This is a genomic window from Gluconobacter roseus (assembly GCF_046058915.1).
Classification (GTDB): domain Bacteria; phylum Pseudomonadota; class Alphaproteobacteria; order Acetobacterales; family Acetobacteraceae; genus Gluconobacter; species Gluconobacter roseus_A.
In genome coordinates this window covers 2,655,288-2,710,675 of the sequence record NZ_CP175538.1, presented here as the reverse complement: position 1 = coordinate 2,710,675, position 55,388 = coordinate 2,655,288, and the positions used below count along the sequence as shown (strand labels likewise).

The 55,388-nt window shown below is 61.4% G+C and carries 56 protein-coding genes (2 of these 56 cut by a window edge); 33 read left to right on the top strand and 23 right to left on the bottom strand.

Translation table 11 applies throughout. From position 1 onward, the window contains the following. From ACJ2A4_RS12795 to ACJ2A4_RS12775, 5 genes are all read left to right on the top strand, one after another. Positions 1 to 473 carry the 3' portion of a hypothetical protein gene (locus ACJ2A4_RS12795; RefSeq protein ID WP_408873101.1) on the top strand. 274 nt of this gene lie to the left of the window's left edge, so only the last 473 of its 747 coding nucleotides appear in the window; the start codon falls outside the window, past its left edge; the stop codon is at positions 471 to 473. Positions 474 to 491: 18 nt separating this feature from the next. Then, a complete protein-coding gene (locus ACJ2A4_RS12790; RefSeq protein ID WP_408873100.1) occupies positions 492 to 1,628 on the top strand; it encodes a flagellar motor protein MotA in 1,137 nt (378 codons plus the stop codon). A gap of 3 nt (positions 1,629 to 1,631) precedes the next feature. Then, positions 1,632 to 2,633, top strand: coding sequence for a peptidoglycan -binding protein (locus ACJ2A4_RS12785; protein WP_408873099.1), 1,002 nt, complete (start codon positions 1,632 to 1,634; stop codon positions 2,631 to 2,633). A gap of 84 nt (positions 2,634 to 2,717) precedes the next feature. Next, positions 2,718 to 4,520 (top strand): translation elongation factor 4, encoded by a 1,803-nt coding sequence (gene lepA, locus ACJ2A4_RS12780; RefSeq protein WP_062509448.1) that lies wholly within the window; start codon positions 2,718 to 2,720, stop codon positions 4,518 to 4,520. A gap of 10 nt (positions 4,521 to 4,530) precedes the next feature. Next, complete coding sequence (locus ACJ2A4_RS12775) at positions 4,531 to 5,937, top strand: glycosyltransferase family 2 protein (RefSeq protein ID WP_408873098.1); 1,407 nt, start codon at positions 4,531 to 4,533, stop codon at positions 5,935 to 5,937. Here ACJ2A4_RS12775 and ACJ2A4_RS12770 read toward each other — a convergent pair. Next, on the bottom strand, positions 5,922 to 6,485 hold the full coding sequence (locus ACJ2A4_RS12770; protein WP_408873097.1) for a biliverdin-producing heme oxygenase: 564 nt from the start codon (positions 6,483 to 6,485) through the stop codon (positions 5,922 to 5,924). The genes ACJ2A4_RS12775 and ACJ2A4_RS12770 overlap by 16 nt on opposite strands. A 114-nt stretch (positions 6,486 to 6,599) precedes the next feature. Here ACJ2A4_RS12770 and ACJ2A4_RS12765 point away from each other — a divergent pair, with 114 nt between their 5' ends. The 3 genes from ACJ2A4_RS12765 to ACJ2A4_RS12755 all read left to right on the top strand — a co-directional run bounded on the left by ACJ2A4_RS12765 (position 6,600) and on the right by ACJ2A4_RS12755 (position 11,022). Continuing rightward, on the top strand, positions 6,600 to 8,756 hold the full coding sequence (locus ACJ2A4_RS12765) for an AsmA family protein (RefSeq protein ID WP_408873096.1): 2,157 nt from the start codon (positions 6,600 to 6,602) through the stop codon (positions 8,754 to 8,756). A gap of 85 nt (positions 8,757 to 8,841) precedes the next feature. Beyond that, positions 8,842 to 10,173 carry an NCS2 family permease gene (locus ACJ2A4_RS12760; RefSeq protein ID WP_408874170.1) on the top strand — a complete coding sequence of 444 codons (1,332 nt, stop codon included), beginning with the start codon at positions 8,842 to 8,844 and terminating at the stop codon, positions 10,171 to 10,173. Positions 10,174 to 10,233: 60 nt separating this feature from the next. Beyond that, positions 10,234 to 11,022, top strand: coding sequence for a hypothetical protein (locus ACJ2A4_RS12755; protein ID WP_408873095.1), 789 nt, complete (start codon positions 10,234 to 10,236; stop codon positions 11,020 to 11,022). 112 nt (positions 11,023 to 11,134) lie between these two features. Here the strand turns inward: ACJ2A4_RS12755 and ACJ2A4_RS12750 are convergent, their stop codons facing one another. Both ACJ2A4_RS12750 and ACJ2A4_RS12745 read right to left on the bottom strand, forming a co-directional pair. After that, positions 11,135 to 11,614, bottom strand: coding sequence for a hypothetical protein (locus ACJ2A4_RS12750; protein WP_408873094.1), 480 nt, complete (start codon positions 11,612 to 11,614; stop codon positions 11,135 to 11,137). A gap of 9 nt (positions 11,615 to 11,623) precedes the next feature. After that, on the bottom strand, positions 11,624 to 11,968 hold the full coding sequence (locus ACJ2A4_RS12745) for a hypothetical protein (protein WP_194259094.1): 345 nt from the start codon (positions 11,966 to 11,968) through the stop codon (positions 11,624 to 11,626). Positions 11,969 to 12,139: 171 nt separating this feature from the next. Between ACJ2A4_RS12745 and ACJ2A4_RS12740 the strand changes: the two genes are divergently transcribed. From ACJ2A4_RS12740 to ACJ2A4_RS12705, 8 genes are all read left to right on the top strand, one after another. Continuing rightward, positions 12,140 to 12,394: a sulfurtransferase TusA family protein gene (locus ACJ2A4_RS12740; protein ID WP_062509462.1), complete on the top strand. Its 255-nt coding sequence runs from the start codon at positions 12,140 to 12,142 to the stop codon at positions 12,392 to 12,394. A gap of 97 nt (positions 12,395 to 12,491) precedes the next feature. Beyond that, positions 12,492 to 12,743 (top strand): exodeoxyribonuclease VII small subunit, encoded by a 252-nt coding sequence (locus ACJ2A4_RS12735; protein ID WP_011251836.1) that lies wholly within the window; start codon positions 12,492 to 12,494, stop codon positions 12,741 to 12,743. Beyond that, positions 12,740 to 13,645 (top strand): polyprenyl synthetase family protein, encoded by a 906-nt coding sequence (locus ACJ2A4_RS12730; RefSeq protein WP_408873093.1) that lies wholly within the window; start codon positions 12,740 to 12,742, stop codon positions 13,643 to 13,645. Before ACJ2A4_RS12735 ends, ACJ2A4_RS12730 begins: the two co-directional genes overlap by 4 nt. 4 nt (positions 13,646 to 13,649) lie before the next feature. Further along, positions 13,650 to 15,632: a 1-deoxy-D-xylulose-5-phosphate synthase gene (dxs, locus tag ACJ2A4_RS12725; RefSeq protein WP_408873092.1), complete on the top strand. Its 1,983-nt coding sequence runs from the start codon at positions 13,650 to 13,652 to the stop codon at positions 15,630 to 15,632. Between the two features lie 7 nt (positions 15,633 to 15,639). After that, the gene (locus ACJ2A4_RS12720; RefSeq protein WP_408873091.1) at positions 15,640 to 16,401 is read left to right on the top strand and encodes a TlyA family RNA methyltransferase; all 762 of its coding nucleotides are present in this window, start codon (positions 15,640 to 15,642) and stop codon (positions 16,399 to 16,401) included. An 80-nt stretch (positions 16,402 to 16,481) separates the two neighbouring features. Continuing rightward, positions 16,482 to 17,705: a 23S rRNA (adenine(2503)-C(2))-methyltransferase RlmN gene (gene rlmN / locus ACJ2A4_RS12715; protein WP_011251840.1), complete on the top strand. Its 1,224-nt coding sequence runs from the start codon at positions 16,482 to 16,484 to the stop codon at positions 17,703 to 17,705. A gap of 77 nt (positions 17,706 to 17,782) precedes the next feature. Continuing rightward, positions 17,783 to 19,015, top strand: a complete 1,233-nt coding sequence (locus ACJ2A4_RS12710) for an argininosuccinate synthase (RefSeq protein ID WP_408873090.1) — start codon at positions 17,783 to 17,785, stop codon at positions 19,013 to 19,015. A 26-nt stretch (positions 19,016 to 19,041) separates the two neighbouring features. Further along, positions 19,042 to 19,548 (top strand): FKBP-type peptidyl-prolyl cis-trans isomerase, encoded by a 507-nt coding sequence (locus ACJ2A4_RS12705; protein WP_408873089.1) that lies wholly within the window; start codon positions 19,042 to 19,044, stop codon positions 19,546 to 19,548. A gap of 27 nt (positions 19,549 to 19,575) precedes the next feature. On the opposite strand, the gene ACJ2A4_RS12700 is transcribed toward ACJ2A4_RS12705, so the two are convergent. Beyond that, positions 19,576 to 20,118, bottom strand: a complete 543-nt coding sequence (locus ACJ2A4_RS12700) for a thymidine kinase (protein WP_408873088.1) — start codon at positions 20,116 to 20,118, stop codon at positions 19,576 to 19,578. A gap of 94 nt (positions 20,119 to 20,212) precedes the next feature. Between ACJ2A4_RS12700 and ACJ2A4_RS12695 the strand changes: the two genes are divergently transcribed. Both ACJ2A4_RS12695 and trpS read left to right on the top strand, forming a co-directional pair. Further along, positions 20,213 to 20,698, top strand: a complete 486-nt coding sequence (locus ACJ2A4_RS12695; RefSeq protein WP_367632631.1) for a cytochrome c — start codon at positions 20,213 to 20,215, stop codon at positions 20,696 to 20,698. 48 nt (positions 20,699 to 20,746) lie between these two features. Next, positions 20,747 to 21,736, top strand: a complete 990-nt coding sequence (gene trpS / locus ACJ2A4_RS12690; RefSeq protein ID WP_408873087.1) for a tryptophan--tRNA ligase — start codon at positions 20,747 to 20,749, stop codon at positions 21,734 to 21,736. Between the two features lie 4 nt (positions 21,737 to 21,740). On the opposite strand, the gene lpxB is transcribed toward trpS, so the two are convergent. The 5 genes from lpxB to rpmI all read right to left on the bottom strand — a co-directional run bounded on the left by lpxB (position 21,741) and on the right by rpmI (position 27,196). Continuing rightward, positions 21,741 to 22,988 (bottom strand): lipid-A-disaccharide synthase, encoded by a 1,248-nt coding sequence (gene lpxB, locus ACJ2A4_RS12685; RefSeq protein ID WP_062509481.1) that lies wholly within the window; start codon positions 22,986 to 22,988, stop codon positions 21,741 to 21,743. Then, positions 22,985 to 25,453 (bottom strand): phenylalanine--tRNA ligase subunit beta, encoded by a 2,469-nt coding sequence (gene pheT, locus ACJ2A4_RS12680; protein WP_408873086.1) that lies wholly within the window; start codon positions 25,451 to 25,453, stop codon positions 22,985 to 22,987. The genes lpxB and pheT overlap by 4 nt, the downstream gene beginning before the upstream one ends. 1 nt (position 25,454) lies before the next feature. Further along, positions 25,455 to 26,525 carry a phenylalanine--tRNA ligase subunit alpha gene (gene pheS / locus ACJ2A4_RS12675; protein WP_408873085.1) on the bottom strand — a complete coding sequence of 357 codons (1,071 nt, stop codon included), beginning with the start codon at positions 26,523 to 26,525 and terminating at the stop codon, positions 25,455 to 25,457. Between the two features lie 97 nt (positions 26,526 to 26,622). Then, a complete protein-coding gene (gene rplT, locus ACJ2A4_RS12670) occupies positions 26,623 to 26,979 on the bottom strand; it encodes a 50S ribosomal protein L20 (RefSeq protein WP_011251849.1) in 357 nt (118 codons plus the stop codon). Positions 26,980 to 26,992: 13 nt separating this feature from the next. Beyond that, positions 26,993 to 27,196 carry a 50S ribosomal protein L35 gene (gene rpmI / locus ACJ2A4_RS12665; protein ID WP_062509484.1) on the bottom strand — a complete coding sequence of 68 codons (204 nt, stop codon included), beginning with the start codon at positions 27,194 to 27,196 and terminating at the stop codon, positions 26,993 to 26,995. A 307-nt stretch (positions 27,197 to 27,503) separates the two neighbouring features. Here rpmI and ACJ2A4_RS12660 point away from each other — a divergent pair, with 307 nt between their 5' ends. The 3 genes from ACJ2A4_RS12660 to ACJ2A4_RS12650 all read left to right on the top strand — a co-directional run bounded on the left by ACJ2A4_RS12660 (position 27,504) and on the right by ACJ2A4_RS12650 (position 31,117). Then, positions 27,504 to 29,930 carry a glucose/quinate/shikimate family membrane-bound PQQ-dependent dehydrogenase gene (locus ACJ2A4_RS12660; RefSeq protein ID WP_408873084.1) on the top strand — a complete coding sequence of 809 codons (2,427 nt, stop codon included), beginning with the start codon at positions 27,504 to 27,506 and terminating at the stop codon, positions 29,928 to 29,930. Positions 29,931 to 30,064: 134 nt separating this feature from the next. Further along, the gene (locus tag ACJ2A4_RS12655) at positions 30,065 to 30,721 is read left to right on the top strand and encodes an energy transducer TonB (protein WP_408873083.1); all 657 of its coding nucleotides are present in this window, start codon (positions 30,065 to 30,067) and stop codon (positions 30,719 to 30,721) included. Between the two features lie 114 nt (positions 30,722 to 30,835). Next, a complete protein-coding gene (locus tag ACJ2A4_RS12650; RefSeq protein WP_408873082.1) occupies positions 30,836 to 31,117 on the top strand; it encodes a hypothetical protein in 282 nt (93 codons plus the stop codon). A 49-nt stretch (positions 31,118 to 31,166) separates the two neighbouring features. Here the strand turns inward: ACJ2A4_RS12650 and ACJ2A4_RS12645 are convergent, their stop codons facing one another. From ACJ2A4_RS12645 to ACJ2A4_RS12635, 3 genes are read right to left on the bottom strand one after another with little or no spacing between them, the layout of a single operon-like run. Next, positions 31,167 to 31,601 (bottom strand): SufE family protein, encoded by a 435-nt coding sequence (locus ACJ2A4_RS12645; protein WP_194259080.1) that lies wholly within the window; start codon positions 31,599 to 31,601, stop codon positions 31,167 to 31,169. Between the two features lie 54 nt (positions 31,602 to 31,655). After that, the gene (locus ACJ2A4_RS12640; RefSeq protein ID WP_408873081.1) at positions 31,656 to 33,593 is read right to left on the bottom strand and encodes a response regulator; all 1,938 of its coding nucleotides are present in this window, start codon (positions 33,591 to 33,593) and stop codon (positions 31,656 to 31,658) included. Then, complete coding sequence (locus ACJ2A4_RS12635) at positions 33,590 to 35,368, bottom strand: ATP-binding protein (RefSeq protein WP_408873080.1); 1,779 nt, start codon at positions 35,366 to 35,368, stop codon at positions 33,590 to 33,592. Before ACJ2A4_RS12635 ends, ACJ2A4_RS12640 begins: the two co-directional genes overlap by 4 nt. Before the next feature lie 158 nt (positions 35,369 to 35,526). On the opposite strand from ACJ2A4_RS12635, the gene ACJ2A4_RS12630 reads away from it, so the two are divergent. Further along, positions 35,527 to 35,937 carry a hypothetical protein gene (locus ACJ2A4_RS12630; RefSeq protein WP_408873079.1) on the top strand — a complete coding sequence of 137 codons (411 nt, stop codon included), beginning with the start codon at positions 35,527 to 35,529 and terminating at the stop codon, positions 35,935 to 35,937. A gap of 12 nt (positions 35,938 to 35,949) precedes the next feature. On the opposite strand, the gene ACJ2A4_RS12625 is transcribed toward ACJ2A4_RS12630, so the two are convergent. Further along, the gene (locus ACJ2A4_RS12625) at positions 35,950 to 36,441 is read right to left on the bottom strand and encodes a zinc-ribbon domain-containing protein (RefSeq protein WP_408873078.1); all 492 of its coding nucleotides are present in this window, start codon (positions 36,439 to 36,441) and stop codon (positions 35,950 to 35,952) included. Between the two features lie 123 nt (positions 36,442 to 36,564). Here ACJ2A4_RS12625 and ACJ2A4_RS12620 point away from each other — a divergent pair, with 123 nt between their 5' ends. The 8 genes from ACJ2A4_RS12620 to ACJ2A4_RS12585 all read left to right on the top strand — a co-directional run bounded on the left by ACJ2A4_RS12620 (position 36,565) and on the right by ACJ2A4_RS12585 (position 43,713). Then, a complete protein-coding gene (locus ACJ2A4_RS12620) occupies positions 36,565 to 37,266 on the top strand; it encodes a cell division ATP-binding protein FtsE (protein WP_408873077.1) in 702 nt (233 codons plus the stop codon). Then, positions 37,263 to 38,168, top strand: a complete 906-nt coding sequence (locus ACJ2A4_RS12615) for a cell division protein FtsX (protein ID WP_408873076.1) — start codon at positions 37,263 to 37,265, stop codon at positions 38,166 to 38,168. The genes ACJ2A4_RS12620 and ACJ2A4_RS12615 overlap by 4 nt, the downstream gene beginning before the upstream one ends. Continuing rightward, the gene (locus ACJ2A4_RS12610) at positions 38,165 to 38,758 is read left to right on the top strand and encodes a YdcF family protein (RefSeq protein WP_408873075.1); all 594 of its coding nucleotides are present in this window, start codon (positions 38,165 to 38,167) and stop codon (positions 38,756 to 38,758) included. The genes ACJ2A4_RS12615 and ACJ2A4_RS12610 overlap by 4 nt, the downstream gene beginning before the upstream one ends. Positions 38,759 to 38,803: 45 nt before the next feature. Continuing rightward, the gene (locus tag ACJ2A4_RS12605; protein ID WP_062509820.1) at positions 38,804 to 39,553 is read left to right on the top strand and encodes a 1-acyl-sn-glycerol-3-phosphate acyltransferase; all 750 of its coding nucleotides are present in this window, start codon (positions 38,804 to 38,806) and stop codon (positions 39,551 to 39,553) included. Between the two features lie 249 nt (positions 39,554 to 39,802). After that, complete coding sequence (locus ACJ2A4_RS12600; RefSeq protein ID WP_408873074.1) at positions 39,803 to 40,867, top strand: DUF2125 domain-containing protein; 1,065 nt, start codon at positions 39,803 to 39,805, stop codon at positions 40,865 to 40,867. A 219-nt stretch (positions 40,868 to 41,086) separates the two neighbouring features. After that, positions 41,087 to 42,514, top strand: coding sequence for a cytochrome ubiquinol oxidase subunit I (locus ACJ2A4_RS12595; protein ID WP_408873073.1), 1,428 nt, complete (start codon positions 41,087 to 41,089; stop codon positions 42,512 to 42,514). 5 nt (positions 42,515 to 42,519) lie between these two features. Next, entirely contained in the window at positions 42,520 to 43,545 is a 1,026-nt protein-coding gene (gene cydB, locus ACJ2A4_RS12590) for a cytochrome d ubiquinol oxidase subunit II (protein WP_264787844.1), read from the top strand. 18 nt (positions 43,546 to 43,563) lie between these two features. Next, on the top strand, positions 43,564 to 43,713 hold the full coding sequence (locus ACJ2A4_RS12585; protein ID WP_141307021.1) for a DUF2474 domain-containing protein: 150 nt from the start codon (positions 43,564 to 43,566) through the stop codon (positions 43,711 to 43,713). Positions 43,714 to 43,775: 62 nt separating this feature from the next. Here the strand turns inward: ACJ2A4_RS12585 and gloB are convergent, their stop codons facing one another. Further along, on the bottom strand, positions 43,776 to 44,492 hold the full coding sequence (gene gloB / locus ACJ2A4_RS12580; RefSeq protein ID WP_408873072.1) for a hydroxyacylglutathione hydrolase: 717 nt from the start codon (positions 44,490 to 44,492) through the stop codon (positions 43,776 to 43,778). Between the two features lie 40 nt (positions 44,493 to 44,532). Between gloB and ACJ2A4_RS12575 the strand changes: the two genes are divergently transcribed. The 3 genes from ACJ2A4_RS12575 (at position 44,533) to ACJ2A4_RS12565 (ending at position 46,912) form a co-directional block, all read left to right on the top strand. After that, positions 44,533 to 45,249, top strand: coding sequence for a methyltransferase (locus ACJ2A4_RS12575; RefSeq protein ID WP_408873071.1), 717 nt, complete (start codon positions 44,533 to 44,535; stop codon positions 45,247 to 45,249). Between the two features lie 89 nt (positions 45,250 to 45,338). Next, entirely contained in the window at positions 45,339 to 46,016 is a 678-nt protein-coding gene (locus ACJ2A4_RS12570; protein ID WP_062509513.1) for a phosphatidylserine decarboxylase, read from the top strand. A 14-nt stretch (positions 46,017 to 46,030) separates the two neighbouring features. After that, positions 46,031 to 46,912 (top strand): CDP-alcohol phosphatidyltransferase family protein, encoded by an 882-nt coding sequence (locus tag ACJ2A4_RS12565; RefSeq protein WP_408873070.1) that lies wholly within the window; start codon positions 46,031 to 46,033, stop codon positions 46,910 to 46,912. Between the two features lie 72 nt (positions 46,913 to 46,984). On the opposite strand, the gene ACJ2A4_RS12560 is transcribed toward ACJ2A4_RS12565, so the two are convergent. From ACJ2A4_RS12560 to ACJ2A4_RS12520, 9 genes are all read right to left on the bottom strand, one after another. Next, complete coding sequence (locus tag ACJ2A4_RS12560) at positions 46,985 to 47,920, bottom strand: ROK family protein (protein WP_194259067.1); 936 nt, start codon at positions 47,918 to 47,920, stop codon at positions 46,985 to 46,987. A gap of 165 nt (positions 47,921 to 48,085) precedes the next feature. Next, positions 48,086 to 48,523, bottom strand: coding sequence for an NADH-quinone oxidoreductase subunit B family protein (locus ACJ2A4_RS12555; RefSeq protein WP_408873069.1), 438 nt, complete (start codon positions 48,521 to 48,523; stop codon positions 48,086 to 48,088). Between the two features lie 44 nt (positions 48,524 to 48,567). After that, on the bottom strand, positions 48,568 to 49,998 hold the full coding sequence (locus ACJ2A4_RS12550; RefSeq protein WP_408873068.1) for a hypothetical protein: 1,431 nt from the start codon (positions 49,996 to 49,998) through the stop codon (positions 48,568 to 48,570). A 5-nt stretch (positions 49,999 to 50,003) separates the two neighbouring features. After that, positions 50,004 to 51,092 (bottom strand): hypothetical protein, encoded by a 1,089-nt coding sequence (locus tag ACJ2A4_RS12545; RefSeq protein ID WP_408873067.1) that lies wholly within the window; start codon positions 51,090 to 51,092, stop codon positions 50,004 to 50,006. Then, on the bottom strand, positions 51,092 to 51,613 hold the full coding sequence (locus tag ACJ2A4_RS12540) for a hypothetical protein (RefSeq protein WP_194259063.1): 522 nt from the start codon (positions 51,611 to 51,613) through the stop codon (positions 51,092 to 51,094). Before ACJ2A4_RS12540 ends, ACJ2A4_RS12545 begins: the two co-directional genes overlap by 1 nt. Then, positions 51,610 to 52,479, bottom strand: coding sequence for a hypothetical protein (locus ACJ2A4_RS12535; RefSeq protein ID WP_408873066.1), 870 nt, complete (start codon positions 52,477 to 52,479; stop codon positions 51,610 to 51,612). The genes ACJ2A4_RS12540 and ACJ2A4_RS12535 overlap by 4 nt, the downstream gene beginning before the upstream one ends. Further along, entirely contained in the window at positions 52,479 to 53,696 is a 1,218-nt protein-coding gene (locus ACJ2A4_RS12530; RefSeq protein ID WP_408873065.1) for a hypothetical protein, read from the bottom strand. The genes ACJ2A4_RS12535 and ACJ2A4_RS12530 overlap by 1 nt, the downstream gene beginning before the upstream one ends. A gap of 133 nt (positions 53,697 to 53,829) precedes the next feature. Further along, positions 53,830 to 54,675: an aldo/keto reductase gene (locus ACJ2A4_RS12525; protein WP_408873064.1), complete on the bottom strand. Its 846-nt coding sequence runs from the start codon at positions 54,673 to 54,675 to the stop codon at positions 53,830 to 53,832. Positions 54,676 to 54,696: 21 nt separating this feature from the next. Then, positions 54,697 to 55,388: the 3' portion of a Rieske 2Fe-2S domain-containing protein gene (locus tag ACJ2A4_RS12520; RefSeq protein ID WP_408873063.1), read on the bottom strand. 421 nt of this gene lie beyond the right edge of the window; the window shows 692 of its 1,113 coding nt (coding positions 422-1,113); its start codon lies beyond the right edge, outside the window; the stop codon is at positions 54,697 to 54,699.

The following is a 55,388-nucleotide window of genomic DNA, read 5'->3' as shown; positions in this document are numbered from 1 at the left end:
CTCCTCCGCCACCGGTCGTCCTGCCGCCGCCTTTCGTCCCCATCCAGATCCATCCGCCCGTTCCTCCGGTCGAAGTCACCCCCGTCGCTGACGCTGCCAGTCACACGGAAACACTGCCCGACGGTGGTCTGCGCGTTGTGTTTCCCTCGGAAAGCGAGGCTCTGAACGCCGACAGCATCAAAACCCTTCAGGCTTACGGAACCGAACTGTCCCATCATCCGGAACAGCGTGTGCTCCTGATTGCGCACGCAACGCTGCCGGGTGATGACGTCTCCATGCCGCGCCGTATCGCGCTGGCACGGGCACTCGCTGTCCGCTCGATCTTCATTCATGCAGGCGTTGCTACCACGCGCCTCTACCCGCAGGCGCTGGGACGTCCCGACAAGGGAGACAGCGCGCCTGCTGACAGACTGGATGTTGTCATCGAGACAAATCCTGTCGATCCCGCCCCTTCCGCAAACGGCATGCCATAAAATCAGGAAAGACACGCCGTGACACGTCCTACGACCTATCTTCTCCGAATGGCCGTTTTCCTTGTCGCGGTCGGCCTTCTGGCCGCGACAATGGGCACGACCCTGCTCCACGCGTTCAACGCCAACCCGAAACTTGATGCCATTATCCTCGGCGTGCTCCTGCTGGGCATCCTGTGGAACCTCCATGTCGTCCAGCGCCTCATGCCAGAAGTGCAGTGGGTTGAACTCCTGCGTCAGCCCCGCGCCGGTCTGGCCGCACCAAAAGCGCCCCGCCTGCTCGCGCCCATGGCCAGCATGCTGGCGGCCCGCAACCGCACGGACCGCCTGACGCTCTCGACCCAGACGACACAGGCCATGCTCGACAGCCTGTCCTCGCGTCTGGATGAAAGCCGGGAAATCTCCCGCTACATGACGCAGCTCCTGATCTTCCTGGGTCTGCTGGGCACGTTCTACGGGCTTCTGCTGACGGTCAGTTCCATCGCTTCCGTCATCGGCGGCATGTCCGCAGGCGGCGGGGACATGGACGTTATGTTCAACCAGCTCAAGACCGGACTGGCCGGACCACTGGCTGGCATGTCCACGGCCTTCTCGGGCTCGATGTTCGGTCTGGCCGGCGCACTTGTCCTCGGCTTTCTCGATCTCACGGCCGGACAGGCCCAGATCCGTTTCTTCAACGAACTGGAAGAATGGCTGGCCGGTGTCACGCGTGTCAGCGGCAGCACGTCCATCGACAGCGACGGCGCGCCCGTCCCGGCCTATGTTCAGGCCCTGCTTGAGCAGACCGCCGAAAATCTGGAAACGCTGCAGAACGCCGTCTCCCGCAGCGAAGAAAACCGCGTCCGCGAACTGCACATGCTCGATAGCCTGCAGGAACGCCTGCGCGGCATGACGGATCTGCTTGCTACCAACCAGCAGCTTATGACCCGTACGGCCGAGACCCAGACCGCCCTTCTGCGTCACATGGGCGATGAGGGTCCGGGCTCGCAGGGCACGGCGCTTCTGCGGATCGAGACGCATCTCAGCCGCCTGATCCAGGAACTTCATGAAGGCCGCGCCCAGACGATCGGCGAGCTTCGCAATGATCTCCGCGTTCTGGCCCGCACGATTGCAGCGGCCTCCGGCAGCACGACGCCCCCTCCCGGCAGGCAGGGCTGATCCATGGCCCGGCGCAGACGCGGATCCCACAACGCCCTCGATGCCTGGCCCGGCTATGTGGACGCCCTGTCCACCCTGCTGATGGTCGTCACGTTCGTCCTGCTGGTGTTCGTCGTGGGGCAGCAGTTCCTCTCGGTGTCGCTGTCCCGACGCGAGCACACGCTGGATGCCCTGCAAAAACAGCTGGCCGAACTGTCGCACATATTGTCGATGACGGAGGACAAGAACAAAAGCCTGTCCTCTACCGTCGCTACGCTGGCGGACGAAAAGCAGCATAATCAGACCCAGCTCCAGACCCTTTCGACCCAGATCGCCGCCCTGACAGGGCAGCTTCAGTCGAAAGATCAGGCTCTGGCTTCGGCTGATGACACGAGCAAACAGCAGAACAGCAAGATCTCTGACCTTCAGGCCCAGATCGAGGAACTGACCCGCCAGCTTCAGGCGATCAGCAACGCTCTCGACATTGAAAAGAAAGCCGAACAGGGCAAGGACGCCCAGATTGCGGATCTTGGCAGCAAGCTCAATCTGGCGCTGGCGGACAAGGTCAACCAGCTCAAACGCTATCGTTCGGAGTTCTTCGGACGCCTGCGGGACCTGCTGAAAAACCAGAAGGGCGTGAATGTCGTGGGAGACCGCTTCGTCTTCCAGTCGGAAATCCTGTTCCCGCAGGGGAGTGCCGACCTGACACCGGAAGGCCGCAAGGAAATCACGACCCTTGCGCATACCTTCAAGCAGGTCGCCTCAACAATTCCGACGGATCTGCCGTGGATCCTGCGCGTGGATGGCCATGCCGACCGCCAGCCGATCCACAGTGCCTTTCCCAGCAACTGGGAGCTGTCGTCCGAGCGTGCCATCACCGTGGTCAAGCTGCTCATTGCCGAAGGTGTGGACCCGCACCATCTGGCCGCGACAGGCTTTGCCGACTACCAGCCTCTGGATGCCGCCAGCACATCGGCGGCCTATGCGAGAAACCGCAGGATCGAGTTCCGTCTGACGGATCGCTGATCCCTCTCCCGCCTGCCTTTTCACAAAGGCAGGCTTTTGCGCAGATCTACTGACATTTCTGCGATAATCCCTTATGTAGCAGCCATGACCGATACCCCGCTTTCCCTTATCCGCAATTTCTCGATCATCGCTCATATCGATCACGGCAAATCGACGCTGGCCGATCGCCTGATCCAGGCCTGTGGCGCGCTGACCGCGCGTGAGATGAAAAACCAGGTCCTCGATTCGATGGAGCTCGAGCAGGAGCGCGGGATCACCATCAAGGCGCAGACCGTGCGCCTGACCTATCCGGCCAAGGACGGCAAGGTTTACACGCTGAACCTGATGGACACGCCGGGCCATGTCGACTTCGCCTATGAAGTCAGCCGCTCGCTCGCCGCCTGTGAAGGTTCGCTGCTGGTCGTGGATGCCTCGCAGGGCGTGGAAGCCCAGACGCTGGCGAACGTCTATCAGGCGCTCGATGCCAATCACGAGATCGTCCCGGTCCTCAACAAGGTCGATCTCCCGGCTGCGGAGCCCGAGCGCGTCCGCGCCCAGATCGAGGACGTGGTCGGCATCCCGGCTGATGACGCGGTCGAAATCAGCGCGAAGACCGGCCTGAACATCGAAGGCGTGCTTGAAGCCCTCGTCCAGCGCCTCCCCGCCCCCACGGGCGACGCCGAAGCCCCGCTTCAGGCCCTGCTGGTGGACAGCTGGTACGATGCCTATCTTGGCGTCATTATCCTCGTCCGCATCAAGGATGGCCGCCTCAAGCGTGGTGACCGCATCCGCATGATGCAGACCGGCGCGACCTACCATGTCGATCAGGTTGGCGTGTTCCTGCCGAAAATGCAGTCGGTCGAGAGCCTCGGTCCGGGCGAGATGGGCTATATCAACGCCGCCATCAAGACCGTCGCGGACTGCAATGTCGGTGACACCGTCACACTCGACAAGCGCCCCGCCGAAAAGGCCCTGCCGGGCTTCAAGCCTTCCATTCCTGTGGTGTGGTGTGGCCTCTTCCCGATCGATGCAGACGATTTCGAAAAGCTGCGTGACAGCCTCGGTAAGCTGCGCCTGAACGACGCCTCGTTCCACTTCGAGGCCGAGACCTCAGCGGCTCTGGGATTCGGTTTCCGTTGCGGCTTCCTCGGACTGCTGCATCTGGAGATCATCCAGGAACGCCTGTCCCGCGAGTTCAATCTGGACCTGATCGCAACCGCCCCGTCCGTGGTCTACAAGATGCACATGACGGATGGCACGGTCGAGGAACTGCACAACCCCGCCGACATGCCCGAGCTCAGCAAGATCGAGATGATCGAAGAGCCGTGGATCAAGGCTACCATCATGGTGCAGGACGAATACCTTGGCCCGGTCCTGACGCTATGCTCCGAGCGCCGTGGCGTACAGGTCGATCTGACCTATGTCGGCAACCGTGCCATGGCCGTCTATCGCCTGCCGCTGAACGAAGTGGTGTTCGATTTCTACGACCGCCTGAAATCCATCAGCCGCGGCTATGCCTCGTTCGACTACCAGATGGACGGCTATGAAGAGAGCGATCTCGTCCGCATTTCCATCCTCGTGAACCACGAGCCGGTCGATGCGCTGTCCTTCATCTCGCACCGTACTGTCGCCGAGCAGCGCGGCCGCTCGATCTGCGCCAAGCTCAAGGATCTGATCCCCAAGCAGCTGTTCAAGATCGCCATTCAGGCGGCCATCGGCTCCAAGGTCATCGCCCGTGAAACGATCGGCGCCCTGTCCAAGGACGTGACGGCCAAGTGTTATGGCGGTGACATTTCCCGCAAGCGCAAGCTTCTGGACAAGCAGAAGGAAGGCAAGAAGCGCATGCGGCAGTTCGGCAAGGTCGAAATTCCCCAGAGCGCCTTCCTCGCTGCCCTGAAAATGGACTGATCCCTGCCTTATGTCGAAAAGCGCTGCCATCCTGTTCGTTCACAATGAAGTCGACACGATCGGATGGTGGCTCGCGCATCATGCGACCATCGGTTTTTCAACGCTGATCGTCTGTGACGACCATTCGACAGACGGAACAGGCGCGGTTCTCTCCAACGCGGCCACACTCTATGACATCCGCGTCCAGTCATCCGATACGACACTGCCGGCAAGACTGGACCGGCAGACCCGCTTTCACAAACAGGCTCTGGAACAGGGAAAGAGCGAATTCGACTGGATGATGATCCTGGCAGCAGATGAATATCTGCATTTCGAAAATGCCGGGTCCGTCACCGAATTCACAGCCGCCATCACAACGGCAACCTTCCCGGTTAACTGGTGTCTGTTCGGCTCTTCGGGGCATCAGGTGCCCTCAGCATTTTCCCCGGTCGAAACTTTTACCCGGCACGGCCTGCTGGGCCTGCCCGATCACCGTGTCGTCCGGCATTTTGTCCAGCCCCGCCAGACTGGCAGCGAACTGCCGGATCCGTTTTCTGAGCTTGAGCGAAACGCGACATGGGACAAAAGTCGCATTCTCCACTTTGCCGCCGGCGACCATGAGAGCTTTCTCAGACGCAATTCAAGCGCCACACCGGAAAAAGCCTGGCAGAACTTCGACCGCAACGATGCGGAATATACCCGGGCCAGCCGCTGGCTTCCCGAAAGCCGCCGGATTGCCTCTTCCATCGCTCAGGCTTCGCTGACGGATCTCTACTGGCGCCTCAAATCCGCCATGATCCATGCTGACAAAGCCGTCCTGCAGGACCTCGGGCTGACCCCGGCCCAGCTTTCCGTTCCATCATCTGACCGGGCATCACCCCGGTTCCGTTTCTGCGTGCTGGGTCAGGAAAAGCGGCTGATGCTGGACATGCAGACTGGTTCATTCGCATCTGTCGGCCCCGAAGACACGAATTTTGGCCGCTACAATCCGCTCATCATGGCACTTGAAATGTCCGAGGCAGATGTCTGGCATGCCTGTCTTTTCACAGAAAATTCCCTCCCCGGACGCCATCTTTCCATACCCGGATCGCCTACACTTCTGCCCTCAGTCCCACTGACGGTCATGATTGCGGAAAACAGGATCCTGTCGCCTGTCAGTGGCGAAGACATCCACATCGCGCTCCCCGATCACGCCCTGGCTGATATCGAATCGACCATGGCGCTCTACAGCCGGATGACGCCCTTTATGGTTCTGACGGCAGAAGGCCATACTCTGGCGGGACTGCTGCGCGGGCTCGACCGGCTTCCAGCTCCGGATGCCAGCGCTCTGGGCTGCGCGATCGCCATGCTGCCATCCGCGGAGGCCCAGCGCCTTGTGCAAACCTTTCCGGGTCTCGTGCCGCGCAGCATCCTGCCTGCACCTCAGTCGCTGAACTGAAGCCGCGCACTTTCACGGAACAGGGCAAACGCTGCGACAGCGCCATCGGTCACGGCCTGTCTTCGCGCTACAGTGCTTTCGTCCAGAAACTGCCCAAGCCGCTCCAGAAACGCGAGCCATTCGCCTTTCTGATGCACGGCCGACAGATAGGCCCTCGGCAATCCTTCGCCCACACGCCCTGACAGGATCCGCCCGCCAAGTCGCGAGCCCTCGAGAACATACAGGACTCCAAATGCCGTACCCGAGCAGTCAGACAGCATGTGCCGCTGACTGACGGGCATCGGGAGTCCCATGTCGCGCAGATCCTGTTTCAATAGCTCTGCCCGCGGGCGCCACGGCGGCACCGATGCGGAATACCGGTCCAGATAGGCCTCCGCGACGACAAGCGCGCGGGCATGTGCCGTCAGAAAGGCGCCATAGGATTTCCGGTCTGCAAGTTCAAAACGCGAAAAAGCCTCATCAACAGCGTTATGAGCTTTCCGGCTGACACGCCGCAGCTCCTCCAGACTGGAATTCTTCCGCTCATCCGCACGTCCTGCTGTTTCCATTCCTGCCGATCTTCCCGTGCGTTGTGAAACCGTTGCCGGTTCTGTCCGTAATTAGAGTGACTTGCAACAACCAGATCCCGTCTGTCACGCCCCCGGATTTCGGAGAACACCCCGTTGAGCAGCACCCCACCCCGGCAGCCCTCCCCATCAGATGCACGTTCTCCCAGACCGGTCAGACGACATCTGGTCCTGAAAACTGTCGGGGGTGTGCTGGGCGCACTGGCTGCTGCCATCATCATCCTGATCCTGGTGTGGCAATGGGACTGGTTCGTCCCCTATATCGACCGCAAGGCAACCGCAGCCCTGCACCGCCCGGTCAGTATTGCCCATCTGCATGTCCGCCTGGGCTTCAAGACAACGGTGACCGTGGACGACCTGAAAATCGGTCAGCCCGAAGGCTTCGAAAAAGAGAAGGACGATTTCGCGTCCGCCCATGCCATCACCGTCACGGCGGATGTCTGGCGTTATCTGACGGGCGGAGGCCTGTCCCTGCCGCTGATCCGCGCCGATGCGCCTAAGGGTGATATCGTTTCGCTGCTCAACGGGACGAACAACTACACATTTCCGTCATCCTCAGACACATCGTCCCAGACGTCTTCATCCTCCACGACGACCCTGCCAAAGCTGGGCAAAATCGAAATCAACGATGGCGATATCCGTCTGGCACTGGCAAAGCTGAAGACGGACATGCATGTCCTGATTCACACCGAAGAACCGAAAAACGGTGATGACGGCCATCTCGTGATCGATCTCAAGGGCCGATACGCTCAGGCCCCCATCACCGGCCATATTGTCGGCGGTGCCCTCATGAGCCTGACGGACGCCACCCATCCCTATCCGATCGACGGACGCCTCGCTAACGGCCCGACCTATGTCACGCTTCGCGGCACCGTCGATGATCCGATCCATTTTCAAGGCACTAATCTTGCACTGCACTTCGCAGGGCCGGATATGTCGCTCCTGTATCCGCTCACGGGCGTTCCTATTCCCCAGACGCCGCCTTACAGCGTCACGGGCAATCTGGCCTACTCAGACCGCGCGATCCGCTTTCAGAAGTTCGAAGGTCATATGGGATCTTCGGACATCGGCGGGGATATCAATGTTGATCCGCATCAGAAGCCGATCTTCATAGAAGCAGCCCTTCACTCGCATTCGGTGGATCTTGCGGATCTGGGCGGCTTCATCGGCGCCCAGCCCGGCCAGACCAAGAAAGCCGAACCTGCTAGTGCGCGCGTGCTTCCTGACAAGAAAATCAATGTTCCCAAGCTCAATGCCGCAAATGTGCATCTGACCTATCATGGCGATCACATCCGCAATAAAAACTGGCCGCTGGACAACATCGACACGGAGTTGGCAGTCCAGAATGGTGCCATTGATCTCAAGCACCTGACCTTCGCAACGGGCACGGGCAACATCTCTGCCGCCGCGACACTTGAGCCCACGAAAAACGAGCAGTTCCACACGCATTTCCGCCTGGATGTCTCGCGTCTGCCGCTCTCGCGCATCATGACGTCAAAGGACATGTTTCAGGGTGAAGGAACCATTGGCGGACACGTGACCCTCACCTCGACCGGCAATTCGGTCGCAACCCTGGTCGAAAACGGCAATGGCGGTACGACCCTGGTTCTGGATCGCGGCGGCGATGTCACAGCCCTTCTCCCCGATCTTCTGGGTCTCAAACTCGGCTCGGCTGTTCTGTCCGCACTGGGCATCCCCGATCGCTCGAAGCTGCAATGCCTCGTGGCGGACCTGCCGCTGAAGGACGGCATCGTGCATACCAACTCGATGCTCCTGCAGACCGGGACCACGCGCACGATGGGAACCGGAACCGTCAATTTCCACAAGGACACGCTTGATTACGCCGTCACCACGCGTTCGATCGGCCCGCAGATCCTCTCCCTGCCCGGCGCAGTCCACATCTTCGGTTCCATGAAAAGCCCGACGATCCTGCCCGGCGCGGAACTGATTGGTCGCGTTGCCGCATCCGTGGGCCTCGGGATCGTCTTCCCACCCGCTGCTCTTATCCCGACCATCCAGCTCGGTGTTGGCAAGGGATCGGCCTGCGAAAGGGCCATTCTGGAGGCCAATGAACACCCGGCCGCCGGAATTGCTCCCGGCAAAACCACAGGCACAGGCCCCAGCAGTGTTCCGCACCCTGCACAGGCCCGAAGCAAAAACCATGCCGGTGGGAAATCCGCGAAAGCCACCCAACGCCGCATGAACCCGTCGGAAGTCCGCAAGGCCTGGGAGAAAAAATCGAACCCGAAATGAAAAGATACGGTCCGGACCGTGGCAGGGGAAAGTTTTTTGACTATAGCTGGGCCCAGATCCCCCCTGCCCCCGGAGTGCCCGCTTGCTGCTATCCAAACTCGACCGCTGGTTTCATGTCACGGCCCGCGGTTCAACGATCCCGCGTGAGGTCATTGCCGGACTGACGGTTTTCGGGGCCATGGCCTATATCGTGGCCGTCAATCCCGCCATTCTCTCGGCTGCGGGTCTGGATCGCCATGACATGGTCATGACCACGATCGCGGGCGCCGTTGCCGGCACATTACTCATGGCACTCTGGGCCAGACTTCCCATTGCCCTGGCTCCGGCCATGAGCAGCAACGTCCTGTTCGCACAGGTCGTCGTCCAGCAGGCCCATGTCAGCCCACGCACGGCCTTCACGGTTGTTCTGTTCAGCGGACTCTGCTTCACGGCCCTTTCCCTCAGCCAGATCCGCCAGCGTATCATTCGCGGTTTTCCGCCTTCGATCGTCCTCGGCATTCAGATCGCCCTCGGCGCCTTCATCGCCCGGATCGGACTGACGACAGGCGGCATCGCCGTCCCCTCATCCGAAGGCCTGACCTTCGGCGCACTGAACAACCCGTCCGTCCTGCTCAGCATGGCAGGCGTCGTCCTGAGTGCCATCCTGGTCGTGCTGCGCGTCCCGGCAGGGCTACTCATTGCCATCCTCGCCGTCACTCTGGCAGGCCTTTTCATTCAGACGCCGTCAGGCCCCGTCACGCATCTGCCCGCGCATCTGCTGGACTGGCCACACTACCCGACGAACCTGTTCCTGCCGTTCGACTTCCACGAATATTTTTCCCATCTCGGGCTGCTTGTCCCGATTACGTTATATTTCCTGCTGAGCGACTTCTTTGACGCCACCGCGACCATGATGAGCGTCGCCCATCGCGCCGGTCTGGACGGTACGGTCGAGAAGCCAGCGCTCGACCACCGCGCTTTTGGTTCCGATGGTGCTGCCAGCATCATCGGCGCGTCACTTGGGACCTGCACCGTCTCCGCTTATGTCGAAAGTCTCGCAGGCGTTGAAGCTGGCGGCCGTACAGGTCTGAGCGCACTGGTCGTCGCTGTCCTGTTCGCCCTGTCCTCGGTCTTCTGGCCGCTCATCACCACCATTCCGGCCATTGCCACAGCCCCCGTGCTCATTCTCGTGGGACTGAACATGCTCGGCAGCCTCAGCCGTGTTGCGGAAACGCCCGCCGAAGCCATCCCACCGCTGACGATGCTGCTGATTGCCGGCGTGACCGGCAATTTCATGCTGAGCCTTTCCTGTGGCCTGCTGATCTACACGGCGCTTGCGATCGCAACGCGTCAGTTCCAGCGCCTGACGCCGATCGTTCTCGGTCTGGATGCCGCCTTCGTCTTTTACATGGTCCTTCAGGCTCATATGGGCGCCTGAAGACTTTTCCCGTCGCAGGTTTTAATCCTTTTTTCATGGCTTCCGGGCAGGATGCCTCACATGACTTCCTGCCCTGCCCAACCGCGCCACGTCTTCATCGCCACCCCCTGTTTCGGTGGTACCGTCATGCTGGACTACATGCAGTCCATCATCGGTTGCATGGCGGCGGCACCGGCCCATGCCCTTCAACTCACGCTTTCCACAATTGGAAGTGATGCCCTCATCACGCGGGCACGCAATACGCTCCTGCATCAGTTCGTGACCATGACCGATGCAACCCATCTTCTCTTCATCGACAGCGACATCGGTTTTTCGATCACCGATATTCTCGCCCTTCTGGATGCAGATCGCCCCCTGATCGGTGGCGCCTACCCCCTGAAATCCCATTACTGGGACCAGAATACAGACCGTTTCATCGCAGCCGGAGAATCCGCTTCCACGGCCAGTCTGCGCTACGTCGGAGACTGCGCCGCACTGCACGATGGCAATACTTCCGCCGAGATCGCGGCCGTCTCCTATATTGGCACCGGCTTCATGCTCATGACCCGCCAGATGGTTCTCGACATGATTACCCATTATCCGGAAACCCGGTACAGCCGTATCGACGCCCAGACTGAAGGTAAAACCCCAGACACCGCGTCTTCAGACGCTTACGCCCTGTTTGACTGCCTGATCGACCCGGAAACCCAAACCTATCTTTCCGAAGACTTCGCCTTCTGCCGGCGCTGGATCAGCATGGGCGGCACCGTATCTCTGCATAAGGGCCTATCTCTCACCCATACCGGAAGCACGACATTCAAGGGTGATCTGTCCGCACGAACCCTGCCGCTGTCAGCGTTGCCTACATGAAGCGATTATTCCGTAGGACACTACTTGCCACTATTCCGTCATAATAAGACGGTTTAAGCTCCTTTGCGGTGTCGGGAGCGTGATGCATACATTCCCCGACACCGCTCCCCGTTCAGACCATGACCGCCTGCCGGAAATACGAGATATTACTCACCGGATCTGCCGCACCCGCAGCCGTGTTGTAGTACTGTTTGTGAAAATAGCTGAGAGCGGCCGGATCGCTCGTCGCCGGCAAGGGCTCCTTGACCCGGTAATACCGGATACGGGCCATTGCAGACGCATATCTCAGGTTTGAAACCAGTTGCGCACTGCGGGGCAGATCCTGCGAAAGCATTCCCTCCAGAACCCGCTCAAACCGTTTCCCGACCGGGTAACACAGAAAATTGACCCAGCAGTCGTCATGGGTCGCAGGTTCCATTTGCCACAGCCCCAGAGCCGGCCCTCCACCAATCTGCCTGACATATGTTCCCCGACTTTCCGCCAGAGCCGTGCCCGTCACCAGATTGACCGCAACCTCCCCATCCAGTCCCAAGGCCGCCAGCGCCGGAGCAACCACCAGATGCTTGAGCTGGCCCGCATCAATTCCGCTCATGCTGCCCCCTCACTTCGTGCTCAGGGACAGGGCAAAATGCACCATGCCCGTTCCCAGAATGGACGTTGCCAGTGTGATGATCCCTGTAATGACCGCCCGCCCCCCGATCAGGCGATCCAGCTTCCCGTTAACGACACGATTCCCCTCATCAACCTTCGTCTCCAGCAGTTTCATCTGATCCCGGAGCGATGAGATTTCCTGCCGCATCTCGGTGCGCAGTTCTTCGTATCGATCCGACAATCCCCCCGCGATGGTCTCCAGCCGCAGCACACGGTCCTCAAGCATTCGCAGCGTATAGGCGCGTCTCTCATTTCCATCAGTCTGACTGACCGTCAGACCTTCCATCTCCGCCATGCCGTTCCCCCAAATAAAAAAAGCGCTCCCCAGAGGGGAACGCTTTTTGTGGCATTGAGCCATTAACATAGAAATAAACGCATGTTTTATCAACGAAAACCTGAAACCCGCTGCCCGATGTCGGAAAACCCGGCTTGGCCACCTCTGCAGATGGGCGCATACTGAACCCCCATGAGCGCTCCCCCGACAGAAACACTTCTTGATCTGCGTGGACTGGCCTGCCCCATGCCCGTTCTCAAAGCCAATCGTGCGCTTCGGGACATGCCACCGGGTGCGAAGCTGCGCATCCTGGCAACAGACCGCGCTTCCGTGGCGGATTTCCAGTCTTACTGCCGCGAAACCGGCCATGCGCTCATTGCGTTTACGGACACCGCAGGCGTGCTTTCCTTCATGATCCGGCGACGTGCAGAAACGTCACCATCCTGAGGAAACTCCAGCGTTCCCATGCTCGGGGCTGGCAAAACCTGTCTTCTGCCTGTAATCCCCTCGCTACCTTGTTCCAAAGTGTGCCTTGAGGCTTTTCATGCCCGAACCCATTGATGCCATGTCTTTCGAGGATGCCCTCTCCGAACTGGAGCGGATCGTCCGCGGCCTTGAAGGCGGCCAGATGAAGCTCGAGGACGCTATTTCCGCCTATGAACGCGGTGCTGCCCTGCGCAGGCACTGTGATGCGAAGCTGGGAGAGGCCGAGATGCGTGTCCGTGCCATCGTGCAGAACGATGACGGCACGACAGGCACGGAGCCTCTTGCCGATACCGGAGAGTCCGGCCGATGAATGCCCCTACCACGTCTGTTTCCCTGAAGGACGCGCTCGCCCGCGCCCGTTCCGAGATCGAAAACACGATCGACACCCTGCTGCCCATGGTGCCGGGAGACGAGTCCGTTCTCATTGAAGCCATGCGCTACGCAGCCCTCGGTGGCGGCAAGCGTCTGCGTGGCTTTCTGGCTGTCGAAGTGGCCACTTTGTTCGGCGCAGACCGCAAGGCCGCCCTGCGTGTCGCCGCATCGGTCGAACTGCTGCACGCCTATTCGCTGGTGCATGACGATCTGCCCTCCATGGACGATGACGATCTGCGTCGTGGCCAGCCGTCCACGCACAAGCAGTTTGATGAAGCCATCGCGATTCTGGCCGGTGATGCTCTTCAGACCCGTGCATTTGAAATTCTCGTCGAGCCTGAAACCAGCCCCAACGCGACCGTCCGCGCCAATCTGGCCCTTGCGCTTGCCCAGGCTTCCGGATCGGCCGGCATGATCGGCGGTCAGGTCATTGATATCCGCGGCGAAGGCCGCGCCCTCCCGCTGGACCAGGTCCGTCGTCTGCACGCCCTGAAGACCGGTGCCCTCATCCGCTATGCTGCCGAGTCTGGCGCCATTCTCGCCGATGTGGACGACGCCCGCCGCGCCGCCATCGTCGCCTATGGCCGTGATCTCGGGACCGCCTTCCAGGTTGCGGATGACGTTCTGGATTCCACAGCAACCGCCGAGGAACTCGGCAAAACCGCAGGCAAGGACGAAGCCAGCGGCAAATCAACCTATGTCTCCCTGCTTGGCATTGACGGTGCCCGCGCCGAAGCCCGTCGCCTGAGCGACCGGGCTCGGGAGGCCCTTTCATCTTTCGGTGCACAGGCCGACGCCCTCAGGGCTCTGGCAGATTATGTCGTCGAGCGCAGGAACTGATCCCATGAGCAAGAAGTCCTCCACGATTCCCACCTATGGCCGCTATCCGGAGCTGGATCGCGTCCGCTTCCCGGCTGACATGCGGAACCTGTCCGTCGACCAGCTCAAGCAGCTTGCCGATGAACTGCGCTCTGAAACCGTTGATGCCGTCTCCACCACGGGTGGCCATCTTGGCGCGTCCCTCGGCGTGGTCGAACTGACCGTTGCCCTGCACGCCGTCTTCAACACGCCTGATGATCGCATCATCTGGGACGTCGGTCACCAGGCATACCCGCACAAGATCCTGACGGGTCGCCGCGACCGTATCCGCACGCTGCGCCAGCCCGAGGGCCTGTCCGGCTTCACCCGCCGCGCGGAAAGCGAATACGACCCGTTCGGCGCTGCCCATTCCTCCACCTCGATCTCGGCTGGTCTTGGCATGGCCGTGGCGCACCACCTGCGCGCGGAAGAAGACCCGAGCTATCATGAGCGCAACGTCATCGCCGTGATCGGCGACGGCTCAATCTCCGCTGGCATGGCCTATGAAGCCATGAACAATGCGGCTGTTGCAGGCCCCGGCGCGAACCGCCTGATCGTGGTGCTGAACGACAACGAAATGTCAATCGCCCCGCCGGTCGGCTCGATGTCGGACTACCTGTCCCGCCTGATGTCCTCGCGCCAGTTCTTCAGCCTGCGCGATCTGGCCGGCAAGGTCGCCAAGCGTCTTCCGGGCAAGATCGAGCGCACCGCCAAGCGCGCCGAGGAATATGCCCGCGGCATGATCACGGGCGGCACGCTGTTCGAGGAACTCGGTTTCTACTATGTCGGCCCGGTCAACGGCCACGACATGAGCCAGCTCGTGCCGATCCTGCGCAACCTGCGCGACGCCGACGATCAGGGCCCGATCCTGCTGCACATCATCACCGAGAAGGGCCGCGGCTACAAACCCGCAGAAGCCGCCGGTGACAAGTACCACGCCGTCAGCAAGTTCAACGTGGTTACGGGCGAGCAGAAGAAGGCTCCCGCCGGTCCGCCGAGCTACACGTCCATCTTCAGCCGCGAACTGATGCGTCGCGCCAAGACCGACGACAAGCTGATCACCATCACGGCCGCCATGCCGTCCGGCACGGGCCTGAACGCTTTCGCCAAGGCCTATCCGGACCGCTTCTTCGACGTCGGCATTGCCGAGCAGCACGCCGTCACCTTCGCCGCCGGTATCGCGTCCGAAGGTCTGCGCCCGTTCTGCGCAATTTACTCGACCTTCCTGCAGCGCGCCTATGATCAGGTCGTCCATGACGTTGCCCTGCAAAACCTGCCGGTCCGCTTCGCCATTGACCGTGCCGGTCTGGTCGGTGCCGATGGCGCCACCCATGCCGGTGCCTTCGACCTGAACTATCTGTGCTGCCTGCCGAACATGGTCGTCATGGCGCCGTCCGACGAAGTCGAACTGCTGCATGCCACGGCCACGGCCTGCGAATACGATGCCGGTCCGATCGCCTTCCGCTACCCGCGTGGCAACGGCATTGGTCTGGATCTCCCGGAAAAGGGCGAAGTTCTGGAAATCGGCAAGGGTCGCATCGTGCGTGAAGCACGCCGTGCGCCGAATGCCCGCGGTGGCGTTGCCATCCTGTCGCTTGGCCCCCGCATGCACGAATCCCTGCGCGCAGCCGATCAGCTCGCCGCACAGGGCGTTCCCGTCACTGTTGCCGATGCCCGCTTTGCCAAGCCGATCGACAAGGCACTCGTCGAGGATCTCGCGCGCCAGCACGAAGTCTTCATCACGATTGAAGAAGGCGCCATTGGCGGCTTCAGCAGCCTCGTCGTTCAGCACCTCGCCGAGACCGGCCTGCTGGACAAGGTGAAGTTCCGTCCGATGGCCCTGCCGGATCGCTACATCGATCACAACACGCAGGACGCCCAGTACGAAGACGCAGGCCTGACCGCACCGCATATCGTACGCACCGCGGCAGACGCCCTTGGCGTCGAAGTCGCCCAGCAGTCCGCCTGAACGACTGATGGCCAAACGCCGCGCCGACCAGCTCCTCGTTGACCGGGGGCTGGTCGAAAGCCGGACACGGGCGCAGGCCCTGATCATGGCGGGCCTCGTCTATACGAGTGACCGCCGGATCGCGAAGGCCGGCGACCAGCTCCCTGAAGACGCTCCCCTCGCCCTCAAGGGGCAGGATCACCCCTGGGTGTCGCGTGGCGGCCTCAAGCTGATCCATGCCATCGAGCATTTCGGGCTGGACCCGAAAGGCCGCATCGCAATCGATGTCGGCGCCTCGACAGGCGGTTTCACGGACGTCCTGCTGACCCATGGGGCCGAAAAGGTCTATGCTGTAGACGTCGGACACGGCCAGCTTGCCTGGAAGATCCGCTCGGACGAACGCGTCGTCGTCCTGGAAAAGACGAACGCTCGCGCCCTGACGGCCGAGCAGATCCCCGAGCCCGCCGGGATCGTGGTCTGCGATGCCAGCTTCATCGGCCTGCGCACCGTCCTGCCTGCCGCCCTTGAACTCACGACACCGGATGCCTGGGCCGTCGCGCTCATCAAGCCCCAGTTCGAAGCCGGGCGCGGGGAAGTCGGCGCAAAAGGCGTCGTCCGGGACCCGGCCGTCCACGACCGTGTCTGCGAAGAAATCCGCGAATGGTTCGCAGATCTCCCCGGCTGGGAAGTCCTCGGGATCGAAGCCAGCCCCATTACCGGTCCTGAAGGCAATCGCGAGTTCCTGATCGCAGCCAGAAAAACCGGCACGGCACAGGCCACCGCGGAATAGTTTTCTAAAATAGTTTTACGGGGAAGACCGCGCTTTTCCTTTGGAACTGCGGGTCTTCCCCGTGCTATGGCTCCGCCGCCATGACAGCCGTAATCCATCCCGATATCCGCCCCCGAATCAATTCCGTCGCCTCTGACGACCTGAACGCTGCCGAGCGTGAACGCATCCGTGCGAAATCCGCCCTGTTCGCGCCGCCCGAGGCACGTCTTGCGGACGGACGGCGCGATCTGGTGGGCCTGTCCCGCGAAGAGCTGGCCGCGCTCATGACGGAAATCGGCGAGAAGCCCTTCCGCGCCAAGCAGCTCTGGCACTGGATCTACCATCAGGGCGCGACCGACTTCTCGGCCATGACGACCATCGCCAAGCCCATGCAGGCCAAGCTCGCCGAGCATTTCGTCGTCAGCCGCCCCACGACCGCGACCGAACAGACCTCCGTGGACGAGACGCGCAAGTTCCTCTTCCGCTTCCGCGACGGTCAGGAAGCCGAAACCGTCTACATCCCGGACCGTCGGGAAGACCGCGGCGCCGTCTGCATTTCCTCACAGGTCGGCTGCACCCTGTCCTGCACCTTCTGCCACACCGGCACGCAGAAGCTCGTGCGCAACCTCGGCCCCGCCGAGATCGTCGGTCAGTTCATGGCCGCACGCGACAGCTATGGCGAATGGCCCAGCCCCAGCGCGGACATGCCGCGCTACCTGTCCACCATCGTCCTGATGGGTATGGGCGAGCCGCTCTACAATTACGAAAATGTCGCCAAGGCCATGCGGATCATTATGGACGGCGAAGGCATCGCACTGTCCCGCCGCCGCATCACGCTCTCAACGTCCGGCGTAGTCCCGATGATGGACCGTTGCGGCGATGAGCTTGGCATCAACCTCGCGATCTCGCTGCACGCCGTCACCAACGAACTGCGCGACCAGATCGTGCCGCTCAACCGTAAATACCCGATCGAAGAGCTGATTGCCGCCTGCCGCCGCTATCCGGCCGCGTCCAACTCCCGGCGCATCACTTTCGAATACATCATGCTCCGTGGCGTGAATGACAGCGAAGCCGATGCCCGCGAGCTCGTGCGCCTGATCCGTGACCTGCCGGCCAAGGTGAACCTGATCCCGTTCAACCCCTGGCCAGGCTCGGATTTCCAGCCTTCGACCCGCCAGCAGCTCACGAAATTCGCCAACATCGTGATGGATGCCGGCTTCGCCTCTCCCATCCGTACGCCACGCGGTCAGGACATCCTCGCGGCCTGCGGTCAGCTGAAGACCGAAAGCGAGCGCCAGCGCCGCTCCGCCACCCCGGAAGCCTGACATTCGCCCGGTTTCCCTCTTCCCCCCGAGATGCTAGAAACGCTTCTCAAACGAAACACACCAAGGACCACCCAGTTATGAGCGCCCACCAGGACGTCAAGAAAGTTGTGCTCGCCTATTCTGGCGGCCTGGACACTTCGGTAATCCTCCGCTGGCTCCAGAAGACCTATAACTGCGAGGTCGTCACCTTCACCGCCGATCTCGGTCAGGGCGAAGAGCTCGAACCCGCCCGCAAGAAGGCCGAGATGTTCGGCGTCAAGGAGATCTTCGTCGAGGATCTGCGCGAAACCTTCGTGAAAGATTTCGTGTTCCCGATGTTCCGGGCCAACACGCTTTACGAAGGCCAGTACCTGCTGGGCACGTCCATCGCCCGTCCGCTGATCGCACAGCGCCAGATCGAGATCGCCGAAGCCGTCGGTGCCGATGCCGTGGCTCATGGCGCGACCGGCAAGGGCAACGATCAGGTCCGCTTCGAGCTCGGCTATTATTCGCTCAAGCCGGACGTGAAGGTCATCGCACCCTGGCGCGAGTGGGATCTGACGTCCCGCACGAAGCTCCTCGCTTTCGCTGAAGAGAACCAGATCCCGGTCACCAAGGACAAGCGCGGCGAAGCCCCCTTCTCCGTGGATGCGAACCTCCTGCACTCCTCTTCCGAGGGCAAGCTGCTCGAAGATCCGTCGATCGGCGCCGAGGAAATCGTCTTCCAGCGCACGATCTCGCCGGAAGCCGCACCCGACGTTGCAACCGAAATCACCATTGATTTCGTCAGCGGTGACCCGGTTGCCATCAACGGCGTTGAGATGACGCCGGCAACCCTGCTGACCCGTCTGAACGAACTGGGCCATGACAACGGTATCGGCCGTCTCGACATCGTGGAGAACCGCTTCGTGGGCATGAAGTCCCGCGGCATCTACGAGACGCCGGGCGGCACGATCCTGCTGGCGGCCCACCGTTCGATCGAAAGCATCACGCTCGACCGCGAAGCTGCCCATCTCAAGGACAGCATCATGCCGCGCTATGCCGAGATCATCTATAACGGCTTCTGGTTCTCGCCCGAGCGCCGGATGCTTCAGGCCCTCATCGACACCAGCCAGCATTCCGTGACCGGCCGTGTCCGCATGCGCCTGTACAAGGGCAATGTGACCTGCGTGGGTCGTGAAAGCCCGAACAGCCTGTATGATACCCGCGTCGTGACTTTCGAGGACGACGAAGGCGCCTATAATCAGCAGGACGCCCAGGGCTTCATCAAGCTCAACGCCCTGCGCCTGCGGCTTGGCGGCCAGATCGGCCGTCGCGGCGGTACGCTCTGATTTCTCAACAGACTCCCCGGGGGACCATGACCAGTCTGATCCGTCTTACATCCGCTTTCGCCCTGTGTGGCGCCCTCGCCCTGACGGGGTGCGCCGGTGGCCACAAGCAGGTGGATGATTCCGACCTGACGCCCGAGCAGTTCATGGCGAAAATCCATGCTGAACCCGGCGTCAAGACCCTGCCGGACGGCCTGTCCTACAAGGTTCTCCAGTCGGGTCCCAAGGATGGTGAAAGCCCGCATCATGGCTCCACCATCATGGTCATCTACGAAGGCCGCCTGCCTGACGGTGGCATCTTCGACAGCTCTGACCAGCACGGCAGCGGCGCCTATATGGAAATGCCGCTCAACGGCCTCGTGCAGGGCTGGCTCGAAGCCCTTCCCATGATGCATGTGGGCGACGAATGGATGCTCTACCTTCCGCCGAACCTCGGCTACGGCAAGCGCTCCATGGGCATTATCCCGCCCAACAGCCCGCTGATCTTCAAGATCCGTCTTCTGGGCGTCAATAATGGCGGTGGCGGCGGCCAGTAAAAGCCGCCTGCCCTTCCGGTTCGGACCTCAGGGTCTGGCCGGAAGGGTCCAGTGCGCATCACAGCGCGCTTCATAAAGTTCCTGATCGCCTGTCTCGAGCAGATGACCGGTCTCGTGGGTCTTTGCGGTCCAGGCCGCAGGTGCTCCACAGACGTGACAGCGCGCCTTCAGGGCAATGACTTCATCCGCTTCATTCATCAGCCGCGTCATAACGTCGAACGGTACGCGCCGGTAGTCGGTATCCAGCCCTCCGACCGTCACATGCGCGCCGCGTGAGCGCGCCTGCAGGATGTCCTGCACAATATCACCCCTGTAATGCGGCGAAACCCAGAACTGCCCCTCATCAAGCACAATGTGATCGTAACGGTCAGCATCCGCGGGCCAGACATTCGCAGACACAGCGGCCAGATGCGATCCGTCGCGACTCACAAGCTCGGAACCGTCGCGCGTGTCAAAATCGGGTTTGAGCGCCAGAACGTCTGTTTCCCTTTTCGCCGCAGCAATCAGATGCGCAGATTTGCCGGCAAACATGGGCCCGACATATACTACAAGACGTCCTTTGACGGTCATGGGATCTCCTTCCGATAGCGCCATGAGCCCTATTCCGACCGTTTTGCCAAGCCCGGCCTTGCTGAAACGCCTCTGAAAATGCCACAACGACAGTGTGATCAGAATTGACCCCGCTGTCCGGCTTCCCCTGTTTCTCGCCATTTCCATGGTGATAGTCTTCGTGATCGGCCATGCCTGGGAAAATCGTATCCAGGCCCCGCGCGAATACTCCAATGAATGCAGTATCTGCCATCATGGCGGCCATGGTCAGGTCTCTGAAATCGCCCCCATTTTCGGACGCGTCGGCCCGATTGCGCAAACGCCTGCCGGTCATCACTATCTCGTCGATGTCCTGCTTTACGGACTGGATGGCTCCATCACGGCCGGTGACGGCCATTACAACGGTGCCATGCCGTCTTTCCAGCGTCTGCCTGATGACGAAATCGCCCGTATCCTGACCTTCGTCGCAAGTCAGGAAATGTCCGGCAGTGCTCCAACCTTCACTGCTGCGGACATTGCCGCCGCCCGCACACATCCGATGTCGGCATCCGAGGTTCTGCAGGAACGCCAGAAGCTGGACCTGCAGACGCCCGTTCGATGAAACGCATCCCCCCTTCCCTGATTTTTTCAGAAACTGAAGACTGAATTCATGCAGCGCGTATTTTCCGGCATCCAGCCAACCGGCATCCCCCATCTGGGCAACTATCTCGGAGCGATCCGCAACTGGGTCACGCTGCAGGCAGATCATGACTGCGTCTTCTGTCTGGTGGACCTGCATTCCATCACCATGCCCTGGGACCCGCAGACCCTGCGCGAGCAGACGCTGGGCTCAACAGCCTGCCTTCTCGCAGCCGGCATCGAACCCACCCGCCTGTACAACCAGTCCGCCGTCAGTGCCCATGCCCGCCTTGGCTGGATCTTCAACTGCGTCTCCCGCCTCGGCTGGCTCAATCGCATGACGCAGTTCAAGGACAAGGCTGGCAAGAACCGCGAAAACCATTCGGCCGGACTTTACGTCTATCCGAACCTGATGGCCGCCGATATTCTGGCCTTCCACGCCACTCGCGTTCCTGTGGGCGAAGACCAGCGCCAGCATATCGAACTGACCAACGACATCGCCCAGAAATTCAATCACGACATGGGCGTGGAGTTCTTCCCGCAGGTCGAGGCGTTCATCCCACCCGCCGCAGCCCGTGTCATGAGCCTGCGTGACGGCAGCAAGAAGATGTCCAAGTCCGATCCGTCAGAACAGAGCCGCATCGTCCTGACCGACACAGCCGACGATATCGCCCTGAAAATCCGCCGCGCCAAGACCGATTCCGAACCGCTTCCCGGTGAAATGGATGGCCTGATCGACCGCCCGGAGGCCCGCAACCTCGTCTCCATCTATGCAGCGATGTCAGATGAAACGCCTGCCACCGTCCTCAGCCGCTTCAGCGGTCAGGGCTTTGGTCCGTTCAAAAATGCTCTGGCGGAACTTCTGGTCGAGCGTCTGGACCCGGTTGCCAGCGAAACAAAGCGCCTGCTTCAGGACGAAGCGTATCTTCTGTCCGTCCTGCGCGCAGGTGCGGAACGCGCCAACAGCATTTCCGAACCGATCGTTCAGGAAGCCGAACGCCTGGTCGGTTTCCTGCGCTAAAATCTCAGCTTCTGGACGACCGGGAAACCGGTTCGTTCAGAAGATCCATGATCTCGGCCGCCGCCGCATCCGCAGGCGTTCCCACAGGCGGCGAGAGCATGTCGAGCACGTCGGCAAACGCCATTCGCTGCTTTTCCACCATCTGCGGATCGCTCAGCAGCTTCGAGACCGTCTCGGCCAGCTTTTTCGGCGTGCAGTTTTCCTGAAGCAGCTCAGGCACCACCTCCCGCCCAGCCAGCAGATTGACCATCGCCACATGCGGCACCTTGATCAGACGCCGCGCAATCGTCGCCGTCACCGGGTTGACGCGATACGTCACCGCCATCGGCACATTGCCCATTGCCAGTTCCAGCGTGGACGTCCCTGATTTCGTCAGCGCGCACTGGGCGGCTGCAAACGCATCATGCTTGTCGTGAATATCGGTGACAATATGCGGCTGGATCGGCCATTTGCGGATCAGCTGACGGATGGTCGGCGCAATGACAGGCGCGACCGGAATAACCGGGCAGATATCCGGATACTGCACACGCAGGATATCCAACATCTTGCGGAACACAGGCAGAAGCCGGGGCGCTTCCGAACGCCGGCTTCCCGGCATCAGGATCACGACCGGCGCATGAGCCGGAATATTATGCCGCAGCCGGAACCGCTGACCGTCTCCGTTCCGAACGCCTGACTGAAGGACGGGATGACCGACAAAGCGTCCTTCCAGCCCGCGCTGCGCAAACCATTCCGGCTCGAACGGCAGCAGACACAGAAGCCGGTCCCAGAGCCCCGGAAACTCCTTGACCCGTTTTTCCCGCCAGGCCCAGACCTGCGGTGCAACGTAATGAACGCGCTTGATCCCGGAACGCTCGATTTTCTGCAACAGCCGCAGGGCAAAGCCCGGACTGTCGATCGTCACGACCAGATCGGGCTTGCGCAGTTCGATATCCTGCACAGCTTCCAGCAGACGCTGCGACAGCTGCCGCAGCCGGGGCACGACCTCGACCAGTCCCATGACGGCCAGATCGCTCATGGGAAACAGACTATGCAGCCCAAGCGCTTCCATACGCCCGCCCCCCACGCCGGCAAAAACCAGCGACGGGTCCTGCGCATGAAGCGCCTGCATGAGACGCGCGCCAATCACGTCCCCGCTGGCCTCACCCGCCAGAATCCAGATCACCCGCCCGTAACGGGGCATGGGCGTGGTCTTTTGGGAAGGGTCCCCTGAAGACTGTCCGTCAGATCCGGATTCTGGAAGAGAGTTCATCGACGCAGCACAGCCCCTGTTGCCTTGAGAACTGCAGCTTCCACTGATTTGGAAACCGCTTCAAGCTGCGTATCCGTAAGACTCTCGTTCTGTGGCTGCAAGACCACTTCCACACCAAGCGAACGATGCCCCTCCGGCAGGCTACCACCCTCGAACACGTCAAACAGGCGCACATCCTGCACCAGATTGCGATCCGCCATCCGCACGGCCTTCAGCACAGCCTGGATTTCAACATCCGGCCCCGCCACGAAAGCAAAGTCCCGGCGAACGGGCTGCAACGGCGACAGGACGGGTGCGGATTTACGCTTCGCTTTCGGCTGCGGCACCTGATCCAGATAGACCTCGAAGGCCACTACGGTCCCACTCAGCCCCAGCGCCCGCGCAACACGCGGATGCAGTTCACCGAACGTCCCCATGACCATCTTCGGTCCCTGCCGCACCTGACCCGACCGACCCGGATGATAGAATCCCGGCGCATCAGCCGTAACCGACAGCGCCGCTTCCGGCACACCCAGCGCAACAAGAGCCGCCGTCAGATCGGCCTTTGCCTCCCAAAGCGTCGCTTCATGCGCTGCAACACCCGGCTCACGCGCTGTCAGACCAGCCCGCAGGCCCGCCAGACGCAGATGCTGTCCGGTCGCATCGAAGCTCGGCCCAACCTCGAACAGCGCACCCTCACCCGACAGACCCAGACCATGGGCCAGATTGCGTGACAGGGCCCGCGCCAGATTGATCAGCGGCGTCGGACGAAGCTGATCTAGATCGGTGGCAATCGGGTTCAGCAGATGCTGCGTTTCGGGCACATCCCCAAACAAGGCCGCATCATCCTGCGCCACGAACGAGAAGCCGACTGTCTCTGTCAGCCCGCGTGCCACACAGACACGACGCAGCAGAGCCGCACGAGCCTGCAGGGGCGTCACGGCCGGGGACGGCACAACCGTCGCCTGCGGCAGCGCCACTGCCGGAACATTGTCCAGCCCGTAAAGCCGCAGCACTTCCTCAAGCAGGTCGCATTCCGCTTCCATCGCCTGAACACGATTGGCAGCCTTGATAGCCACGTCTTCATCCAGCGTCGGGGCCTGCGCCAGAACCTGACCGGAGGCAACGTCATTCCGCCAGGATGGCACAAGGAACGTTGCCGCCTCGTCCGAGCGCTCCGTCACTTCGAAACCGAGATGCTCCAGCGAGCGCACGGCATCATCCGCCGCAATATCCACGCCACCAAGTGTCTTAAGGCGCTCGAAACGCAGCGTCGCCGTCCGCTTCCAGTCCGGCAGGGCACCGGCTTCGGTGATCTCGCTCACCTCACCGCCACACAGGTCCCGGATCATGGTCGTTGCGGCTTCAAGCCCGTTGAGAACCTGCGCCGGGTCGATCCCACGCTCGAAACGCTGCCGCGCATCAGTATGGATGGCCAGACGACGTCCCGTCAGCGCGATCCGCACAGGATCGAACAGCGCGGATTCCACGAACACATCGGTGGTGTTTTCGTCAACGCCGCTGTGCTCGCCACCGATCAGACCGGCAAGCGACTGCACACCAGCCTCGTCAACGATGACCATGTCCTCGGTGCCGAGCACGTATTCCTTGCCATCAAGACCTGTGAAGGTCTCGCGGGCCGCATGTGTTACCGTCAGCGTATCGCCTTTAAGTTTTGCAACATCAAAGACATGCAGCGGACGACCAAGATCGTATGTGAGGTAGTTCGTCACATCGACGAGCGCGGAAATCGGCTTGACCCCGACTGATTCCAGACGGCGCTGCAGCCAGTCCGGGCTCGGCCCGTTTTTCACACCCCGGATGACACGCCCGACAATATACGGACAGGCCGGATGCTCGGTTTTCCATGTCAGCGCAGACGGGAAATCTCCCTCCACCGCTTCTGTCAGCCAGGGCTTCAGCCGGCCAATGCCAGCCGCGGCCAGATCCCGCGCAATGCCGCGGATGCTCAGCGCATCACCACGATTGGGCGTAATCGCGATCTCAATGACAGGATCATCCAGCTCGGCATAAGCGGCGTAAGACTCTCCAATCGGCGCCGTTTCGGAAAGCTCGGCAATACCATTGCTTTCCTCACCAAGCCCCAGTTCACGCAGGGAGCACAGCATGCCGCCGCTCTCCTGCCCCCGGATCTTGCCCTTCTTGATGGTGATGTCGAGGCCGGGAATATACGTCCCCGGAGCCGCAAAGATCACATGCAGACCGGCCCGCGCATTCGGCGCACCGCAGACGACCTGCACATCTTCAAAACCGCCACCAGCGGCAACCCGGCAGACCTGAAGCCGGTCCGCATCCGGATGGCGATGCGCCTCCACGATCTTGGCGGTCCGGAAACCCACCAGACGATCAGCAGGGTTTTCAACACCCTCAACCTCAAGCCCGATGACATTCAGCCGGGCACAGATCTCTTCAACAGAAGCCGTAAAATCAAGATGTTCGCGCAGCCAGGAAAGAGAGAACTTCATGTCACACGCCCTCCGTCAGCGTGGCAGGCGAGAATGCCGAAAATCCGTAATGACGCAGCCAGCGCAGATCGCTTTCGTAGAAAGATCGCAGATCGGGAATGCCGTTCTTCAGCATCGCCAGACGCTCGATCCCCATCCCGAACGCAAAACCCTGCCATTCGGACGGATCAAGTCCGCAGTTCGCCAGAACCCGCGGATGGATCATCCCGGACCCCAGAACCTCAAGCCAGTCAGAGCCACCACCGATCTCACCAGTTGCCTTCGACCAGCCGATATCAACTTCCATGGAAGGCTCGGTGAACGGGAAGTAGGACGCACGGAACCGGACAGGCAGGTTCGGCTTGTCGAAATAGACGCGCAGGAACTCGATCAGGCAGCCTTTGAGATGGCCAAGCGTGATGTTACGATCGACCACAAGACCCTCGCACTGATGGAACATCGGTGAATGGGTGGCGTCATGATCGGCACGATAGGTGCGGCCAGGTGCGATGATCCGGATCGGTGGCTTCGACCCCAGCATCGTCCGGATCTGCACACCCGAGGTCTGCGTGCGCAGAACCCGCGGCTCCCCGCCCTCGGTCTTTGGCGGCAGATAAAACGTATCATGCTCGGTGCGCGCAGGATGATGATCCGGCGTGTTGAGCGCCGAGAAATTGTGCCACTGACTTTCGATGTCCGGCCCTTCGGCAACGGAGAAACCCATCGCGCCGAAAATGGCCGTCATTTCTTCAATGGTGCGGCTGATGGGATGGATGGTGCCCGTCACGACCGCAGGTGCCGGCATCGTCACATCCACGCGCTCGGAACGCAGACGGGCCTGAAGCGCCTCTTCCTCGATATCGCGACCACGGGCCTCGATGGCAACCGTCAGTTCATCGCGCAGACGGTTCAGCGCCTGACCGCGCTCCTTGCGCTCCTGCGGCTCCAGCTTGCCCAGCTGCTTGAGCAGACCGGTCAGCGCACCGGACTTGCCCAGCGTTCCGACGCGGATCGCGTCCCACTGGGCGCGATCCTGCGCTCCGGCCAGCGCAGCCAGCGTGTCATTCCTGAGTGTATCGAGATCGTCAGCCATACCGCCCATCCCCTGCAGCACAAAACAAAACGGGCCGTCCTGATAACAGGACGGCCCGCCAGTCACCAGACCCCCAAGGGGATCAAGCCGGAAAAGCTCAGCCGAGAGCGGCCTGGGCCTTCTTCACGATTTCACCGAAAGCGGCGCTATCGTCAAAAGCGATGGCGGCGAGGACCTTACGGTCGATCTCGATGCCAGCCTTGTCCAGACCATTGATGAAGCGGCTGTACGTCAGACCATGCTCGCGGACGGCAGCGTTGATACGCTGGATCCACAGGGCGCGGAAATCACGCTTCTTGTTGCGACGGTCACGATACGCATAACGCAGCGCCTTCTCGACGCGCTCCAGAGCAATGCGGTAGTTCGTGGACGAACGGCCGCGATAGCCCTTGGCGAGCTCGAGAACCTTCTTGTGACGGGCGTGCGACGTTACGCCCCGCTTGACACGTGCCATTTACCTTATCTCCTTACGAAAGCCCGTAGGGCGCCCACTGCTTGACTGTCTTCGCATCCATGTCCGTCATGGTCTGGGGACCACGGTTGGTGCGCTTCATCTTCTGCGGACGGTTGATAAGGCCATGGCGCTTGTTGCCCGGGCCGCACATCACTTTGCCGGTCGCGGTGATCTTGAACCGCTTCTTGACCGACGACTTGGTCTTCATCTTGGGCATTTCGGTCTCCCTCGCCGTAAACGATTGGTCCTGCATGCAGCGGGACTCTGCACGGCCGGGCATGCCACTCGTGGCCCGGACGCGTGCGCGGAGCGGTGTCCTTATCTCAAGGCAAAGTGCTCTGCAAGCGCATTATTTTCTTGAACGCTCAATCATAAGTACTTCCTTTCCTCAAGTCACGACGTCGTGAGAGGCCTCACAGTGACGTGAGCAATATGAACCTTCTGACATCTTGACCCTTGTCGTCCTTCCATGTGCTTTTCCCGAAGTCACCGTGCTTCATCAGAACAACAGCTCCAGGAACATCATGAGCACAACATCCCGGCCAGGGCTCTGGGCCCTGATTACGGCCGCGGTATTCGCGCTTTGCGGCGCGATCCTTACCGTTGGCGGCGCATGGGTCGCTGCCATCGGCGGCCCTCTCTACTATGTCCTCCTTGGCCTGGCACTTCTCGCCACGGCTTTCCTCTCATTCCGGCGCAATCCGGCTGCCCTCTACCTTTTTGCACTTGTTGTCTTCGCAACGGTCATCTGGGAACTCACGGTTGTCGGTCTCGACATCTGGGCCCTGATCCCGCGTTCGGACATCGTCATCATCCTCGGCATCTGGCTGCTGCTACCGTTCGTCTCCCGCCAAATCGGCGGCACGCGGACGACCGTCTTGCCGCTCGCCGGCGCCGTTGGCGTTGCGGTTCTGGCCCTGTTCGCCAGCCTCTTCACCGACCCGCATGATATCGGCGGCGAACTGCCGACGCAGATCGCAAACGCCTCTCCTGCCGATCCGGACAACGTCCCGGCCAGCGAGTGGCATTCCTATGGCCGTACCCAGGCTGGTGACCGCTGGTCCCCGCTGAACCAGATCAACGCGTCCAACGTCAGCAACCTCAAGGTCGCATGGCATATCCACACCAAGGATATGATGAACTCCAACGACCCGGGCGAAGCGACGAATGAAGCGACCCCGATCGAGTTCAACAACACGCTTTACATGTGCTCGCTGCATCAGAAGCTGTTTGCGGTTGATGGTGCCACCGGCAACATCAAGTGGGTCTACGATCCCAAGCTCCAGATCAACCCGGGCTTCCAGCATCTGACCTGCCGTGGTGTCAGCTTCCACGAAACGCCGGCCAGCGCGACGGATTCCGATGGCAATCCCGCTCCGACGGACTGCGCCAAGCGCATCATCCTGCCGGTCAATGATGGCCGTCTGGTTGAAGTCGATGCCGACACGGGCAAGACCTGCTCCGGCTTTGGCAATAACGGCGAGATCGATCTGCGCGTTCCGAACCAGCCCTACACGACGCCCGGCCAGTACGAGCCGACGTCCCCGCCGGTCGTTACGGACAAGCTGATCATCGCCAACAGCGCCATCACCGATAACGGTTCGATCAAGCAGGCTTCCGGCGCTACGCAGGCTTTCGACGTCTATACCGGCAAGCGCGTCTGGGTGTTCGATGCGTCCAACCCGGATCCGAACCAGCTTCCGGATGAAAGCCATCCTGTCTTCCACCCGAACTCCCCGAACTCCTGGATCGTGTCGTCCTACGACAAGAACCTGAACCTCGTGTACATCCCGATGGGCGTGGGAACTCCCGACCAGTGGGGCGGTGACCGCACGAAGGAATCCGAGCGTTTCGCTCCGGGTATCGTTGCGCTGAACGCTGACACGGGCAAGCTCGCCTGGTTCTACCAGACCGTCCATCACGATCTGTGGGACATGGACGTGGCCTCCCAGCCGAGCCTGGTCGACATCACGCAGAAGGACGGTACGATTGTTCCGGCCATCTACGCTCCGACCAAGATCGGTGACATCTTTGTCCTCGACCGTCGCACCGGCAAGGAAATCGTCCCGGCTCCGGAAACCCCGGTTCCCGGCGGTGCAGCTCCTGGTGACCATACCAGCCCGACACAGCCGATGTCGCAGCTGACACTGCGTCCGAAGGCTCCGCTGAATGATTCCGATATCTGGGGCAGTACGATCTTCGACCAGATGTTCTGCAGCATCTACTTCCACAGACTGCGCTACGAAGGCCCCTTCACGCCGCCGTCACTCAATGGTTCGCTGGTCTTCCCGGGCGATCTGGGAATGTTCGAATGGGGCGGTCTGGCCGTCGATCCGCAGCGTCAGGTGGCTTTTGCCAACCCGATCTCCCTGCCGTTCGTCTCCCAGCTTGTTCCCCGTGGACCGGGCAACCCGCTCTGGCCTGAAAAGGACGCCAAGGGCACGGGTGGCGAAACCGGCCTGCAGCACAACTATGGCATTCCGTATGCCGTCAACCTGCATCCGTTCCTGGATCCGGTGCTGCTGCCGTTCGGCATCAAGGTGCCCTGCCGTACGCCGCCCTGGGGCTATGTCGCCGGTATTGACCTGAAGACCAACAAGGTCGTCTGGCAGCACCGTAACGGCACCCTGCGTGACTCGATGTATGGCAGCTCCCTGCCGATCCCGCTGCCGCCGATCAAGATCGGTGTCCCGAGCCTCGGTGGCCCGCTCTCCACGGCTGGCAATCTCGGCTTCCTGACGGCGTCCATGGATTACTACATCCGTGCGTACAACCTGACGACGGGCAAGGTGCTGTGGCAGGACCGTCTGCCGGCTGGTGCCCAGGCAACGCCGATCACCTATGCCATCAACGGCAAGCAGTACATTGTGACCTATGCAGGTGGACACAACTCGTTCCCGACCCGCATGGGCGACGACATCATCGCCTACGCCCTGCCGGATCAGAAATGATCTGACAGGACCGTTGAGGTCATGAAAAAGGGGAAGTGCTTTCGGGCACTTCCCCTTTTTTTGTTCTGGCAGGCTGGCAAAAATGGCAACCGTTACATAAAGTAACACAAATATCCCGAGACGAGAGACATATCATGAGGCTGCCCATCACCCGCCCCGCCCTTGTCATGGTCACCCTTGTGGCTGGCAGTACGATGGCGGCACAGGCCGAGGATCACCCTCTCGGCGCCATGCTGGATCCCCATCATCACGGGCAGCTTATCTACCCGCCTGCCGAACTTGAACAGCGCAGGAACGGAACGGCTCATATCCGCTGCACCATCAGCCCTGCCGGTTTCCCCACCGAATGCCAGACCACGGCCTCGCAGCCGGACTTTGCTCTGGCGGCCGAAAATCTGGCCTATACGTCAAATTTCTTGCCGGCTTATGAAGGCAGCGATCCCGTCCAGGGCACATGGGAAAAGACCTACACGTTCCACGCCTTCCCCGACCTGACGAAGCCCCTCCTCGACAAGACTCATCTGATGAGATTACCCCATTACCCCGAGGCTGCTGATGTGGCTGGCATTGGCGGCCATATCTCCGTCACCTGCCAGATCGATCAGATCGGCGTAGCCCATGACTGCACGGCCAGTGATGGTCCTGCCATCCTGCAGCGCGCCTCGCTCGCCTATTTCGGTCTGGCACGTTACTATCCGGCCCTTAAGGACGGACAGCCCGTTCCAGGACAGTATCAAGGCAATATCAACTGGGATCCAACACACCCGGTAGATCAGAAGGGTTTCCGTTAATCGCCGGAAATCGAAGCAACCCGGACCTTGTTCGAAACGTATTGCATTCTTCTCGGAACGCCGGGACATGGGCCGCAGTCTCATGGCCTGGCTCTGCTCTGGAGACCAAAGCCCATGTCCTTCCGTCGCCTTTCCGTCGCCACCCTCGCCGTTCTGGCGCTCGGCGCCCAGATGGCCCATGCCAAGCCCCCCTGTCGTGACGACAAGAGCAAGTTCGTCAAATGCGAAGCGCCGCAGAAACCCCAACCCTGCCGTGACAGACAGGGCAAGTTTACGAAGTGTCCGCCGCCTGTCAGCGGAACGCCGCCCGCAAATGGTCCTGCTCCGTCAGCAGCTCCGCCATACAGCATGACCGGCGGCAAGATTCCGTCCGCATCGGAAAATCACCCGCAGTAAGCTTTCGCAAAAACCCCCGCCGGTTCAGGCCAGCGGGGGTTTTTTATACCTAGTGGGATGCGCGCTTCTGAATGGCCTGCGCCATGGCCTCGACCCCGTTGCCCCGGTTCGTCGAGAGCGCCTTGACCAGACCCATATCGTGCAGAAATACCGGGCTTGTCGCCAAGATCTCCGATTTCGGACGGCCGGAATAAACCCTCAGCAGAAGTGCTACGAGCCCCTGAACGATCGCGGCATCGGACGCACCGGCAAAAAACAGCTTCCCGTCCCGTTCAACCGCTTCCAGCCAGACCTGACTCTGACAGCCCGGCACCCGGTGCGCATCATCCTGCCATTCTTCCGGGAAGGGCGGCAGCTTGCGCCCCATCTCGATGATGTATTGATACCGCTCCATCCAGTCATCAAACAGACCCAGCTCCGCCTCGATTTCCTCGATGGCAGCAGCAGCCGTGTCCTCCTGGGGCACAAGATAGACATCACTCACGCGTCTCAATCTCCATTCAGTCTTGATGCCGTCATACAGTCCTGAACAAGCCGGCTATGAAGCGTCAGGGCTCACAGACTGCATGGTCTCGGCAACCGCCTTGCGCAGACTGTCCTGCGTAAAAGGCTTCGGCAAAAGCAGCCCGTTTTCCGGAGCCGGCATATCATCCGTATGACCGCTGATAAACAGCACTTTCAGGCCGGGAAGAACGTCCAGCAGGGCTCGCGCACAGGCCAGACCGTTATGATCGGGCATCCGCATGTCAATAATCGCCAGTTCGAACGGCGCAGCCGGATCCACCTGCTTCAGCGCATCGCCCAGCGATGCAACAGCGGTCACCTCATGCCCGTCCTGAGACAGGAAACCTGCAGTGACCATCCGGACCGGTGCCTCATCGTCCAGCACCAGAACCTTCAGGGGCCGACCAATTTCGTCCGTGCTGCCTTCAGGAAGCGCTACCCGCTCCTGCGAAACACGAGCGACCGGCAGCACCAGTGTCATGCGTGTCCCTTCACCCACCACACTATCGACAATGATCTCGCCATAACTCCGGCTCAGAAACCCATAAACGCTCGACAGACCCAGTCCCGTCCCGCGCCCGACATCCTTGGTCGTAAAGAAGGGGTCAAAGATCCTCGCCGCAACTTCCGGCGGCATGCCCGCACCTTCATCGATGACCTCAAGCGCCACCGCCCGATCCGGGCAGCACTCGGCCGGCAGATCGGTCCGCTTCTGCTCGATAACACGCGCGCTGATCCGCACGGTCCCACCGTCCGCCATCGCATCCCGCGCATTCACACAGAGATTCAGAAGCGCCATTTCCAATTGATCCGCATCCGACCAGACCGGCGGCAGATCCAGCGGAAATTCCTCGATACACAGCGCACAGGGCGCCGAGGACGTTGGAACACCGCGTTTCTTGAGGCTCTGACGCAGCAGATCCGCCAGTCCTGGCAGAAGCTGTTCCAGAGACACCGCCGAAAGCCGAGCTTCGCGTGGGCGTCCGAACTGAAGCAGGCGCCGCGTCAGAACTGCCCCGCGCTGGGCAGAGTCCGCAGCGTTACGAAGAAGCGCCAGAGAAGCCTCATCCAGATCGGCAATATCCTCCAGCAGTTCGAGAGACCCCGAAATCGCCGCAAGGAGATTATTGAAATCATGCGCAATCCCCCCCGCAAGCGTCCCCAGCGACTGGAGTTTCTCTGCCTGCCGGAGCCGTGACTCCATCACGACGCGTGATGTCACGTCCCGGTCCATGCTGACCTGCCAGGCGTCTGCAGGCGACGCTCCTTCCGGCCAGGCCAGCGCCAGCCGCGTCAGTTCATGCCAGCGCGTAGATGTCTTGCCGTCACCTTCCGTCAGGACTTCCCCGACCAGACGCTCTTCCTGCCCCGATCTGCGAACATCCTCGCGCATGGCATCAATGTCCGACCGCAGACTTTCAGGAAAATGAGCCTGCTCGATCTCGGCCCCGCTCTCGGCCTCATCCCGCACATTGCTGCGGATGCAGCGGCCATCCCTGTCCGAAAAGACAAGCCCGATAGGAAGCGCTTCCATCAGCCCTCGCAGAAGCGCCTGCTCCGTTCTCAGAGCCCGCTGCGCCAGACAATGCTGCGTGACTTCGCCAACCAGAGAACGCAGCGCATCTGAGTCCCAAGGTTTGTGCACATAAGCCTGCACCTGCCCCTGGTTGAGGGCCGATACAACGGCCTCAAGATCGGCATACCCCGTCAGAAGGATACTGCGGGCGTCTGAAAACGCCCGGGCCTGCATGAGCAGCTGATCGCCGGTCAGCCCCGGCATCCGCTGATCGGAAATAATGGTCGCAACGTCCCGGTGCTCACGCAACAAATCCAGCGCCTGCAGCGGGTCCGTTGTGGACAGGATTTCATACTGGTCTTCCAGCAGATCCGTCAGGGCAACGAGGATTTCTTCCTCATCGTCCACCAGCAGGATCAAAGGCCGTGTCGGCCCTTTTGCGCTCCAGAAAGTCATGCTGCGCGACCAGTCGCCACCGGCCCCTCCTCGGTCATGCGAACGGGAAGACTCAACCGGAAACACGCTCCGATGCCATGCCCGCCCGGCAGATTGGCGTCCGTTACCTCAATCGCACCGTCATGCGCCTCCATGACGCTATAGGCAATGGCCAGACCCAGACCCGTTCCGGTTCCCACGGGCTTCGTCGTGAAAAACGGGTCGAAAATCCGCGTCCGAAGCTCATGCGGCAAGCCAGGCCCGTCATCGCTGATGCTCATTTCATAACGTCCGTTTTCAAGACGCGATGCAATGACGATCCGACCCCGCACCACGTCCCCATCCGCAGACATGTCCGCCAGCGCATCGGCCGAATTGGAGATGATGTTCATGACAACCTGATTAAGGAATGCCGGCTGACAGACCAGTTCAGCCGGCGCCTGAAGATCCTTCTCCACCACGATCCCCGGCCCCAGCTTGTGCGCCAGAAGGGCAAGTGCCGTGTCTAGAGCGGCCGGAACGTCCACCTTCTGGAACGAACTTTCATCCAGGCGCGAAAATCTCCGCAGGCTCAGCACCAAATTCTGGATGCGCTGCAATCCCAGCTTCATGGACTCCAGCCGGGACATGCCCTTCTTCGTCAGGGCCATCGCTTCGTCAGACGCATTCACGCCCTGCAACCGCTTGAGCGTCCGCGTCACGGTGTCGGCATGCGCGATCGTGAAGGCGAGCGGATTGTTGATCTCATGCGCGATCCCCGCCACCAGTTCACCCAGCGACGCCATTTTCGCCGTCTGAACGAGCTTGGACTGCGCCTGAAGAAGCTGCTCGTTCGTTCGCGCCAGTTCCATATTGGCCTGCGCCAATGCTTCGGCCATTTCCGCCTTGGCACGCGCTGCCTCCAGCGTCAGGGCGTTCTGCTGACGCTCGATTTCCTGCTGCCGGAACTCGTCCTGCGCCATCCTGCGCTGCGCCAGTGTGCGGATCCGCATGGCCAGCGCCTCAAGCGCGATATCGCTGGGCACGAGATCATCAATCCCGGCCTCAAAGAACTCACCGGAAGACTGCCGCCGAAAACGCGACGCCTCCACGATGCCCAGCGTCCGGAACGGAATCCCACCCGCTTCCAGAACGGCCTGCCGACGCGCATCCAGAAGACGGCAGAACTTCAGATCCTCCTCTCCGCTGCCCAGTTCAAGAACCAGACAGTCCGGACTATCCGCTCCCCGCAGCCAGCCGCCCTCGATCAGATCATCGGACCGCTCAATGGATGTCACGGTATGCCCGTCACGCCAGAGCAGCTCGCCCAGCGTGGTCTCAGGCACATCTTCGACCACATCTTCCTCGTCCTCATCCTCCCGTGGAGAATTGACGATGACGATCCGTGACCGCCGCAACCGCGACGCCTCGTCAACCTGCAGGAGTTCCGGTCCTTCGCGCAGAAGAGCACGCATCCGCAGAACCATCAGATCCGGATGAGCCGATTTGGAGATATAGGCGTCCGCGCCACTCTCCAGCCCCTCGCGCTCCACACCCGGCGAGGCATCCTCGGTCAGCATCAGGATCGGAATATTGCGGGTCAGCGCATCCAGACGCAGCCGCCGCGCCAGCTGGCCTCCGCTCATGCCCGGCAGCTCGGTGCAGGCGACCACCAGATCCGGCATGGTCTCCTCGATCGTACCAAGCCCCTCTTCGCCGCTCCTGGCACAGGTCAGAGCAAAGCCTTCCTTGACCAGAACGCGGGCAATCTTGCGGGCATGATCACAGTCAGGCTCGACCAGAACGACGCGGGGCATGTTCGGCGTCACCGGAGGCATCTCGAACTCAGGAAAAGGCATGACAGCACGGGAAAGTTTGCATTGGCATTCTCTTGCAGCTAGTCCGAAGTGAACCATTCGTCCGATTTCAGGGGCGAAGACTAACTCCCGTTGCCGGACCACTGGAAGCCATATCTATGGACATGCAGCCCCCACCCCATATCACGGACCGTCTGCTCGGCAGCAGAAGCCGAAGTGATTCGTCGATGACAACCTCATCCATGATCCGGATGGGCGTGTGGTCCGTCTGCTATTTCGCGTTCTATCTGGCCCAGCAGGTTGCGGAACTCATGGCGCCTCTGCTGCTCATTCTGGGGCTCGGCTGGTACATTCTTCCTCATATCGTCAACGCCATTACGACAAGCGCGGCAAGCGCAGATCCCCAGGCCCGCGACATCATGAACCATGTCGCCGGAACGCTTCCGAACCATCTGCAGATCGGCAGTCACCTGATCACGCCGAGTTCTCTCATTTTCGACGGAATCCTGCTCATGGCCATCGCCGCCATTGGCGCCACGGTTTCGGCTCTCGCCGCCCGCAACATGTAAGACATGCCGGGGTCAGGAAAGATGGCCGGCCCCGGGCAGAAAACCGAAAATACCTGCGCCCTTGCAGTACCACAGCGCGGCAACACCGGATCCCGCCACAACCAGACTGGCGCCCCAGGCGGCAATCCAGGCGCCCGTGGACCCGATCATCGACGGCCCGGTATTATCCGTGCGCGTCCGGATATCGCCAGCAGACCGAGAGTGAAGCACGGCAGAACGACGGGCACTGTTCCGGCTGGCCATGCTCCCGATTGCCGGCCCCTGCGTCTCGTTTCTGGACACCGGCGCTTCGGCGACAGCAGGAGCCTGAACGCTTGATTCTTCCGGAACTTCAAAGACGGCAGGTTCCGCCGCCCCGGCATCCGGCGCCGCTTCAGTTGCAACAGCCGGAGATGCGATATCCCAGCTGTCTCCACAGTTGGCGCAGCGCAGCCGCTTGACCCCCTTTGCCAGTGCCTCCGGAACCTCAAAGACTGCATGACAATGAGGGCATTCAACGCGCATTCAATCAATCCCTTCGACAGCCGGCTTCGATCCGGCTTAGCCTGACCTTTGTGCCTCTGTGTTATGACGAAAAGATCGTTATTAAATGGTTAATAGATCGCCTGTATTTTCAATGAAAGCGCTATGATCCGCCTTCTGAATGTCTCGATGATGCCTCCCGGCGTAGGACAGCCCGTTCTGCGGAATCTGACGCTTACCGTTCCAAAGGGCGAGTTCCGCTGGCTGCTCGGCCCATCGGGCGCTGGCAAGTCGAGTCTCCTTCGCCTCCTGACGCTCGAAACGCGCCCTTCAGCCGGTCAGATGGACCTGCTTGGCGTTTCTGTCAGCCAGGCCAGCCGATCCACCCTGCGCAACCTGCGCCGACGCATCGGGTTTGTGCCCCAGGATTATCGCCTGATCGGGGAATGGACGGTGTTCGACAATGTGGCGCTCCCGCTGAGACTGCGCGGCGCCTCCGAACGCGATACGAGACGGGAAGCCTTCGCCGTTCTGGAATGGCTGGATGTCGTGCATCTTGCGGACAAACGGCCCGGCACCCTGTCTGGTGGCGAACAGCAGCGCGCTGCCATCGCCCGCGCCCTGATTGGCCGACCGGAACTGCTCCTCGCCGACGAACCTACCAACGCCCTGGAAGACGCACAGGCCCGACGCCTCCTGAGCACGTTTCAGGAACTGGTGGATATGGGAACGACCGTCATCGTCGCCACGCATAATGAAGCCCTGGTCCGCGAAGCTCCGGCCAGATCCATCGTCCTCCGCGACGGCACGCTTGCAGATCCAACCCCGCAGGCCGAGCCCGCATTACGCCGGAGCGAAAGCCTGTGAGTGCCCCAGTCTCACCCGGCCTGCGCTCCGGCAGCCTGCCCCTTCTTGTAGCCCTGATGACCCTGCTCGCCGGTCTCTCCCTCGCCGGACTGACAGGGGTGCAGATCCTTGCCGAAGGCTGGTCGAGTGCTGCTCGTAACGCCACAACAATCGAAATCCCGTCCGATACGCCTCAACTCGAAGACCGCACCCACACCCTGATCCAGACCCTGCACAGGACAGCGGAGGTTACTAATGTCCGGGAACTCTCCCCACAGCAGGTCCAGACCCTTCTGGCGCCATGGCTGGGGCAGGTTTCCAGCAGCGGACACCTGCCGGGCCTTTCCCTGCCCGTCGTTCTGATCGTCGCGCATACGGGAACACCCGATCTCGGCGCCGTCGTTCACGAAGCTCTTCCCGAAGCCGTGGTGGAAGAAGATCGCCGCTGGGGCGAACGCCTGAACGGTCTGGGAAGCAGTCTGGTCGCTTGTGCCTGGCTGGCCGTGAGCCTCATTGCAGCCATCGCCGTCCTGTCGGTCGGCATGACCGTACGGCGCTCCGTCATGGCCCAGCGCAAGGCCGTCGAGATCGTCCATTTCCTTGGCGCAGGCGACCTGACGATTTCCAGCAGGATCGCAGGGCGCGCAGCACTGCTCAGCCTCGCCGGAGGTCTCACGGGCCTGCTGTTCCTCAGTCCCGTCATCACAATGCTGGCCCGGAAACTGGCACCTTTTTCACACGCAACAGGCCCGACCCTTCCCACGAACACATGGACGGACATGTTCGCAAGCTGGTGGGCAACCCTGCACGTCCTGCCACGCATACTACTTCAAGAGCTCGGAGCCCTGCCCCTGATTGCCGCCTGTCTGGGCTGGATGACTGCCCAAACCGTCGTACTCGTCTGGCTCCGGCGTCTGCCATGAAGCGCCTGCTCTCGGCATGTCTGGCGCTGGGAGGCCTCTGGCTGGCAGGATTCGGCTGGTTCATTCAGGATGCCGGCAAGACGTCCGTAACCGCTTCCATGTGCGATGGCATCGTCGCCCTGACGGGAGGCGAACAACGCGTTGACACAGCCATCTCGCTTCTCAGGGGCGGATACGGGCATCTGCTCCTGATTTCGGGAGTCGGCCCTCATGTCACGCTCCAGCATATCCTGCATCTCCAGCAGGAACCCCTGTCCTCACCGCTGGCAAACCGGATCACACTCGGCCGCCGCGCCACCAGTACGATCGGCAATGCCCATGAAACCGCGCAATGGGCACACGACAACCACCTCCGGCGGCTCCTGATCGTCACGGCCGGCTACCATATCCGCCGCGCCATGCTCGAAATTCATCGCATGGCCCCCGATCTGGATCTTGTGGCTTACCCGGTTGTCCCCCTTGCCCTTCAGGGCCTCATGTCCCGACGAACCCTGTTTCTGATGTTCCGTGAATATAACAAGCTTCTCGGTGCGGAAATCGGAGCCCTCACCGGTCTTCCTGATGGGCGCGAAGGGTTGGATGGTGCCTGAAAATCCTTGTATCCAATCCGCTTTTCTGGTGTGCAGACGGTCATGATGAGCATTCTGCGCGGCGTCCTGTTCAATCTCTATCTGTTCTGGATCACTCTGTTCATGGGCCTCGGGACGATCCCGATCCGCCTGATGAAACGGCAGGATCTGGCCCTGTCCTACGCAAAACTCTGGGCGCGGGCGGTTCTCGCCGGCTTCACCCGGATCTGTTCGGTCCGCATCGAGATCACGGGACAGGAAAACCTGCCTTCCGGCCCGCTGCTGATTGCCTCGCAGCACCAGTCCTTCTTCGATGGCTTCATCTGGATGAACCTCGTTGACCGGCCCGATTACATCATCAAGTCCGAGTTGACCCGCATCCCTGTCGTAGGCCCGATGCTGCTCCTGACCGGCATGATCGCCGTCGATCGGAAAGCCGGTTCGAAAGCCCTTCGCGACATGATGCAGGCGTCCAAGGCGGCCCACGCTGCCAATCGCCAGATCATCATTTTCCCCGAGGGCACGCGCACCCTGCCCGGAGAGCGCCATCCAATCCAGCCGGGCATCATTGCCCTGGCACGACAGGCAGACGTTCCTGTTGTACCCGTCGCGACTGATTCAGGCCTGTTTTGGGACCGCAATCCATGGATCAAAAACCCGGGCGTCCTGCATGTCGTCATCGGCCAGCCTCTTGCACCGCAGCAGGAACGCAAGGCCTTCACGCAGGCGCTGGAAAGCGCATGGGACGAACTGTGCACAACCCATGTCCTGCCCCGCGATCCTGTGGATAACTCTGTGGACCTGAAAAATGCATGACCGGTCTGCAAAAAACTGAAATCTTTCAACGCTCTTTCGTCTCCGGCGCGATCCGGATGCGCGGTCACTGACAGAACCTCCATATCCCTTGATCTTCCGCGGTTTCCGTGATCCGGCGGTTACAGGGATTTTGCTTCCAATCACGCCTTCGTGAGCATTTTCCCGCGTTCCGGAAGCGCTTTGAATGGCTGGGGATAAAACAGGTGGGACTTGACCAATCCCCGAGCTCCACCGGAAAAGACATGCCCAATGGATCGACCGTTTTTTACTGTCCGTTACAGCAGAGCTGTTCTGGTATTGATTGCGCTTCTCGCAATATCAGCCGTTCTGGATACAGTTTTCTGGCATCGTACGACCCACAGGCTGGAAGCCTCGGCCCGGACGGCCCTGACCAGTGCCCGCAAAAATGGCTGGGCCATTGAAACGACTCCATTGCGAAGAGGCGGCTGGCCTTTTGGCGCCTGGGTCGAACTGGACCGCCTGAACGCCATACATCACGCCTCCGCAGGCGCGCCCTATGATGCAGGCTGGGCCGGGGAACACATTCGTCTTGGCGGCTCTTGGGTCTCGCTGCTGCGCTCGGGCATGACGCTCTCAATGACGGGACATCAGGCCGCACGCCTTGTGCAGAATAGAAATATCCTGACCGCCCTTGCTCCGGCCCTCCAGATCCGCATTGCAAATCCGGGCACCCTATTCTTTTCAACCACGAGACTGGATCTCACATTTTCCGGTCTCTGGCCCGAGACGCAGGTCTCCCTGAACACCCTTTCAGGACGCATCATCCGGTTTCCCGAAGCTCCGGCAGACGCAACCCGGTTGGGTTTCACCGCACAGGCCGCAGGCGTAACCGGCTTTCCCCTGCCTTATGGTCTTTCAGGTGATCTGAAGACTGCCCGCCTTGCGATCGCCCTGACGGCATCGCGCGCCTCCAACGATCTCTCGCTTCTCGACCCCGCCTCTTATGGTCGCCTTCTGCTGCAGGAGGCCTCCGCTTCTCCGGTTTCCCTCTCTCCGAACAGTCGCGTTGGACTGTCTGGCGCTCTGGACCTGCCCGATGCGAACGGGACACTCACGCTCACCCTGACCGGATGGCATGATCTCGCCATCCGCCTGCTTGATCGCCCGGACATAGAGTTGCATCTCGCACCGGACATTCAGACAGCACTACAGACGATGGTGAAAAAAATATCTGTCACACCGGGTCTCAGGGAACGACCGCTCGCTCTGTCCGTTCCAGTCATCAATGGCCGGATGCTCCCGGACACACAGGCCTTTTCGACACTTCTCAATGGCAAGTTCCAGACGCCGTAACCGGTTGGAAAAATTGGCGCGAACGCATTGATTTCTGTCAAAATCATGGCTGGGGTAACAAACTTTTTCTGGATAAATGCGTTAAGAAGGTTCACAAGACAGCAACACACGAAGTGATCACAACTTCGTTATCCTGTTGTGCGTGCGGAGGTCCCCCGGGGGTCCGACATTCCTCCTGACGGTTCCTTTGTCTCGCCATCTACCCAGAAGGCAATCGACATGTTTGGCTTGTCGGCTCTATTCCTGGCGCGATTTCAGTTCGCGTTTACCGTCGGGTTTCACATCGTGTTCCCGGCATTTTCGATCGGTCTGGCGGCCTATCTCGCCGTTCTCGAAGGGCTCTGGCTCAAAACGGGACGGAGCGCCTACCTTGATCTCTTCAAATACTGGCTGAAGGTCTTTTCAGTCGTCTTCGGCATGGGCGTGGTCTCCGGCCTCGTCATGTCCTACGAATTCGGGACCAACTGGTCGGCATTCTCCCAGAAAGCCGGCCCGATCCTTGGCCCAATGCTCGCCTACGAAGTGATGACGGCCTTCTTCCTTGAAGCCGGCTTCCTCGGCGTCATGATGTTCGGCCTCAACCGCGTCGGCAAGGGTCTCCACTTTGCGGCCACCTGCATGGTCTCGATCGGCACCCTGATCTCCATGAGCTGGATCCTGTCATCCAACTCATGGATGCAGACACCGCGCGGCTATCGCATCGACGAGGCAACTGGCCGTTTCCTGCCTGCCGACTGGTGGCAGATCGTCTTCAATCCTTCCTTCCCGTACCGTCTCGTCCATATGGGCCTCGCAGCTTTCCTTTGCGTGGCATTCATCGTTGCAGGTGTAGCAGGCTGGCACCTTCTTAAGGCCCGTCGCGAAGGCCGTCAGGCGTCCGAACAGGTGCGTCTGATGTTCTCGATGGCCATGTGGATGGCCGCCATCGTGGCTCCAATCCAGGTTCTGGCCGGTGATACGCAGGGCCTGAACACGCTGGAATACCAGCCGGCCAAGATCGCAGCCCTTGAAGGTGACTGGGACTCCGAAAGCCGTGCGCCCGAGCTTCTGTTCGGCATTCCGGACATGAAGAACGAGACGACACATTTCAAGATCGCTATCCCTTACATGGGCTCGCTGATCCTGACGCACAGCCTGAATGGCAAGGTGCCGGGCCTGAAGGATTACCCGAAGGAAGACCGTCCCTACTCGCCGCTGCTGTTCTTCTCTTTCCGCATCATGATCGCACTTGGCATGCTGATGGTGCTGGTCGGCCTGTGGTCGCTCTACTTGCGCTGGAAGGGCAAGCTGTACGACACGCCGCTTCTGCACCGCGTGGCACTGTTCATGTCGCCTGCAGGCTTCCTGGCGCTGCTCTGTGGCTGGATCACGACTGAAGTCGGCCGTCAGCCCTTCACCGTCTATGGCCTGCTGCGGACCTCCGAGAGCGTCTCCCCGATCGCCCTGCCGAACATCGCAACGTCGATGGTTGCCTTCGTGGTCGTCTATTTCATCGTGTTCGCCGGCGGCATCACCATCCTGCTGCGGACCTTTGCAGAAGAACCGCACCCCGATCAGCACGGTCCGGCCGAAGATCAGCCCCAGCGCGCTGCTGGAACAACACAGGTCTCCCATCAGCCCCAGCCTGACGCTGGCATGGCGGAGTAAGAACCATGACAGAAACAGCCGGCTTCTGGCTTCCCGTGGTCTGGGCGCTGCTCGCAGCAACAGCCATCTTCCTCTATATCTGCCTTGATGGTTTCGACCTCGGGATCGGCGTCCTTTTCCTCAAGGAAAAGGACCACGATCACCGTAACCTCATGGTCAACACCGTTGCTCCCGTCTGGGACGGCAACGAGACCTGGATGATCTTCGGCGGCGCCGCACTCTATGGCGTCTTCCCCGTTGCCTACGGCACGATCCTCCCGGCACTCTACCTGCCGGTACTGTTCATGCTGCTGGCCCTGATCCTGCGTGGCGTGTCCTTCGAGTTCCGCTTCAAGGCCGAATCCCCGATGAGCCAGTTCTTCTGGGACTGGGCGTTCTGTGGCGGCTCCATCATTGCGGCCTTCATGCAGGGTGTCATTCTCGGAACGCTCGTTCAGGGCATCAAGGTCGAGAACAACGTTTTCATCGGTTCCAGCTTCGACTGGTTCTCTCCGTTCTCGCTGTTCTGCGGCCTTGCCGTGGTCATCGGCTATGCGCTTCTCGGCGCAACCTGGCTGCTGTGGCGCTGTGAGGGTGAACTACATGACACGATGCGCAGGGTCTCCTTCGGTCTTGGCGCGCTGATGCTGATCACCATCGCACTGGTCTCCGCCTGGACCCCAATGCTGCACACCACCTACATGCAGCACTGGCTCGCCATGCCGCAGCTTGCACTGGTCGCTCCGGTTCCGGTTGCCGTCGTCGTGCTGGCGGGCGTCCTGTTCATGGGACTGCGCAACCCGCGCTCGCACCTGCTGCCCTTCGTTGCAACGCTGGGTCTGTTCTTCCTGTGCTTCAGCGGTCTGGGCATCAATGTGTGGCCGTATATCGTGCCGCCGACCATCACCATCTGGCAGGCATCCTCTCCGCCGGAGAGCCAGACCTTCCTGCTGGTCGGTACTATGTTCCTGCTGCCGCTGATCCTCTCCTACACGGCCTATTCGTACTACGTGTTCCGCGGAAAAATGTCCGCTGGACACCACTACCACTAAGGACAGGGAACCCGGCCCATGCGCATCGAATACGGACAGCCCGATCAGAAGACGGGGTTCCTGAACTGGATGAAACGTGTGGGCTGGTTCGTGGCCATCTGGGCTGGCGGCGTCGTCGTCGTCGGCCTCGGTGCCGAACTGCTCAAGAAGGTCATCTTCGGCTGGTAGCGGCCTGACGATACTTCACAAAAAAAGCCCCGCTCGAAAGAGACGGGGCTTTTTTCGTACCCTCAGAAACTGTCCTTTTCCTTGCGCAGCCGCGCAAAGGTCGCAACATCCGGTGCGCGCTGGAAAGGATTGGTCTTCCGCTCCATCCCCAATGTTACCGGCAGCGTCGGCCGCCCCGCTTCCAGCAGACGCTCGATTTCCCCGGCACGCGCCTTCAACGCCTCGTTATCGGGATCAACATGCAGCGCAAAGGCCAGATTGGAGCGGGTATATTCATGCCCCGCACAGACAAGCGTCCGGTCCGGCAGACTGTCATAGCGGTGCAGACTGTCGAACAGTTCCTGCGCCGTCCCTTCCAGCAGACGTCCGCATCCCAGACTGAACAGCACATCGCCGCAGAACAGCGCCGGCACATCGGGTACGATATATGAGACATGACCAACCGCATGGCCGGGCGTTGAGAGAACGCGGATCTGCGTGTTCCCCAGTGGAAAGCTCTCTCCGTCCTCGACGTCATGATCCAACCGGAGCAGCCATTCCCTGTTCTGGCGCGGCCCATAGACCTTCGCGCCGTAACGCTCCCGCAGCGCATCAGTCCCGCCCGTATGATCGGCGTGGTGATGGGTCAGCAGGATCATATCCAGCCGCCCCTCTCCGATCTCGTCCATGATCGGCCCCGCCTCACCGGGGTCCACAATGGCGCGCGGCCCCTCGGTCGCGGTCAGCAGCCAGGCATAATTGTCGGAGAGAACCGGAATCGGCTTGATATCGAGTGGCATGACTGTTCCCCTTGGACTGTCTTGCTGATTAGGTAACTGCATGCTGACGTCTCTGGCCCGCACCCGTTCCGATGATGCCACCACTTTCTATGAAAGTCGGCAGGGTCAGCGCACGGCCCTGCTCCTCAATGACCGCCTGCAAAGCCTCATGCCCCCCATGCGGGGCCGCCGCATCCTGGGGATTGGCTACACAGCACCCTACCTTCCAGACAGCGCCGACTGCGCGGTATCCGCACGCCTGCTCCACCCGCAGACGCAGAAAATCATTCGCCCTTCCCGCAGGGACTGCATCGTCGACAGTGGCCGCCTGCCCTTCGATGATCTGTCAATGGACGGTGTCCTCGTAGTCCACGGGCTCGAATTCACCCGCTTCGCCCCGGATTTCCTGCGGGCCATCTGGCGCACGCTCACCGATGACGGCGTCCTGACGCTGGTGGTCCCTAACCGCTCGGGCTACTGGGCCCATACCGACGCCACACCGTTCGGCCATGGAATTCCCTATAGCAGCGGCCAGCTGACCCGCCTGCTCGACCAGACCCTTTTCCGGATCGAACACCATTCCGGCGCGCTGATGGCACCCCCCGCCGCCCTGTCCGCCACCCATGGGCGCCTGATGGAACGGATCGGCCGGGGCGCACGGCTTCCCTGTGCCGGCGTACACATCGTCACGGCCCGCAAGAACGTCTATGCCGGGACCCCGCTGATCGACGAAAAACTGCGCGTTCCGCTCCCCCGACAGGTCGCCGAACCCGCCTGAAACGGGCTCAGGCGGAAAACCTGCCCGAAAAACGCCTTCTTTGTGGCGAATTCTTGACCCTCCCGCCGTGTGCCGTAAGAGTGCGTTCCATGTCGCTGATCCAGTCCTTCAAGCTTGTCCTGTCGCCGCCGCATCGCGCCGCGACTCCCTTTCTCCTTGCGGGTTCGCTCGTAGGCCTGCTCGGACGGGCCACCCCCTGGCGTCCCACGCGCCTGCTGGGCAATGCCGGCATCGCCTTCACGGCGTTCTGCCTGTATTTCTTCCGCGACCCCAAGCGCGTTCCGCCGCCGCGCGCCGATCTGGTGCTGGCCTCCGCCGATGGCCGCGTGACCTCCGTCGCGCTCGTCACCCCACCCGCCGCTCTGGAAATGGGCCACACCCCGGTCTGGCGCGTCTCGACATTCCTCTCCGTGCTGAACGTCCACATCAACCGCATGCCAGCGGCCGGTGAAGTGACAAAGATCGCCTATCACGCCGGCAAGTTCCTCAATGCCAGCCTCGACAAGGCCTCCGAGCACAACGAGCGCAACGAACTGCGCCTGACGCTGCCGGACGGCCGCAATATCGGTGTTGTCCAGATCGCCGGGCTGATCGCCCGCCGCATCCTGTGCTTCGTTGAAGAAGGCGACCGCGTGGAAGCCGGCGAACGTTTTGGCCTGATCCGCTTCGGCTCACGCACCGATGTCTACCTGCCGCCCGGTGTCGAACCCCTGGTTGTGGAAGGACAGACCATGGTTGGTGGCGAAACTGTCCTGGCGAAGCTCTGAGCCAGACGCCGTTCATGACCCTGCCTCCGACGGTTGAACCCAGCCGCCCCGCCAGAAAACGCCGCATCCGCCGCAGGCTCCGACGCATGGGGCGCAATCCCCGCACCCGCGTGCGGGGGCCGTCGTTCAACCGCCTCATCCCCAACATCATGACGATGCTCGGCCTCTGCGCCGGGCTCAGCGGCATGCGTTTTGCGCTCGAACACCAGTTCGAGCCTTCGGCCGTGGCCCTGCTGATCGCAGCCTGTATCGACGGTCTGGACGGACGCATTGCGCGCCTGCTCAAGGGTGCCACCCGTTTCGGTGCCGAGTTCGACAGCCTGTCGGACTTCGTCTGCTTCGGCGTGGCACCGTCCTTCGTGCTGCTGATGTGGTCGCTCGAAAATGCCGGACGCTACGCGTTCGTCCCCTGCATCCTGTTCACGGTCTGCATGGCGCTGCGTCTCGCCCGCTTCAATGCGAGCCTCGATGACGACGACAAGCCGGAATACTCCTACAGCTTCTTTACGGGTGTCCCGGCCCCGGCCGGTGCCGGACTGGTGCTGTTCCCGGTCTTCCTTGGCCTCGAAGCCGACCGCCTGCATGCCGAAGGTCTGGCAGCCTTCGCCCGTCTGCCGCTTGTTTCGGCCGTCTGCCTGATCGTCACGGGCCTACTGTTGGTCTCGACCCTGCCGGTCTGGTCCTTCAAGAACTTCAAGGTCCCGGCGCGCTACGTTCTGCCCCTGATGCTCGGAACCGGCCTCTATGCCGCCCTTCTTGTCGCAGACCCCTGGGGTGCTCTTGCCGGAGCCGGACTGCTCTATATCGCGATCCTGCCCTTCTCACGCCGCTCCTATCACCGCCTGAAACAGGCGGCAGAGGAGATGTCGGAAACGGTGGAAGAAGAGCCCGCCTGAACGAAAACAAGCCAACAAAAAAGGCCGCCCGGATGATCGGGCGGCCTTTTTTATATCCTGTATGGGACAGGTTTATTCCGTCACATCCCACAGCCATGCCGCACCACGGACGCCCGAGCTGTCGCCATGCTTGTTGCGCACGATCGGCGTCGTGCAGACCGGCGTAATGACATGCTTGGCCAGCAGCGGCGGCACGCGCTCATACAGCGTATGCAGGTTGGACACACCGCCACCGAGGACGATCACATCCGGATCAAGGAAGTTGATGACCATCGCGCAGGCCCGGGCAAAACGCTCGGTATAACGGCCCAGAGCTGCGATCGCAGCCTGATCGCCATTGGCGGCCGCATCTTCAATCCCAGCCGTGTTGCGATGACCCGGACCTTTCCAGTCTGCCGCCAGAGCCGGACCGCACAGATAACGCTCCATGCAGCCCTTGTTCCCGCAGAAGCAGTCACGCGCCGGCATGTCTTCTTCCGTCGGCCAGGGCAGAGGCAGATGGCCCCATTCGCCCGCAATGTGGTGACGGCCCTCAAGAACACGGCCGTTATTGACGATACCCGCACCCATGCCCGTGCCGATGATGACACCGAACACCGTCAGCATGCCCTTGGCCGCGCCATCGGCCGCTTCGGACAGCGCAAAGCAATTCGCGTCATTTTCCGTCCGGACCGGACGCGCCAACGCAGATTCCAGATCATGACCGAAAGGCTGGTTGTTCAGCCAGGTCGCATTGGCGTTCTTGATCAGACCGGTCTCGGGCGAGATGGAGCCCGGAATCCCAATACCCAGCGTGGAGGTATGCTGCCCTGCCGAGACGCGATGGCTCGGCACCGCACCCAGACGGTGGTCCACATCCGTGACCAGATCACGGATGGCCAGCACGGCTTCATTATAGATGCCGGGGTTGGGAATGCGTTCACGCAGGACGAGATCGCCCGAACGATTCAGAACCGCGATTTCGATCTTCGTGCCACCAAGATCAATTCCAAGGCGATAATCAGCCATCTCTAGCCCTGTGCTCTATACGGTGACCTGAGTATCAGGCGACCGAACCTCATGGAAAACGCACCCAGTGCGTCCGTCTGCTTTAACGCGAAACCGTGTCACGGCAAGTCGTCCGGGGACAAAACTTCGTTGTTTCAGGAAAATTCCGGCCTCCAGACAGGAACTTCAGCCCTGCGCAAGCTCCTGCAAGGCCCGCAGCAGGTCTTCCGGCGACGGCGGACATCCCGCAATCGAACTCCGCACCGGCGTCAGCGCCTGCAATCCACCCAGCGTCGCATAACTAACCGGAAAAGGCCCGCCATCCACCGCGCAGGCCCCCACCGCAATCAGACATCTTCCCGGTGGCATCGCCCGCCACACCCGGTCCACCATTTCGGCGCAGACCCGTGTCACGGCTCCCGTCAGCAGCAGCCAGTCCGCATCCGCCGGATCATTCACACAGACAAACCCGGCCTGCTCCAGCGCAAAGGCACTCCCGTTCAAGGACTCGATTTCCATGAAACAGCCCTCGCACCCTCCGGTCTCGAGCACATACAGCCCGATGGGACGCTCTCGGCGCGGAGGCGTTTCCTGCGTGTACGGACGCCAGCGTGTCGCATCCATGAAAGCATAAAGTAAGCTCAGAGGCCCTGTACGTCGCACACCGCTCACAGCGCGATCCCCGCCGGTGACAACCCGATCGAGCCCAGCGCCGCCGGAACACGATCGACGGAATAGCCTCGTAGCATGGCCCCCAGAACGGGCAGCAGGGAAACGCCGGGATCACGGACATGAAGGCTTTCGATCCGCCCGTCCTTCAGACGTACCCAGTACCAGATGTCTCCACGCGCGCCTTCAGCCACACCGATCCCTTCCTCCGTCCGGTCCGGCGCAGGCTCGTCATCCTCCAGACCGATACTTCCCAGAATACGCTCCATCAGCGCCAGAGAATCCCGGATTTCCGCAAGCCGTAGCCCTTCACGCGCCCGGGCGTCCCCCTGGCTGGACCCCGTCGCCCGCAATGCCTCCAGCCGCATCCCGGCCTCCCGCCGCCGCATGTCCATGCTGCGACCACTCGCACGCCCGGTCACGCCCCCCACGGCAAAACGCTCCGCAAGCCGCGTATCCAGCGTCGCGAACCCGTCCAGGCGCGGCGCAAAAACCCGATGAAGCTCTTCCAACGCCGCAAGACGCGGCTGCATTGCCGCATGCACAGCCTGCGCCAGTGGCACGATTTCCAGCCCGTCGCGGAAACCGTCACAGGTCACCATATCCACCAGACGACGGGAAACACCCTGCTCCGAACAGGCCCGCGCGATGTCTTCGCGTGCATGATCGCAATGTGTTGCCAGAAGCTCTGCATCCACGCCGCGCGCCGTCCGTGCCATGTCGAACAGATGGATCGAGATCCGCTCGATCTCCAGCAGGATCATCCAGACATCCCGGATCCCCGGTCCCGGAACCAGCCCGCGCGCCTGTGCGACGGCCCGGGCAAAAGCCAGCGGATGCGCAACAAACCCGCCCGCCGTCACACGCGACACCAGCGGCATCGCCTCTTCCGGCGTCTTCCCTACAAGCCGGGCGACCAGACCGCGATGCGCGGCCCCGGCGCAGACCTCTACGTCCCGAATTTTCCCCTTCAGAACCTCAAAGGAAAATTCCAGCGGTCCACTCAGTCCGGTCTGCTCGGGACGCAGCAGATGGTTCCCAGCCAGCGGCCGCAATCCTCCCGCCGCCGGCCCCGGACGAGACGACAGCGGCCAGGTCGAGGTCCAGCCCCCTTCATCCAGCGCTGGAGCCCCGTTCCCGCGGGCATCCATCGCCTCCACGCCGTAAAGATCATACAACTCGCGCTCACCCCATTCCGCACCAGCAAAACGCGAGGACGGTGCAAAATAGCGCCGGTCTTCTACGACTGTACTCGCCAGAAGTGGGCAGTCCCCCTCCAGCAACAACACATAGGCGCGGGAATCATCCGCCCAGCAGGAAATCAGCGGCAGCGTCCCTCCCGGCGCCGTCAGCATCTCGCTCCACTGCGCGGGATCAAGATGGTAATGCGACAACGCGACCCGCTCGCCACTGCGAATAATCCGCCCCATGCTTCTCATGGCCGCCACCCCGTCACCGGATGCCAAGCCAGAAACAGCGGACCGCACAATCCCCCCAGCAGCAGAACGGCCTGCATCACGGCCACCATGCCGCGCTCTCCACGACCGAACGCCGGCAGAAGCGTCGCGGAGCGCACGGACCACAGAACCGGGAGCAGGCATACGATCAGCAGGATCAGTTGCCCCGTCTCAAGCGATCGACCGATGCCAACAAGCGCACAGAACACCGGCCACGGCGCAGCGCCCGCCGCAATCGCATCAGTCCCCTCGGCACCGCGCAGATCCAGAACGGCAAGCCCCAGCGCCGCCAGCAGCAGCAGAACGATCGCCGTCCCTTCCCCGGTCGCCGCGGCCAGTGCACCGAACGCGGACAGCATCGGCAGTGAAACAATCCGGCCGGAGGAGCGCGCCGTCACCAGCATGAGGATCGTCCCGAACCCCGCGATCAGCATCAGCAGATGAACCAGCGGATACGCATTCAGACGGAACATCAGCATCAGCGCCGAAAACCGCAGCCCCGTATCCAGCAGAGCCGCCTCGGGCGCAGGAGCAGGCGATGGCCCGAGCCCCGCCACCATGCACAGCCCGACCGTCAGCAGTACCGCCCCCAGCGAGGATTGCGGCATTGGCAGAAGCGACGCCCCCAGAAGCCCCAGCACGACGCCACCCAGTCTGCTGCGCGCAATGTCCCACACGACCAGAGCCTTTCGCGGCCCCCGGCCTTCCCGCCAAGCCAGAAGAACTGTGCCCGCACCGCACAATACCGTCACGGCAAAAGCCGAATGGATGTTCAGCGCCAGAAGCGCACAGCCCGTGACAAGAAATGGCAGAACCCGGCCGGTCCGGTCCTGTGCTGGCGGCAGTAGAAGCGGAATGGCTGTCACGATGCACGAACAGGCTGCCGCCAGCGCATCCGTCCCCGGCATCAGCCAGACAGCCAGCGGTGTGATGACAAGTCCAGCCACGGCAAAGGTCAGACTACTGGCGGCCTGACGGTTTTCAGGCGTCAGAAGCAGCAGGAACGCCGCCAGAAGCGGCCAGACCGTTACGGCAAACAGCGTTCCAATCGGGGCAAGCGGATGCATCAGACCTCCTCCACCCGACGCCAGGCCAGACGCGGCAGAAGCGTGACCCCAAGGGCCGCCAGCACGCCCCAAAGGCTCAGAGCCGCCATGAAAAGCGGCCAGGAATGCAAAACACAGGACACGACAATAAGCCCGTCCGCAGCCCGCAGCAGGCCGGTGAACTGCACCAGCGGCGCACCCCATGCCGCTCCACACAGCCCGGCCAGAACCGCGCCAGCACCCAGAACCGGCGCAAGCCCGAGCCCTGCGCCGGACAGGCCAAGCGCCAGCAGCAGCACCAGCGTCCCCACAACCGGCAGGACAGCCGCCCGGTCCGGCGCTTCCGCCGCAAACCGCCGCAGCCATGCCCAGGCCAGACCATTCAGCCCGATCAGCGCCACGGACGTCAGAAGCGCCATCAGCCCGGAACAGACCGTCGCCCCAGCAAAAGCACACACCGCGCCATAAAGCGGCAGACCCCGCCCGTCCTTGCCCAGCCCCGCAAGCGCCAGAAGCAGCAGCAACCCGAACCCGACGATCATGTGCCAAACCTCCCCGCCAGAGCCAGCAGAAGCGCCACACCCGCAAATAGCGCCGTCATACGTGCGCTTCGCTCCTGCGCCATAAGCCGCAGCCCAACCGCCACCGCGACCGTCAACGCCAGACGCCCGACCAGAGCCACCAGCCCCAGCCACCAGCCCTGCACACCGCCCTGCGCCAGTCCGACACTTACCGGCAGCGCCAGATCGGACAGCAGAAGCAGCCACCCACAGTTCAGCACATCAGCAATGCTCCGGGCCGCTTCACGCTCCTGACGGTCCCGGATACCGGACAGCATTCCCGTGACGTCCTGCGCCCGCAGGGGAGGACACGCGATGCCCAGCGCCAGCGCACAGGCGGCAAGCGCACCTTCCAGACCAGGTTCCGGCTCGATATGCAGCATTGCACACAAGCCTCCCAGCCCGTCGGTCCCCGGAGCCGCCAGCGCAATCAGCGCCTCCGTCAGGCACAGCAGCAGAACGGCAGGGATGAACCGGCCCGCCTCACCCGGCAGCAGGCTTTGCCCCACAAATCCGCGTCCCAGCAAAACCACCAGCCCGATGATCAGTGGGTCCGCCAGAGACGAAAAGACCGATCCCGTCGTAACCGCAGGCAGGCACAGAAGCGTCAGAATACCAGCCGTCAACGCCAGCGCCGGTCGCCCGCCCAGCGGAGCGCGGAACAATGTTTTCCAGAAGCGCCCGGCCTGCAGAAGACGGAACCGCACCGGCCCGACCGATCGTCCAGCCAGCAGGGACGGCAGATCATCCAGACACCATCCGATAACAGACGTCAGCACAAGAAGCAGTCCAAGCTGAAAGAGCGCCTCCAGCATCGCCAGCAGCGCCATCCCGATCTCATGCGCCATCACGCCATCACTCCCAGCACCGCCAGGACAAGACCAAGCAGCACAAGCCAGAGTCCGACAGCACCCTGACGCAGATCGGGAAGCACGGGCGCCCGCACATTCCGCAGCCCTCTGAAACGCAGCCGCCCACCCGCGATGACACGACGCAGCGTCCAGTTCAGGGAAGGCGCTTCGTCAAACAGCCCATCCCCAATCGTCAGCAGTTTCCCGAGCGCAGGCACAAGCAGGGATGCCGCCTGCACTACACCACCCATGACCCGCCAGGGTCGCACAAGAACAATCCAGATCCCCGCACCAGCCAGAATGAACGCTGGCAGCAACAGATGCGCTCCATCTCCCGCACCAATGCTCCAGACAGGCCAGACCCATTCTCCCCCAATGGCGTGCAGCACAGGGCTTGTCAGCCCAAACACAAGAGCGGGCACAAGAAGACTTCCCGCGCCCAGTAGCAGAACAGATGCCCCTGAAACGACTTCACGACGCAGGAAAAACAGACGTCCCACTTCGAGAATGTCCGAGAGGCTCAAAAGCCCAAGCAGCAGCGCTACAACCACGCCAAGGACGCTCCAGCCCTCCACGCCTGCCGCCATGCCAAGAGCCGCATGAATCCCGAGCCACAGCACGACCAGTCCGGGCAAGGGCGGGAACGGCAGACGCAGCACGGCGAGCATTGGAAATCTTCGCCCCAAGGCGGCCGTCAGCATCAGAAGCGCCAGATCAAGAAGCAGCGCCTCCAGCGCGATCCGCGCGCAAACCACAAGGCTCTCAGCCTGCGCCGCCACGACCAGCACCATCAGCAGAACAGGCCGCAACAGCCCCAGATTTCCGGGGCGTGATGCCCCAAGAACGGACCAGCCAACCAGTCCGCACACCGCCGCCCCCAGACCGGCCACGAGTTCTGCCGGAACTGCCGAAGGCGCATGCCAGATCAGCGAGACGGCGAGAATACTCATGACGGCAGGACAGGCCCCATCCCGCCGACGCCTAAGCGAAGACCAGAACAGAACCGGCAGCAGTACTAGTAAAACGAAGGTGTGTGCAGGGAAAAGGACGCTCAACAGCAGGGCCGGAACCGTCCAGACTGCCGGACACGCTTCCCGGTCCAGCGCGACGATCACGCCAAGCGCAACAGCCAGAACAGCCGGGGACAGCGCCAGTATCGCGGCCAGTGCCGCAATACAGATAACTACCGATCGCGCCCCACGTCCGGCTTCCATCGCCTGCAGACAGGCAGGAATAGCCAGAACCGCAAGGCAGAGAGATACGGGATCGGCGTAAAACAGGGTCGAGAAAATATGCAGGGCGCGGTCCGCAGGTTAAGTGAAAACGGACCGCATACCACCACGACCGTCAGATCATGGCGAGAGATACCTTGCGTTTCGGCGGAGGAAAAGCGCTGTCGAGCGTTTTGAGATCCTCATCCGTCAGGCTGATTTCCAGACTGGCGATATTCCCAGCCACATGCTTCGGAGAGCCGGCCTTCGGGATCGCCATGACATTCGGCCGCCGCAGAACCCAAGCCAGAGCAATCTGGGCCGTATCCGCCGGACCAAGAGACGTCTCATGCCGCGACGCCACTTCCTTGAGCGCCGGATGATCCAGAAGCTCGCCCCCCTGTCCCAGTGGTGAATAGGCCATCGTCACGGTTTCGGACTTCAGGTCATGTTCCAGAAGATCAAATTCGGTCCCGCGATGTTCCAGATTATAGAGCACCTGGTTCACCAGACAGTTGCCCGACAGGTTCTCGATTTCCTCCATGTCATCGACATCGAAGTTCGAGACGCCCCATCCGCGGATCAGCCCATCATCCTTCAGATCCTCGAACGCCCGGATCGTCTCTTCCAGCGGCGTACCCCCGCGCCAGTGCAGCAGATAAAGATCCAGCCAGTCCGTATCGAGATGCTTCAGCGAACGCCGGCATGCCTTGTGCACACCGTCATAGGACGCATTTGACGGCATAACCTTGCTAACGAGATAAACGTCATCACGCACATCCGCGATGGCCTCGCCCACCAGCTTTTCCGACCGGCCATTGCCGTACATCTCGGCCGTATCAATAACCCGCAGACCGGCCTCAAGCCCCTTGCGTAGGCTCTCGACCTCATCCGTATGCCGGGCCGCACTGTCGCCGACATTCCAGGTTCCCATTCCAAGCGCGGGAACCGTAACACCATTCCTGAGTGTGACTGTCTTCATGACTGTTTCCTGTCTGTGTCTTTAGACAACGACAGGATCAGCCGGCTGTTCCCTCGAAACTTCAGTCTGCACCGTCGTATCCGTTCCCGGCGCCGCACCATTGACCGCCAGAAGATCCCGCAATTTCCGCACGATGGGGAAGACCTCGACGTTGTGATCGCCGCCGAGTTCGCGCCAGGCGTTCTGCTCCAGCTCCATGATTTCGCGGTCTTCTTCAAAAATCCGGTGCGTGAAGATACCCAGCGCCGGCCAGATCAAATCAATCAGGAACGGCGTCTTCGGCCGTAGCACCGACAGCAGACCGAAAGTCTGGGTGCTCATCCCGTCCGCCGTGTTCGGAACATAGACGCTGAATAGTTCCATGATCAGATCGCCGTCCTTGTCGTGGATTTTCAGGCTCTGATACGGATAAGTCGTGCGGATGCTGACGATTTCCTCGACCGGCTGCTCCCGGTTCGGATCATCATGATGCTTGCCGAAAATCAGGCGTTCCGCCAGCGGCTGCTGATTTCCCGTTCGCGCGAAACTGTAACGCGCCTCGATGAAGTTCTCGCCCGCGTCCTGCCCCAGAAAACGCGCCTTGATCTGCCCCATCTGACGGCGGTGCAGGAACTGATGGTTCATGTCCATCAGGTTCTCATGCAGGAACGTATAGTGGCACTTCACGACCGGACTGAAATGCCGTGTCTTAAACGCCGGATTGTCCACCTGAG

What these genes read in the sequence shown, in the direction of transcription:
- lpxB (WP_062509481.1), bottom strand. Translation starts at nt 22,988, where the DNA reads ATGAACTCTCTTCCAGAATCCGGATCTGACGGACAGTCTTCAGGGGAC.
- ACJ2A4_RS12570 (WP_062509513.1), top strand. Translation starts at nt 45,339, where the DNA reads ATGTCGCTGATCCAGTCCTTCAAGCTTGTCCTGTCGCCGCCGCATCGC.
- lepA (WP_062509448.1), top strand. Translation starts at nt 2,718, where the DNA reads ATGACCGATACCCCGCTTTCCCTTATCCGCAATTTCTCGATCATCGCT.
- ACJ2A4_RS12740 (WP_062509462.1), top strand. Translation starts at nt 12,140, where the DNA reads ATGAGCGCTCCCCCGACAGAAACACTTCTTGATCTGCGTGGACTGGCC.
- ACJ2A4_RS12705 (WP_408873089.1), top strand. Translation starts at nt 19,042, where the DNA reads ATGACCAGTCTGATCCGTCTTACATCCGCTTTCGCCCTGTGTGGCGCC.
- ACJ2A4_RS12775 (WP_408873098.1), top strand. Translation starts at nt 4,531, where the DNA reads ATGTCGAAAAGCGCTGCCATCCTGTTCGTTCACAATGAAGTCGACACG.
- ACJ2A4_RS12605 (WP_062509820.1), top strand. Translation starts at nt 38,804, where the DNA reads ATGAGCATTCTGCGCGGCGTCCTGTTCAATCTCTATCTGTTCTGGATC.
- ACJ2A4_RS12565 (WP_408873070.1), top strand. Translation starts at nt 46,031, where the DNA reads ATGACCCTGCCTCCGACGGTTGAACCCAGCCGCCCCGCCAGAAAACGC.
- ACJ2A4_RS12635 (WP_408873080.1), bottom strand. Translation starts at nt 35,368, where the DNA reads ATGCCCCGCGTCGTTCTGGTCGAGCCTGACTGTGATCATGCCCGCAAG.
- ACJ2A4_RS12745 (WP_194259094.1), bottom strand. Translation starts at nt 11,968, where the DNA reads ATGGCGGAGATGGAAGGTCTGACGGTCAGTCAGACTGATGGAAATGAG.
- ACJ2A4_RS12755 (WP_408873095.1), top strand. Translation starts at nt 10,234, where the DNA reads ATGACTTCCTGCCCTGCCCAACCGCGCCACGTCTTCATCGCCACCCCC.
- ACJ2A4_RS12535 (WP_408873066.1), bottom strand. Translation starts at nt 52,479, where the DNA reads ATGGCGCATGAGATCGGGATGGCGCTGCTGGCGATGCTGGAGGCGCTC.
- pheT (WP_408873086.1), bottom strand. Translation starts at nt 25,453, where the DNA reads ATGAAGTTCTCTCTTTCCTGGCTGCGCGAACATCTTGATTTTACGGCT.
- ACJ2A4_RS12585 (WP_141307021.1), top strand. Translation starts at nt 43,564, where the DNA reads ATGCGCATCGAATACGGACAGCCCGATCAGAAGACGGGGTTCCTGAAC.
- ACJ2A4_RS12550 (WP_408873068.1), bottom strand. Translation starts at nt 49,998, where the DNA reads ATGGGGCGGATTATTCGCAGTGGCGAGCGGGTCGCGTTGTCGCATTAC.
- ACJ2A4_RS12525 (WP_408873064.1), bottom strand. Translation starts at nt 54,675, where the DNA reads ATGAAGACAGTCACACTCAGGAATGGTGTTACGGTTCCCGCGCTTGGA.
- ACJ2A4_RS12540 (WP_194259063.1), bottom strand. Translation starts at nt 51,613, where the DNA reads ATGATCGTCGGGTTCGGGTTGCTGCTGCTTCTGGCGCTTGCGGGGCTG.
- ACJ2A4_RS12700 (WP_408873088.1), bottom strand. Translation starts at nt 20,118, where the DNA reads ATGACCGTCAAAGGACGTCTTGTAGTATATGTCGGGCCCATGTTTGCC.
- ACJ2A4_RS12545 (WP_408873067.1), bottom strand. Translation starts at nt 51,092, where the DNA reads ATGCATCCGCTTGCCCCGATTGGAACGCTGTTTGCCGTAACGGTCTGG.
- ACJ2A4_RS12750 (WP_408873094.1), bottom strand. Translation starts at nt 11,614, where the DNA reads ATGAGCGGAATTGATGCGGGCCAGCTCAAGCATCTGGTGGTTGCTCCG.
- ACJ2A4_RS12730 (WP_408873093.1), top strand. Translation starts at nt 12,740, where the DNA reads ATGAATGCCCCTACCACGTCTGTTTCCCTGAAGGACGCGCTCGCCCGC.
- ACJ2A4_RS12625 (WP_408873078.1), bottom strand. Translation starts at nt 36,441, where the DNA reads ATGCGCGTTGAATGCCCTCATTGTCATGCAGTCTTTGAGGTTCCGGAG.
- ACJ2A4_RS12650 (WP_408873082.1), top strand. Translation starts at nt 30,836, where the DNA reads ATGTCCTTCCGTCGCCTTTCCGTCGCCACCCTCGCCGTTCTGGCGCTC.
- ACJ2A4_RS12630 (WP_408873079.1), top strand. Translation starts at nt 35,527, where the DNA reads ATGGACATGCAGCCCCCACCCCATATCACGGACCGTCTGCTCGGCAGC.
- ACJ2A4_RS12710 (WP_408873090.1), top strand. Translation starts at nt 17,783, where the DNA reads ATGAGCGCCCACCAGGACGTCAAGAAAGTTGTGCTCGCCTATTCTGGC.
- ACJ2A4_RS12575 (WP_408873071.1), top strand. Translation starts at nt 44,533, where the DNA reads ATGCTGACGTCTCTGGCCCGCACCCGTTCCGATGATGCCACCACTTTC.
- pheS (WP_408873085.1), bottom strand. Translation starts at nt 26,525, where the DNA reads ATGGCTGACGATCTCGATACACTCAGGAATGACACGCTGGCTGCGCTG.
- ACJ2A4_RS12640 (WP_408873081.1), bottom strand. Translation starts at nt 33,593, where the DNA reads ATGACTTTCTGGAGCGCAAAAGGGCCGACACGGCCTTTGATCCTGCTG.
- ACJ2A4_RS12600 (WP_408873074.1), top strand. Translation starts at nt 39,803, where the DNA reads ATGGATCGACCGTTTTTTACTGTCCGTTACAGCAGAGCTGTTCTGGTA.
- ACJ2A4_RS12530 (WP_408873065.1), bottom strand. Translation starts at nt 53,696, where the DNA reads ATGGAAGCCGGACGTGGGGCGCGATCGGTAGTTATCTGTATTGCGGCA.
- gloB (WP_408873072.1), bottom strand. Translation starts at nt 44,492, where the DNA reads ATGCCACTCGATATCAAGCCGATTCCGGTTCTCTCCGACAATTATGCC.
- ACJ2A4_RS12620 (WP_408873077.1), top strand. Translation starts at nt 36,565, where the DNA reads ATGATCCGCCTTCTGAATGTCTCGATGATGCCTCCCGGCGTAGGACAG.
- rpmI (WP_062509484.1), bottom strand. Translation starts at nt 27,196, where the DNA reads ATGCCCAAGATGAAGACCAAGTCGTCGGTCAAGAAGCGGTTCAAGATC.
- ACJ2A4_RS12560 (WP_194259067.1), bottom strand. Translation starts at nt 47,920, where the DNA reads ATGGCTGATTATCGCCTTGGAATTGATCTTGGTGGCACGAAGATCGAA.
- ACJ2A4_RS12610 (WP_408873075.1), top strand. Translation starts at nt 38,165, where the DNA reads ATGAAGCGCCTGCTCTCGGCATGTCTGGCGCTGGGAGGCCTCTGGCTG.
- ACJ2A4_RS12655 (WP_408873083.1), top strand. Translation starts at nt 30,065, where the DNA reads ATGAGGCTGCCCATCACCCGCCCCGCCCTTGTCATGGTCACCCTTGTG.
- ACJ2A4_RS12555 (WP_408873069.1), bottom strand. Translation starts at nt 48,523, where the DNA reads ATGGATGCGACACGCTGGCGTCCGTACACGCAGGAAACGCCTCCGCGC.
- cydB (WP_264787844.1), top strand. Translation starts at nt 42,520, where the DNA reads ATGACAGAAACAGCCGGCTTCTGGCTTCCCGTGGTCTGGGCGCTGCTC.
- rplT (WP_011251849.1), bottom strand. Translation starts at nt 26,979, where the DNA reads ATGGCACGTGTCAAGCGGGGCGTAACGTCGCACGCCCGTCACAAGAAG.
- ACJ2A4_RS12770 (WP_408873097.1), bottom strand. Translation starts at nt 6,485, where the DNA reads ATGGAAACAGCAGGACGTGCGGATGAGCGGAAGAATTCCAGTCTGGAG.
- ACJ2A4_RS12660 (WP_408873084.1), top strand. Translation starts at nt 27,504, where the DNA reads ATGAGCACAACATCCCGGCCAGGGCTCTGGGCCCTGATTACGGCCGCG.
- dxs (WP_408873092.1), top strand. Translation starts at nt 13,650, where the DNA reads ATGAGCAAGAAGTCCTCCACGATTCCCACCTATGGCCGCTATCCGGAG.
- ACJ2A4_RS12595 (WP_408873073.1), top strand. Translation starts at nt 41,087, where the DNA reads ATGTTTGGCTTGTCGGCTCTATTCCTGGCGCGATTTCAGTTCGCGTTT.
- rlmN (WP_011251840.1), top strand. Translation starts at nt 16,482, where the DNA reads ATGACAGCCGTAATCCATCCCGATATCCGCCCCCGAATCAATTCCGTC.
- ACJ2A4_RS12785 (WP_408873099.1), top strand. Translation starts at nt 1,632, where the DNA reads ATGGCCCGGCGCAGACGCGGATCCCACAACGCCCTCGATGCCTGGCCC.
- ACJ2A4_RS12735 (WP_011251836.1), top strand. Translation starts at nt 12,492, where the DNA reads ATGCCCGAACCCATTGATGCCATGTCTTTCGAGGATGCCCTCTCCGAA.
- trpS (WP_408873087.1), top strand. Translation starts at nt 20,747, where the DNA reads ATGCAGCGCGTATTTTCCGGCATCCAGCCAACCGGCATCCCCCATCTG.
- ACJ2A4_RS12720 (WP_408873091.1), top strand. Translation starts at nt 15,640, where the DNA reads ATGGCCAAACGCCGCGCCGACCAGCTCCTCGTTGACCGGGGGCTGGTC.